This window comes from Vibrio halioticoli NBRC 102217, assembly GCF_000496695.1.
Classification (GTDB): domain Bacteria; phylum Pseudomonadota; class Gammaproteobacteria; order Enterobacterales; family Vibrionaceae; genus Vibrio; species Vibrio halioticoli.
This window is the reverse complement of sequence record NZ_BAUJ01000028.1, coordinates 1-57671: the sequence shown is the minus strand read 5'-3', so window position 1 is coordinate 57671 and position 57671 is coordinate 1. Positions and strand designations below refer to the sequence as shown.

Annotated in this window: 57 protein-coding genes and 1 pseudogene (1 of these 58 running past the window's edge); 32 read left to right on the top strand and 26 right to left on the bottom strand. The window is 42.2% G+C overall.

Going from position 1 to position 57671, the window contains the following annotated elements:
* The 4 genes from VHA01S_RS09875 to VHA01S_RS09860 form a co-directional block, all read right to left on the bottom strand.
* Nucleotides 1-697 carry the 5' portion of a MurR/RpiR family transcriptional regulator gene (locus VHA01S_RS09875; RefSeq protein WP_023404215.1) on the bottom strand. 155 nt of this gene lie to the left of the window's left edge, so only the first 697 of its 852 coding nucleotides appear in the window; it begins with the start codon at nt 695-697; the stop codon falls past the left edge of the window.
* Nucleotides 698-929: 232 nt separating this feature from the next.
* The gene (panP, locus tag VHA01S_RS09870; protein ID WP_023404214.1) at nt 930-2579 is read right to left on the bottom strand and encodes a pyridoxal-dependent aspartate 1-decarboxylase PanP; all 1650 of its coding nucleotides are present in this window, start codon (nt 2577-2579) and stop codon (nt 930-932) included.
* 106 nt (nt 2580-2685) lie between these two features.
* The gene (locus VHA01S_RS09865) at nt 2686-3201 is read right to left on the bottom strand and encodes a hypothetical protein (RefSeq protein WP_023404213.1); all 516 of its coding nucleotides are present in this window, start codon (nt 3199-3201) and stop codon (nt 2686-2688) included.
* Between the two features lie 112 nt (nt 3202-3313).
* A complete protein-coding gene (locus VHA01S_RS09860) occupies nt 3314-4219 on the bottom strand; it encodes a LysO family transporter (RefSeq protein WP_023404212.1) in 906 nt (301 codons plus the stop codon).
* A gap of 327 nt (nt 4220-4546) precedes the next feature.
* Here VHA01S_RS09860 and VHA01S_RS09855 point away from each other — a divergent pair, with 327 nt between their 5' ends.
* Nucleotides 4547-5167 (top strand): TfoX/Sxy family DNA transformation protein, encoded by a 621-nt coding sequence (locus tag VHA01S_RS09855; RefSeq protein WP_152821063.1) that lies wholly within the window; start codon nt 4547-4549, stop codon nt 5165-5167.
* Nucleotides 5168-5350: 183 nt separating this feature from the next.
* Here VHA01S_RS09855 and VHA01S_RS09850 read toward each other — a convergent pair whose 3' ends face one another.
* From VHA01S_RS09850 to VHA01S_RS09835, 3 genes are all read right to left on the bottom strand, one after another.
* The gene (locus VHA01S_RS09850) at nt 5351-6454 is read right to left on the bottom strand and encodes a phosphoribosylaminoimidazolesuccinocarboxamide synthase (RefSeq protein ID WP_023404210.1); all 1104 of its coding nucleotides are present in this window, start codon (nt 6452-6454) and stop codon (nt 5351-5353) included.
* A gap of 138 nt (nt 6455-6592) precedes the next feature.
* Nucleotides 6593-6967 (bottom strand): hypothetical protein, encoded by a 375-nt coding sequence (locus tag VHA01S_RS09845; protein ID WP_023404209.1) that lies wholly within the window; start codon nt 6965-6967, stop codon nt 6593-6595.
* A 490-nt stretch (nt 6968-7457) separates the two neighbouring features.
* The gene (locus VHA01S_RS09835; RefSeq protein WP_021713171.1) at nt 7458-8141 is read right to left on the bottom strand and encodes a DUF2786 domain-containing protein; all 684 of its coding nucleotides are present in this window, start codon (nt 8139-8141) and stop codon (nt 7458-7460) included.
* Nucleotides 8142-8331: 190 nt separating this feature from the next.
* On the opposite strand from VHA01S_RS09835, the gene ydiJ reads away from it, so the two are divergent.
* Complete coding sequence (gene ydiJ, locus VHA01S_RS09830) at nt 8332-11361, top strand: D-2-hydroxyglutarate dehydrogenase YdiJ (RefSeq protein ID WP_039970615.1); 3030 nt, start codon at nt 8332-8334, stop codon at nt 11359-11361.
* 79 nt (nt 11362-11440) lie between these two features.
* On the opposite strand, the gene VHA01S_RS09825 is transcribed toward ydiJ, so the two are convergent.
* Nucleotides 11441-12148 (bottom strand): DUF3581 family protein, encoded by a 708-nt coding sequence (locus VHA01S_RS09825; RefSeq protein WP_023404206.1) that lies wholly within the window; start codon nt 12146-12148, stop codon nt 11441-11443.
* Nucleotides 12149-12485: 337 nt separating this feature from the next.
* Here VHA01S_RS09825 and thrS point away from each other — a divergent pair, with 337 nt between their 5' ends.
* From thrS to rplT, 4 genes are all read left to right on the top strand, one after another.
* Nucleotides 12486-14414 carry a threonine--tRNA ligase gene (gene thrS, locus VHA01S_RS09820; RefSeq protein ID WP_023404205.1) on the top strand — a complete coding sequence of 643 codons (1929 nt, stop codon included), beginning with the start codon at nt 12486-12488 and terminating at the stop codon, nt 14412-14414.
* A 3-nt stretch (nt 14415-14417) separates the two neighbouring features.
* Nucleotides 14418-14972 (top strand): translation initiation factor IF-3, encoded by a 555-nt coding sequence (gene infC, locus VHA01S_RS09815; RefSeq protein WP_084309116.1) that lies wholly within the window; start codon nt 14418-14420, stop codon nt 14970-14972.
* 104 nt (nt 14973-15076) lie between these two features.
* Complete coding sequence (rpmI, locus tag VHA01S_RS09810) at nt 15077-15271, top strand: 50S ribosomal protein L35 (RefSeq protein ID WP_021713176.1); 195 nt, start codon at nt 15077-15079, stop codon at nt 15269-15271.
* A gap of 41 nt (nt 15272-15312) precedes the next feature.
* The gene (gene rplT, locus VHA01S_RS09805) at nt 15313-15666 is read left to right on the top strand and encodes a 50S ribosomal protein L20 (protein WP_021713177.1); all 354 of its coding nucleotides are present in this window, start codon (nt 15313-15315) and stop codon (nt 15664-15666) included.
* 66 nt (nt 15667-15732) lie between these two features.
* Here rplT and VHA01S_RS09800 read toward each other — a convergent pair whose 3' ends face one another.
* Both VHA01S_RS09800 and VHA01S_RS09795 read right to left on the bottom strand, forming a co-directional pair.
* Nucleotides 15733-16656: a LysR family transcriptional regulator gene (locus VHA01S_RS09800; protein ID WP_023404204.1), complete on the bottom strand. Its 924-nt coding sequence runs from the start codon at nt 16654-16656 to the stop codon at nt 15733-15735.
* 34 nt (nt 16657-16690) lie between these two features.
* Nucleotides 16691-17173 carry a GNAT family N-acetyltransferase gene (locus VHA01S_RS09795; protein ID WP_023404203.1) on the bottom strand — a complete coding sequence of 161 codons (483 nt, stop codon included), beginning with the start codon at nt 17171-17173 and terminating at the stop codon, nt 16691-16693.
* 222 nt (nt 17174-17395) lie between these two features.
* Between VHA01S_RS09795 and VHA01S_RS09790 the strand changes: the two genes are divergently transcribed.
* From VHA01S_RS09790 to VHA01S_RS09775, 5 genes and pseudogenes are all read left to right on the top strand, one after another.
* Entirely contained in the window at nt 17396-18235 is an 840-nt protein-coding gene (locus VHA01S_RS09790; protein ID WP_023404202.1) for a sulfurtransferase, read from the top strand.
* Between the two features lie 568 nt (nt 18236-18803).
* Nucleotides 18804-19607 (top strand): GIY-YIG nuclease family protein, encoded by an 804-nt coding sequence (locus VHA01S_RS09785; protein WP_023404201.1) that lies wholly within the window; start codon nt 18804-18806, stop codon nt 19605-19607.
* 105 nt (nt 19608-19712) lie between these two features.
* Nucleotides 19713-19805 (top strand): annotated as a pseudogene (locus tag VHA01S_RS18100) (IS200/IS605 family transposase); the annotation flags it as partial.
* Nucleotides 19806-19885: 80 nt separating this feature from the next.
* Nucleotides 19886-20665, top strand: coding sequence for a hypothetical protein (locus tag VHA01S_RS09780; protein ID WP_023404200.1), 780 nt, complete (start codon nt 19886-19888; stop codon nt 20663-20665).
* Nucleotides 20666-20753: 88 nt separating this feature from the next.
* On the top strand, nt 20754-21359 hold the full coding sequence (locus VHA01S_RS09775) for an endonuclease NucS domain-containing protein (protein WP_023404199.1): 606 nt from the start codon (nt 20754-20756) through the stop codon (nt 21357-21359).
* A gap of 334 nt (nt 21360-21693) precedes the next feature.
* Here the strand turns inward: VHA01S_RS09775 and VHA01S_RS09770 are convergent, their stop codons facing one another.
* On the bottom strand, nt 21694-22008 hold the full coding sequence (locus tag VHA01S_RS09770) for a YadA C-terminal domain-containing protein (RefSeq protein ID WP_023404198.1): 315 nt from the start codon (nt 22006-22008) through the stop codon (nt 21694-21696).
* A gap of 130 nt (nt 22009-22138) precedes the next feature.
* Nucleotides 22139-23212 carry a PQQ-dependent sugar dehydrogenase gene (locus VHA01S_RS09765; protein WP_052029607.1) on the bottom strand — a complete coding sequence of 358 codons (1074 nt, stop codon included), beginning with the start codon at nt 23210-23212 and terminating at the stop codon, nt 22139-22141.
* A gap of 465 nt (nt 23213-23677) precedes the next feature.
* On the opposite strand from VHA01S_RS09765, the gene pheS reads away from it, so the two are divergent.
* The 4 genes from pheS (at nt 23678) to VHA01S_RS09745 (ending at nt 28774) form a co-directional block, all read left to right on the top strand.
* Entirely contained in the window at nt 23678-24661 is a 984-nt protein-coding gene (pheS, locus tag VHA01S_RS09760) for a phenylalanine--tRNA ligase subunit alpha (RefSeq protein ID WP_021713187.1), read from the top strand.
* A gap of 17 nt (nt 24662-24678) precedes the next feature.
* Complete coding sequence (gene pheT, locus VHA01S_RS09755; RefSeq protein ID WP_023404196.1) at nt 24679-27066, top strand: phenylalanine--tRNA ligase subunit beta; 2388 nt, start codon at nt 24679-24681, stop codon at nt 27064-27066.
* Between the two features lie 132 nt (nt 27067-27198).
* Nucleotides 27199-28494 (top strand): DEAD/DEAH box helicase, encoded by a 1296-nt coding sequence (locus VHA01S_RS09750; RefSeq protein ID WP_023404195.1) that lies wholly within the window; start codon nt 27199-27201, stop codon nt 28492-28494.
* Nucleotides 28495-28582: 88 nt separating this feature from the next.
* Nucleotides 28583-28774: a YwbE family protein gene (locus VHA01S_RS09745; protein WP_021713190.1), complete on the top strand. Its 192-nt coding sequence runs from the start codon at nt 28583-28585 to the stop codon at nt 28772-28774.
* Between the two features lie 51 nt (nt 28775-28825).
* Here the strand turns inward: VHA01S_RS09745 and VHA01S_RS09740 are convergent, their stop codons facing one another.
* Nucleotides 28826-29227, bottom strand: a complete 402-nt coding sequence (locus VHA01S_RS09740; protein ID WP_023404194.1) for a YkgJ family cysteine cluster protein — start codon at nt 29225-29227, stop codon at nt 28826-28828.
* Nucleotides 29228-29397: 170 nt separating this feature from the next.
* Between VHA01S_RS09740 and VHA01S_RS18480 the strand changes: the two genes are divergently transcribed.
* From VHA01S_RS18480 to VHA01S_RS09725, 3 genes are all read left to right on the top strand, one after another.
* Nucleotides 29398-29559: a hypothetical protein gene (locus VHA01S_RS18480; RefSeq protein WP_023404193.1), complete on the top strand. Its 162-nt coding sequence runs from the start codon at nt 29398-29400 to the stop codon at nt 29557-29559.
* A 218-nt stretch (nt 29560-29777) separates the two neighbouring features.
* Entirely contained in the window at nt 29778-30176 is a 399-nt protein-coding gene (locus tag VHA01S_RS09730) for a putative periplasmic lipoprotein (protein WP_023404191.1), read from the top strand.
* Between the two features lie 109 nt (nt 30177-30285).
* Nucleotides 30286-30888 (top strand): DUF1294 domain-containing protein, encoded by a 603-nt coding sequence (locus VHA01S_RS09725; protein WP_023404190.1) that lies wholly within the window; start codon nt 30286-30288, stop codon nt 30886-30888.
* 195 nt (nt 30889-31083) lie between these two features.
* Here the strand turns inward: VHA01S_RS09725 and VHA01S_RS09720 are convergent, their stop codons facing one another.
* Entirely contained in the window at nt 31084-31272 is a 189-nt protein-coding gene (locus tag VHA01S_RS09720) for a hypothetical protein (protein ID WP_023404189.1), read from the bottom strand.
* A gap of 156 nt (nt 31273-31428) precedes the next feature.
* A complete protein-coding gene (locus VHA01S_RS09715) occupies nt 31429-31692 on the bottom strand; it encodes a hypothetical protein (RefSeq protein WP_023404188.1) in 264 nt (87 codons plus the stop codon).
* Between the two features lie 249 nt (nt 31693-31941).
* On the opposite strand from VHA01S_RS09715, the gene VHA01S_RS09710 reads away from it, so the two are divergent.
* Genes VHA01S_RS09710 through VHA01S_RS09700 form a run of 3 tightly spaced genes read left to right on the top strand, consistent with a single transcriptional unit; the run spans nt 31942 to nt 34467 of the window.
* Nucleotides 31942-32994: an HlyD family secretion protein gene (locus tag VHA01S_RS09710; protein ID WP_023404187.1), complete on the top strand. Its 1053-nt coding sequence runs from the start codon at nt 31942-31944 to the stop codon at nt 32992-32994.
* A 29-nt stretch (nt 32995-33023) separates the two neighbouring features.
* Complete coding sequence (locus tag VHA01S_RS09705; RefSeq protein WP_023404186.1) at nt 33024-34037, top strand: DUF2955 domain-containing protein; 1014 nt, start codon at nt 33024-33026, stop codon at nt 34035-34037.
* Nucleotides 34000-34467 carry a MarR family winged helix-turn-helix transcriptional regulator gene (locus VHA01S_RS09700; RefSeq protein ID WP_023404185.1) on the top strand — a complete coding sequence of 156 codons (468 nt, stop codon included), beginning with the start codon at nt 34000-34002 and terminating at the stop codon, nt 34465-34467. Before VHA01S_RS09705 ends, VHA01S_RS09700 begins: the two co-directional genes overlap by 38 nt.
* Before the next feature lie 155 nt (nt 34468-34622).
* Here VHA01S_RS09700 and VHA01S_RS09695 read toward each other — a convergent pair whose 3' ends face one another.
* Nucleotides 34623-35231, bottom strand: a complete 609-nt coding sequence (locus VHA01S_RS09695) for a TetR/AcrR family transcriptional regulator (protein ID WP_023404184.1) — start codon at nt 35229-35231, stop codon at nt 34623-34625.
* 116 nt (nt 35232-35347) lie between these two features.
* Here VHA01S_RS09695 and VHA01S_RS09690 point away from each other — a divergent pair, with 116 nt between their 5' ends.
* The 6 genes from VHA01S_RS09690 (at nt 35348) to VHA01S_RS09665 (ending at nt 39763) form a co-directional block, all read left to right on the top strand.
* Entirely contained in the window at nt 35348-36523 is a 1176-nt protein-coding gene (locus tag VHA01S_RS09690) for an MBL fold metallo-hydrolase (protein WP_023404183.1), read from the top strand.
* Between the two features lie 135 nt (nt 36524-36658).
* Nucleotides 36659-37309: a DNA-methyltransferase gene (locus tag VHA01S_RS09685; RefSeq protein ID WP_023404182.1), complete on the top strand. Its 651-nt coding sequence runs from the start codon at nt 36659-36661 to the stop codon at nt 37307-37309.
* A gap of 157 nt (nt 37310-37466) precedes the next feature.
* On the top strand, nt 37467-37898 hold the full coding sequence (locus VHA01S_RS09680) for a DUF2000 domain-containing protein (protein WP_023404181.1): 432 nt from the start codon (nt 37467-37469) through the stop codon (nt 37896-37898).
* A gap of 152 nt (nt 37899-38050) precedes the next feature.
* Nucleotides 38051-38512: an N-acetyltransferase gene (locus tag VHA01S_RS09675; protein WP_023404180.1), complete on the top strand. Its 462-nt coding sequence runs from the start codon at nt 38051-38053 to the stop codon at nt 38510-38512.
* A 113-nt stretch (nt 38513-38625) separates the two neighbouring features.
* Nucleotides 38626-39090 (top strand): ASCH domain-containing protein, encoded by a 465-nt coding sequence (locus VHA01S_RS09670; RefSeq protein WP_023404179.1) that lies wholly within the window; start codon nt 38626-38628, stop codon nt 39088-39090.
* Nucleotides 39091-39151: 61 nt separating this feature from the next.
* On the top strand, nt 39152-39763 hold the full coding sequence (locus VHA01S_RS09665) for a class I SAM-dependent DNA methyltransferase (protein ID WP_023404178.1): 612 nt from the start codon (nt 39152-39154) through the stop codon (nt 39761-39763).
* 35 nt (nt 39764-39798) lie between these two features.
* On the opposite strand, the gene pulA is transcribed toward VHA01S_RS09665, so the two are convergent.
* A complete protein-coding gene (gene pulA / locus VHA01S_RS09660) occupies nt 39799-43020 on the bottom strand; it encodes a pullulanase-type alpha-1,6-glucosidase (RefSeq protein WP_023404177.1) in 3222 nt (1073 codons plus the stop codon).
* Between the two features lie 415 nt (nt 43021-43435).
* Between pulA and ihfA the strand changes: the two genes are divergently transcribed.
* The gene (gene ihfA / locus VHA01S_RS09655; RefSeq protein ID WP_021713209.1) at nt 43436-43738 is read left to right on the top strand and encodes an integration host factor subunit alpha; all 303 of its coding nucleotides are present in this window, start codon (nt 43436-43438) and stop codon (nt 43736-43738) included.
* Nucleotides 43739-43837: 99 nt separating this feature from the next.
* On the opposite strand, the gene purT is transcribed toward ihfA, so the two are convergent.
* The 6 genes from purT to VHA01S_RS09625 all read right to left on the bottom strand — a co-directional run bounded on the left by purT (nt 43838) and on the right by VHA01S_RS09625 (nt 49549).
* Complete coding sequence (purT, locus tag VHA01S_RS09650; protein ID WP_023404176.1) at nt 43838-45013, bottom strand: formate-dependent phosphoribosylglycinamide formyltransferase; 1176 nt, start codon at nt 45011-45013, stop codon at nt 43838-43840.
* Nucleotides 45014-45162: 149 nt separating this feature from the next.
* Nucleotides 45163-46056 (bottom strand): cytidine deaminase, encoded by an 894-nt coding sequence (gene cdd, locus VHA01S_RS09645; RefSeq protein WP_023404175.1) that lies wholly within the window; start codon nt 46054-46056, stop codon nt 45163-45165.
* 227 nt (nt 46057-46283) lie between these two features.
* Entirely contained in the window at nt 46284-46961 is a 678-nt protein-coding gene (locus VHA01S_RS09640; RefSeq protein WP_023404174.1) for a CidB/LrgB family autolysis modulator, read from the bottom strand.
* A 1-nt stretch (nt 46962) separates the two neighbouring features.
* A complete protein-coding gene (locus VHA01S_RS09635) occupies nt 46963-47325 on the bottom strand; it encodes a CidA/LrgA family protein (protein ID WP_023404173.1) in 363 nt (120 codons plus the stop codon).
* Nucleotides 47326-47328: 3 nt separating this feature from the next.
* Nucleotides 47329-48744, bottom strand: a complete 1416-nt coding sequence (gene sbcB / locus VHA01S_RS09630; RefSeq protein ID WP_023404172.1) for an exodeoxyribonuclease I — start codon at nt 48742-48744, stop codon at nt 47329-47331.
* 142 nt (nt 48745-48886) lie between these two features.
* Nucleotides 48887-49549 carry a Rossmann-fold NAD(P)-binding domain-containing protein gene (locus VHA01S_RS09625; protein WP_023404171.1) on the bottom strand — a complete coding sequence of 221 codons (663 nt, stop codon included), beginning with the start codon at nt 49547-49549 and terminating at the stop codon, nt 48887-48889.
* A gap of 96 nt (nt 49550-49645) precedes the next feature.
* Here VHA01S_RS09625 and VHA01S_RS09620 point away from each other — a divergent pair, with 96 nt between their 5' ends.
* The gene (locus VHA01S_RS09620) at nt 49646-50713 is read left to right on the top strand and encodes a succinylglutamate desuccinylase (protein ID WP_023404170.1); all 1068 of its coding nucleotides are present in this window, start codon (nt 49646-49648) and stop codon (nt 50711-50713) included.
* Here VHA01S_RS09620 and VHA01S_RS09615 read toward each other — a convergent pair.
* A complete protein-coding gene (locus tag VHA01S_RS09615) occupies nt 50710-51891 on the bottom strand; it encodes an alpha/beta hydrolase (RefSeq protein WP_052029605.1) in 1182 nt (393 codons plus the stop codon). The genes VHA01S_RS09620 and VHA01S_RS09615 overlap by 4 nt on opposite strands.
* Before the next feature lie 516 nt (nt 51892-52407).
* Here VHA01S_RS09615 and glgC point away from each other — a divergent pair.
* A complete protein-coding gene (gene glgC / locus VHA01S_RS09610) occupies nt 52408-53667 on the top strand; it encodes a glucose-1-phosphate adenylyltransferase (RefSeq protein WP_023404168.1) in 1260 nt (419 codons plus the stop codon).
* 32 nt (nt 53668-53699) lie between these two features.
* Here the strand turns inward: glgC and VHA01S_RS09605 are convergent, their stop codons facing one another.
* Together VHA01S_RS09605 and VHA01S_RS09600 are read right to left on the bottom strand one after the other, a co-directional pair.
* A complete protein-coding gene (locus VHA01S_RS09605) occupies nt 53700-55025 on the bottom strand; it encodes an MATE family efflux transporter (protein WP_023404167.1) in 1326 nt (441 codons plus the stop codon).
* A gap of 442 nt (nt 55026-55467) precedes the next feature.
* Nucleotides 55468-55929, bottom strand: a complete 462-nt coding sequence (locus tag VHA01S_RS09600) for a dCMP deaminase family protein (protein WP_023404166.1) — start codon at nt 55927-55929, stop codon at nt 55468-55470.
* A gap of 229 nt (nt 55930-56158) precedes the next feature.
* Here VHA01S_RS09600 and VHA01S_RS09595 point away from each other — a divergent pair, with 229 nt between their 5' ends.
* Both VHA01S_RS09595 and VHA01S_RS09590 read left to right on the top strand, forming a co-directional pair.
* A complete protein-coding gene (locus tag VHA01S_RS09595; RefSeq protein ID WP_023404165.1) occupies nt 56159-56584 on the top strand; it encodes an ATP-binding protein in 426 nt (141 codons plus the stop codon).
* Nucleotides 56585-56603: 19 nt separating this feature from the next.
* Entirely contained in the window at nt 56604-57617 is a 1014-nt protein-coding gene (locus VHA01S_RS09590; RefSeq protein ID WP_023404164.1) for an adenosine deaminase, read from the top strand.
* Nucleotides 57618-57671 lie beyond the last annotated feature (54 nt).

Below are 57671 nucleotides of genomic sequence, written 5' to 3'. Positions count from 1 at the left end.
CGTCGGTATCCTCAGACACATCAAGAGTAATGGTAAGCGAGACTGCTTTATCAAGAGGGGAATTCTTAGCCGTAATTGCGATGACCGTTGCGCCGTTATCACGAGCAAGATGGGCAATTTCAATCAGGCTTTTAGTACGTCCTGTGTGAGAAATTAACACTACCACATCGTTGTCGGTGCTATTGATGCAGCTCATACGTTGCATGACCGGATCATCAAAGCGCGTAATCGGAATATTAAAGCGAATAAACTTATTTTGCGCGTCTTTAGCCACGGCAGAAGAGGCACCTTGCCCGAAAAATGAGATGCGTTTGGCTTGAGTCAGCAAATCGACAGCACGATTAATTTGTTGTGCGTCTAAGCTACTTTTTGCCACATCTAAGCAAGCCATGGTCGATTCAAAGATTTTATGAGTGTACGCATCCGGTCCGTCTGTTTCTTCAACATTACGGCTTACGTAGGGCGTACCATTGGCTAAGCTCTGCGCTAAGTGCAATTTAAAGTCGGGAAAACCTTTAGTATCTAAGCGACGGCAAAAACGGTTTACGGTTGGCTCACTGACATCGGCAAGTTTCGCAAGTGTTGCGATACTTGAGTGAATAGCTGTCTGCGGATTCGCCATGATAACCTCAGCAACCTTCCTTTCGGACTTGCTGAAGTTGTCTAAATTTTTTTGTACTTTTTCTAAAGTATTCATGAAGTTGGCTTATCGGATAATTTGAATACGTGACTCAATAGTGAGACTGACGAGCGTGAAAACGAATAAAATCAGTATATACCGTTCTGTAGTCGTGTTGTAACAAAACAGAAACTTAATGACAAGTAATGCGTAATAATATGACAGGCTTCAAAGTTGAAGCAGTCAGTTAGCTTCTTTTAGGTACTAGATCGCATCAATTTAGCCAAAATGGCATACATGAGAAAATAAATTACAGTCCTGACTCAATAGCATCAACAACTGTGTTGATCTGTTTAGTGAGCGATGGAGCCGCTTTTGCTATTTCACGTTGTTCGTTAAGGATGTTATGCAGTATCTCTTTGGTAGTAAGAGGGTTTGCTAACACAACTCGGAAAACAATGGTCGTCATCTTGTCCCACTTCTTAGGAGTAAGGGTAGTACGAGATACGAACGATAACCCGTTTTCACGTTGATGTTTTTGAATAAACTGGGTTAATCCATTGATCAATTCGTTGAGTTTGTGTTTTTTCTTACCTGTAGCCTTGTGTAGCGCAGCTTTAACGTGTGGTGGTATGTAGCGATAGGTGAGTAGACACAGTTCAGGTTCTGTAACGAGCTCAAAATCAGATTGCTGGCTTATTAAATCCGCAAAGTAGCGAGCTTTATCTAAGCTGGCATTGATCAGTAACTCGTAACCTGGTCGGCTGATAATATGCATGCTTGAGTAAAGAAGCATCGCCATGCCTGAGCGAGAACCCTCTAGAGCATGACTGCCGAGATCTTTTGAACCTTTACGCAGAATATAGGCCGCATGATGTTCAATGCTGGCCATTGAGTGCGGGTCTTTAAATAGAACCATTCCCGCGCCCATAGGGATATACAGTTGCTTATGCGCATCAATAGTGACTGAGTCGGCCAGTTCAATACCCGCAAGTAAATCTCTGTGCTTATTGGACATCAGTGTTGCGCCGCCCCAAGCCGCATCTACGTGGAAGTGGCATTGGTGCTTTTGACAAATAGCGGCAATCTCGGCCAATGGATCGATATTACCGGTTTCGGTGGTGCCTGCGATGCCCACTACAGCGATAGTCTTGATTTTATTTTCTTCAAGTTCGTTGAGCTTAGCTTCTAAATCAGTCAAGCACACTTTATTGTGGTCATCGGTTTTAACGGGTACTAGGCTTTCACGACCAATACCCAGTACATCCGCCGCTTTTTTCAGTGAATAATGTCCACGTTCGGATACCACAATGGCAACGCCTTCGTAGTCATAATGTTTCAGCGCTTTAAAGATGCCTTGCTGTTCGATGCCACGGAATTCACCATCGGCAGGAAAGGCATTATTACGCGCCACCCATAAGGCTGTGATATTGGCGATAGTGCCGCCAGAACAAAATGCGCCTAAAGAGTGCTGTGCGCTATGCATCCAACGACTGTAAAACGCGTCATCTTGCGCGTATATAAGGTTATGTAACATCCCTAACACTTGGCGCTCTAATGGCGTAAAGGCCTTAGAGGTTTCAATTTTTACCAAGTTTTGATTGAGCGCTATCATAATTTTCGATAACGGCATCAAGTAATAGGGCAGTGCAGACGTCATGTGGCCGATAAAGCTTGGCGATGAGGTATGAACAGAGTGCGATACTAATGTATCAAGCAAGTGCTGGGTATGGTCAGAAACAAAAGTGGGTGTTTCTGGCAAAATGGATTGTCGAAAATCCTTTTCGATTTCACGAAGAGGCTTTTCTTCCGCAACGATATGTTCTTTTAGGAATTGATTCAGGTTTCCAGACAGGCTCTCCTCAATTTGAGTGAGCGTCGATTCTGGGCCCTCAGGAACAGTAAATATTCTGAGTAAGCTTTCGAAATTAACTTGTGCTGTTTTGTCCTGTGAAACCATATAACATGAATTTGTATTGCGGAAATTGCGAGACAATGTAATAAATTAATCGCTCAAAGTCTCGCATTATTTTTCATGTACTGATTTTATGGTTAAGAGTAAGGCATCAATGTGAGTTGCAATTCATAGCAACTACGTCCTCAATAGAATGGTTATAGCGATTTAACGCATGCTCTATTTTATTGGGATGACTGAGTAAATCAGCCAGTGCCGAGCGAAACTCATAATTTTGTGGGTGAGATTGCGCTTGTCGATATTGGAAACTTTGTTTAGCTAACTGGCCTAACTTATCATCACGATTAGACAGTGCTTTAATATCACTTTGAGTCAGCTGCAGCCAAGATTCGACATCTGATTCGGTGGAAACTTTGTTGGGCTCAGACTTTAAAAAGGTATGTACGGCTTCACGATTGAGTTCAAAGTGTTTTTTTCGACCGTCTACAAACCAATCACTGACTTCTTTGAGTTGCGGGTTGTCAGTGCTCGTAATAGTAGCAAGGTCTTGATACCAAGTAATTGAGGCATCAATATAAGTATCGTATTTTGTGATTTGGCACTCTGTGTTTGCAGCAAAGGCAAAAGCAGGTATAGCTGACATTAGTAAAACCAGCGTTTTGTTCATCGAATAATTCCCTGAGTTGATAGACTCTACGACAGTAGTCAAAGTAATTTAACAAAACTTATATTAATTACCTAAGTGTTCGATGATTGAATGTGAGCAAGCCCGCCAAATATTACATTCCCAATCCAGCAAAGCTAAGGATAAGAACAGGGACCAGTAGACTTAAGATAAAACCACTGACAATCGCCACAGGAACGCAACGTATACCACCTGTTTGTTGAATGATGGGTAATGTAAAGTCCATTGCGGTAGCGCCAGCGTAGCCAATAGCGGTACAAGGACGGCTTTTTATTAATAGCGGGATAAAGATAAGCGCCATTAATTCGCGAAGTAACTCTACTATCAGTGAGGCACTGCCGTACAAGGGGCCATAACTCTCTGTGATTAAAATGCCACTTAATGAATACCAGCCAAAGCCTGATGCCATTGCCAATCCTTGGCTTATAGGAAGGCCAAGTAGTAGCGCTGAAACAATACCGCCTAGCCAAGAGGTGATAATCACGACACCTGCGATAATCAAGCCATGTTTGTTGATGATGATCTCACGAAGTGTCAGGCCGCTATTTCTAAGTTGTATGCCGATTAAAAATAACAATCCGAATAACGTCCACTCACTCGCCGTATGCACCCAACTCCAATATCCGGGCAGTAATAAACCAATGCCAACACCAAGGGCTACAACAAACACCAATCGAACGGATTCGGATGCCATTTCTAATAACGGCAGTTTGTTTTTCCTGCCTTCTACTTGTAGTGGAAATTTAATGTCAACTAAAGGTAAAGCCAGTACGTTAAATATGCCCATGCTAATAAAAAAGCAAGTTGCCACTATGATGATCTGTTTTAGATTACCGCCTAAGTTTTCCATTCCCGCAATACTTAGACCCATTAAAAATAGAATGAATAAAACGGTGTAAGAGCAGATCTTGTTGATCTTACTTAAAATATGCGGTGTTTTAATTGAGATGAAGTATCCCACAATGAGTGGAATAAAAATGAATAATAACCCTAGTAACATGTTTGTTTAGATACTTTCCGGTGCAATTTAAGGGAGAATACACAGCACAATATGCTGTTATCTTTAGAAGATTCATCAGCTTACACTAATCCAATTCAACTGAAAATTATTAGAGTCCTTTTGCGTGCTGTAGTTAGCTAATTCACGCATAAATCACACTTTCTTTTCGATATATATCGCAAGTTCTCATACTTTTTGTAATTTCAATACTACTTATCGTACATAGACAACAGAATGCTTGACTGTAAAGCTTATTGAGTACACGACGGAGTGAGGTATGTAGGCTCTGAAATAAGATGGATAATGACTCAAGTGGAGACGATGATTATGGCTAGAAATGGAATTGCTGCTGTGATTGACAACATTCAACGTTTTGATGGATTAAACTCTCGTTCAATGTTTGGTGGCACGGGATATTTTATTGATGATGCCATGTTTTTATTGGTTCATGAAGGAAGGGCATACTTGCGCGGTGGTCCCGATTTAACCGATAAACTGATCGCTTTAGGCTGTAAACAGTTTAAGTTCCAAAAACGAATCGGCTGCGCTAGAGTTCAATATTACAACATTATGGATCTCTATTTTTCCGATCCGATTCAAACGCATTCTTTGTTTATTCAATCCATAGAAAATGCCAAAGTTGACAAAGACAGATGCCAACATTGTGATGAGCGCATTCGTGACTTACCCAACTTGCAACTGAGTATCGAAAGAATGTTAGCCAGAATAGACATTCAAGATGTCAGTGGATTGAGAACTATTGGCTCTAGCGAGTCGTTTCGTCGCCTGCAATCTATCTATGGTTTAGACCTAAACATTAATTTGTTGTGGAAATTAGAAGGTGCGATTCAAGGTGTGCATTTTTCTTTATTAGGCAATGCAATCAAAAATGATTTGCTAGGTAAAATATCGGTGAATGAAGTGGGTAGGGCATCACGTTTAAATTAAGTGCTTAGAATGATTGAATGAATAAAATAAAAGAAGCCGTCACTGTGGGTGACGGCTTCATGCTGTATGGCATTGCAACAGATAATGTTTATCGGTAAATTTAGTGCGCTTGATTGCGTACTTTGCTTTACCTACTCTGCTTTAGCCTACTTTCCTGAGTACTGTTAGTTTAGCGCACTTGGTTTAGTCAACTAGCGCGTAGTCTCTTGCCAATATTTCAACGATTTCGGCTTTAGGGTTCGCGCTTAGCTCAATTTTATTGCCAGTGATTTTCTCTGCAATACTGGTATAAGTTTCTGAAAGCTCCATCATTGCTGATAACGGCAGTTCATTATCGGTTGCTAAAGCGTTACGCTCTGTCATGCGATCTTTGTTAAGTAAGATATCAGGATCAGGGAAGTGGTTTAACAAGAACTGACGGAAGCCTTCTTTCGAGTTTTCGACAATAACACCATCATTGTAAGCGTCTTTATCCCAAATACGTGAAGAATCAGGTGTGCCTACTTCGTCCATATAAATGAGCTTTTCATTGCCTTTACTGTCAGTGACATAACCAAATTCAAATTTGGTGTCGACAAAGATCTGTCCAATTTTTGAAAGAGCGTTATCAATAACGTTAAAGCCTTCTTTCAGCAACACTTCGTAGCGATCGACATCTTGTGGCGCTTGGAAATTAAATGATGCGTAGTTATTGATCAGATCTTGGCGAGTAATATTCACATCGTCCACTTCAGGAACGTTAGGAATACCTTTTAAAATGCCTTTGGTGGAAGGAGTAATTAATAGATCGTCAAGTAATCCGTCTTTGATTAAGCCTTCAGGCAAGTCGATACCACAGAACGAACGCTCACCTTTTGAATAAGCACGCCACATTGAGCCTGTAATGTATTTACGGCAGATAGCTTCAACCATCACAGGTTTCGCTTTTTGCACGATCCACACTAGAGGGTGGGGAATATCAAGAATATGACTGTCTGCTAAACCATTATCTTTAAACAGTTTAAACCAATGATTAGAGATGGCGTTAAGCGCTGCTCCTTTGCCGGGAACCCCTTTTAGGTTTTGTTCACCGTGCCAGATACAATCAAATGCAGAGATGCGATCACTAATTACCATGATGGCTAAAGGAGCATCTTCGGAAACATCGTAGTTTTTTTCTTTGATTAAGCGGCGACTGTCTTCTTCAGTAAGCCAGTACACAGAGCGCACTTTACCACTGTGTACAGGTTTATCGGTGCGAATAGGCAAGTCATCGTTAACGTCTAATACTTGGTCAGCAAGATTCATAATTTATACCTAATAGGGTAAATACTGCTGAGAATAATACACAGATCATTTTCACTATTCCAATAGAAAAGCAAACGATTGCGCCTCGTCAATTTGACTTCGCTATTTTTACGCTCTGTATCTTAATAAATTGTTAATTTAATGAAGATATTGAGTGTTTGATGTTGAGAAAAAGACTTCACATCCGTGTTGCATAGCTAACTGCTGTAATTGTTTACGAGCAAAACTATCAATATCGCCACTGGCTACAATGGCACTGGCGTTGCCTAAAGTGATGGCTTTTGTCACCACTTCAATTTCGCTGCTCTTTATTGAAGGCCTTAGCTGAATGATTTTCTCACAATCGACACGGTATGATTGAAGATCTTTTAAGTCTGGAAGATGGGTTTGTGCAGTGAATAAAATCCATTTGTGAGCCGATGAAGCTTTAGCCAAACGTTCTAAGCTAGATGCTTGAAAAGAACGAGGTGAAAGATTTAAAGCGCTGCTATTATTCATTGGTTGAAAGTGCATTTACTGTATCTCCATACATACTGTATAGATAAACAGTAATACCTGTTCGGTTAAAGATCAAGCTTAGATAATGAAATTTTGGCAAAAAAAAACCCAACACTAAGTTGGGTTTGTTGTTTTCTCGAGGTCTCTATGCGTGTTGACGCTTCAACATTTCTTTTTGTGGTGTGACGCTTTCTTCATGGTTATAGCGCTTGATATCCAGTAGCGCAGTTTGTTTGCATGAGTCGCAACAACAGTTAACGTACCCGTCCATGTAAGTCAATTTTTCAACGAAAGCTAATTTTTTACACCAATCGCAATGTGAGAAAGTTTTTTTCATACTAATAACTACTCCATAAGTATTTGCTTTTGATACGACCTTTTATTCGAGACAGGCCAGTATCGATGGTTCGATCCTCGCCGAAAGGTTAAGATTATAATATTACACCATTGTGAATAAACTGTTGCATATTTGTTCTCATCAAGCGTTATTAAGGGAGAAATAGGATTATTTCAGCAGTTTTTTGGCTTGAGCCCCTTCAACAGGTCGGCTGACAGATAAAGTTCGACCTTTTTTCAAGCCAACTTCGTAATCCGCGGTAAGGTTTTTCATCGCTTCTTGAAGTTGCTTTTTAAAGGTTTCCCTATCTATATTTTCAAATTCTTTATCAATATAATTCTTAATTTTCTTATCGGATTCGTCATCTGGAGCAATGAGCGGTAATTTTTCCAGTGCTCCTTCAATCCAACCCGATAGAAACGAGTTAACTCGTTTGGTGACTTCGGATGAGGGTGTACCTGAACCGGCAAAGCTATTTCTAAACTTACCTGTGTGTTCATTCATTTCTCGATACACAACATCAAACGCAAACGCGGCAAAAATAGCACGATCGGCTTCACCGATAAATTCTACGCGTTTTAACCCTTTATGATTTAGCAATACCGCTTCTACACCAAATTTGGTATTAATGCCACGTATAACTCGTAAAATATTATTACCGACATTGCTAGGTAAAAGGTGAGAAGATTGAGTTTTCCCCATTTTGATAAACTCAATATCATCTTTTTCAAGACCATACTTGAGCATAAGGTTGTGTGCCATTTTAATGGCGTTTGCAGCCTCGTTGACGTTGGCTGAATTACCTAATTCAAGGCATTTTGCTATTTTTTTCAACGCTTTTTGCTTGTTCATACGTTCTCGGCATCACCAAAAGGGGGACACATTTTACTCCTTTTTCGCTCACTCTTAAAGAGTAAATGAACAGCATTCTCTATGATGGTTTTGATCATTTCTTAAATCATGTAAAGTGTTAGAAAATAAACGACTTAAATTATTCATGCCTAAGACGATGGAGTAGCGCATGATGACTGCAGGAAGCATTATGTTACCAAGACTCAGCCAAACCCCTTCAAGCAATGCAACCGTTGATAGCTACCTTAAGCAGCTTGTACAACGAGGCTTTCAAGGTGAGATTGAAACCCAATACGCCAGTCGATTAGCGGTAGCAACCGATAACAGTGTTTATCAGCAATTACCGCAAGCGGTAGTGCATCCAAAAACACAGCTTGATATTGAACTGTTAACTGAAATTGGCCACCAAAGTGAATTCCATTCTGTTCGTTTTTCTCCAAGAGGTGGCGGCACAGGCACCAATGGACAATCTTTGACTGAACATATTGTGGTCGATCTGTCTCGTCATTTAAATAAATTGGTGGAATTGAACCTTGAAGAAGGTTGGGTGATTGTCGAAACCGGAATGGTTAAAGATAAACTCAATGATTTAATTCGAGAACACGGTTATTTCTTTTCCCCAGAGCTCTCAACCAGTAATAGGGCGACAATTGGTGGCATGATCAACACCGATGCTTCCGGGCAAGGTTCACTGCGTTATGGTAAAACCTCTGATCATGTATTGGGGTTAACCTCTGTATTAGCCGATGGTTCAGTATTAGATACTGAACAATGGCAACAGGTGAAAGCCAACAGCTTTGCGGCAAATGCAGTAGCTGAAACACAAAGAATTTGTCGTGAACATCGTCAAGCTATAGAAGCGCGCTTTCCTCCTTTAAATCGCTTTCTTACCGGCTACGATTTAAAAAATGCTCTGATTGACGATCAATTTTTACCAGAGCGGGTGCTGTGTGGCTCTGAAGGTTCATTGGGCTTTATTACTCGCGCCAAACTGAATCTCACTAAAATCCCTAAATCTCGCGTATTAGTTAACGTCAAATACGACAGTTTTGATTCGGCGCTTCGCTCTGCACCTATGATGGTAGAAGCGAATGCATTGTCGGTTGAAACCATTGACTCCATCGTGCTCAATCTTGCCAAGCAAGACATCGTATGGCACACCGTCAGTGATTTGTTAACCGAAGTCCCCGGCCAAGAAATGCTCGGCGTTAATATCGTTGAGTATGCAGGCTATGACTCCGAAGAAATTGATGCACAAGTGAACGCATTATTGTTGCGTTTAGATGAAATGATGGCATCGAAAAAAGGCGGTATCATCGGCTATCAAATCTGCGATGATCTTGCCAGTATTGGCAAAATATACGGCATGCGTAAAAAAGCGGTAGGTTTACTAGGCGCCACCAAAGGTGCAGCTAAGCCGGTAGCTTTTGCCGAAGACACTTGTGTACCGCCTGAAAATCTCGCCGATTTTATTGCTGAGTTTAGAGCTTTGTTAGATGGGCATAATCTTCGTTACGGCATGTTTGGTCACGTTGATGCGGGTGTACTGCACGTTCGACCCTCGTTGGATATGTGCGATCCTAAGCAAGAAGCGTTGATGCATCAGATTTCTGATCAAGTTGTGGCCTTGGTCTCTAAATATGGCGGCTTGATGTGGGGCGAGCATGGCAAAGGTTTTCGCTCTGAATACGGCCCAGAATTTTTCGGTGAGCATCTTTTTGAACAGTTGCGCCGAGTGAAAGGGGCGTTTGATCCCTTAAATAAGATGAACCCAGGCAAAATTTGTACTCCATTGGGTTCAAGTGACGAATTAGTCAAAGTCAATGGGGTGAAACGTGCACACTTTGACCGTCAAATCCCCGTCAATGTACGTGACAGCTTTAATGGTGCTATGGAGTGTAACGGTAACGGTTTATGTTTTAACTATGACGTTGCGTCACCTATGTGTCCCTCTATGAAGATCTTAGCCGACCGTCGACATTCACCAAAAGGTCGTGCAGGAATTGTCAGAGAGTGGTTGCGCCAGTTATCTGAACAAGGCGTTGATATCCTTGATTTAGAAAGTAAAACACTGAAAGGTTCGTTGTCGCTAAAGAATATGCTCGATAGAGTCATGAATCGAGTTAATCGTCGTCACCATTACGATTTTTCTCATGAAGTGTATGAGGCGATGCAAGGCTGTCTTGCGTGTAAAGCGTGTGCAACGCAGTGTCCGATTAAAGTCGATGTACCTAATTTTAGAGCGCGTTTCTTAAATCTTTACCACATGCGTTATCAAAGACCACTAAAAGATTACTTTGTCGCCAACATTGAATCTTTGCTACCTTTGATGGCCATTTCACCAAAATTGGTTAACACGGTACTTAATACCGGTTGGGTACAGTCTTTGGTGGCTTCTGGCATTGGTTATGTAGATGCGCCGTTACTGTCGTCACCGACGTTAAAGCAACGTCTGAAGAGTCAGCATGTTTCTAAATACGATTATCAAAAATTATCTCAGCTGAGTGATGAACAAAAACAAAAACATGTGATAGTGGTACAAGACCCATTTACCAGTTATTACGATGCGCAAGTGGTGGATGACTTTGTGTCATTGATCATCAAGCTTGGTTTCACCCCAATCATGTTGCCATTTCAACCTAATGGTAAAGCCCAACACATCAAAGGGTTTTTGAAGCAATTTACCAGCACAGCAGAGAGTACCTCTCAATTTTTAGCGGATGCTGCCAAGCTTAAAATGCCGATGGTCGGTGTCGATCCTGCTCTGGTGCTTTGTTATCGTGATGAATATAGAGAAATACTGAAGAAAAATTGTCCAGACTTTAGCGTTCAGACAGTGCATGAGTGGTTATTGCCACTGCTAACCACATTGCCAGAAATAGAGAGTAAGCAGCAACCGGCTTGGTATTTGCTGGCGCACTGTACTGAGAAAACCATGTTGCCTAATGCAGAGAAAGAGTGGGGAGCTATCTTTAGCCACTTTGGTGCGTCACTTAATTCTGTGCCAGTGGGTTGTTGTGGTATGGCGGGCACCTTTGGGCATGAAGCGGATAAACTGCAATGGTCAAAAGATATCTATGATTTAAGTTGGCGACCAAGCCTAGATAAGTTGCCGAAAGAGCGTTGCTTGGTGACCGGTTATTCATGCAGAAGCCAAGTGAAACGTCTACAAAGCGTAGCGGCTAAACACCCATTGCAGGCGCTGCTTGAGATAGTGTGATTTTTGTAAAATGCGCCCATTAAAAAGGGGTCAGGTTTTGAAATGCAAATTTCAAGACCTGACCCCTTTTTAATGGCTGTTATTTATCAAAGTTGTTCTTGGCTTCGTTAAATTTGTCTACGTAGGCCATCATGTCTTCTTCTACCCATGGGATAAGACCGCTGGCAATCATACGTTTGGTACCAGTACCAATCACTTGTCCTTCGCCTTTAAATTCAAAGTTCAGAGTGACGACACCGCGCTTACCGTTCACATCGAAAGTGGCACTGCTTAAATCAACCGTTGGCTGTTTAATGTCAAAACGACTGAATTCAAGTTTCATGCTTTCATAAATGATAAGAGGGCGCTTAGTGTTGAACATCATTTGCTCTTCTTTCATAAGAGGCACCATGATGTGTGGGAAGTTCATTCCAGAAAATTGCACATAGCCACGAATCACATTTTCGATAAGCTCTTTATCGGTACTGTTATCACCGTGGCGGTTTAGGCTGAGATATTGCTTTTCTTTAGTATCAACAACAGCACTAACTTCTTGGTTTTCATGTTCTACTTTTAGCTTTAAACCATCACCCACCATTCCAGAGAAGGTGAACTCCATGTTTTGGCTAATCCCTTCTTTTTGTAGCAATACAGCGAACAATAGGTCGCCTGGTACACAGAAGCGTTTGTGGTCTTCGTCATGGATAGGATTAAAGTCACCAGCAATGCCTTTGGCAAAATTGCTAGCTTGTTGGCGAGTAAAATAGAACGACGAATCTTCATTTACGAAGTAAGGGGATAAAAACATAATGGTGCTTAAAGTCTTTGTTGTTACCTGTTATTTTTCGAAGTATACCAAAGCGCTCACATTTAATGGTCTATCCAGTGTATCAAATGATGACAATTGCATGAATTTTTCATGAAACGGAAGGGGGAGTAGAGGCCAGACTAGGCTTTTCTATTGTCATTTTGGGGATTTTGGTTACAATACTCCGCTTGTTTGTTAAATGGTATCGTTCACATCAGTATTTGTGAGGGATTTAACAAGCAATTCATTTGGCTCTTGTTTTCTAAGGCATTGAACGCAAGAGATTGACTTAAACATGTGTTGCTTCGTATGTAACACCACTGGAATAGGACTTAAAATGCCTGTAATTACTCTTCCTGACGGCAGTCAGCGTCAATTTGACAACCCTGTATCAACTCTTGATGTCGCAGCTTCTATCGGCCCTGGTCTGGCAAAAGCCACCATTGCAGGTCGTGTGAATGGCGAACGTTTTGATGCGTGCGATCTTATTGAGCAAGATGCAAGCCTAGAAATCATCACTGCAAAAGACGAAGTTGATGGTCTTGAAATTGTGCGCCACTCATGTGCCCACCTTCTTGGTCATGCAATTAAGCAACTTTATCCGGATGCAAAAATGGCTATCGGTCCAACGATCGACAGCGGTTTTTACTACGACATCGATATGGAGCACCACCTTACGCAAGAAGATTTAGATAAAATCGAAAAGCGTATGAAAGAGCTTGCGAAAACTAAGTATCAAGTTGTTAAAAAGAAAGTCAGCTGGCAGGAAGCTCGCGATGCATTTGAAGCTCGCGGAGAAACCTACAAGATTGAAATCTTGGATGAGAACGTTGCAAGAGACGATCGTCCAGGTTTATACCACCACGAAGAATACGTTGACATGTGTCGCGGTCCACACGTACCTCACATGGGCTTCTGTCAGCACTTCACGCTACTTAACGTAGCCGGTGCATACTGGCGTGGTAACAGCGATAACAAGATGCTACAGCGTATCTACGGTACAGCGTTCCACGACAAGAAAGCACTTAAGGCGCACTTAACACGCCTTGAAGAAGCCGCTAAGCGTGACCACCGTAAGATTGGTAAGCATCTAGACTTGTTCCACATGCAGCAAGAAGCACCGGGTATGGTGTTCTGGCATCACAATGGCTGGTCTATTTTCCGTAATCTAGAAGTCTTCATTCGTGAAAAACTGACGGAATACGATTACCAAGAAGTAAAAGGTCCATTAATGATGGATCGCGTTCTTTGGGAACGTTCTGGTCACTGGGACAAATACGCTGATGCGATGTTCACCACTAACTCAGAAAACCGTGAATACGCAATTAAGCCAATGAACTGCCCAGGTCACGTACAGATCTTTAACCAAGGTCTAAAATCGTACCGTGATCTGCCGCTACGTATGGCTGAGTTTGGCTCATGTCACCGTAACGAACCATCAGGTGCATTGCATGGCATTATGCGTGTACGTGGCTTTACTCAGGATGATGCACACATCTTCTGTACTGAAAGCCAAATTCAAGATGAAGTCATTAGCTGCATCAAGATGGTATACGATACATACCAAACTTTCGGTTTTGACAACATCGTAGTGAAGCTGTCTACACGCCCTGAAAAGCGCGTCGGCTCTGATGAAATCTGGGATGAATCAGAAAAAGCACTAGAGCAAGCTTTGCAATCTATGGACATTTCTTACGAGATCCAAGAGGGTGAGGGTGCGTTCTACGGACCGAAAATTGAATTTACTTTGTATGATTGTCTGGATCGTGCGTGGCAATGTGGTACAGTGCAACTCGATTTCAACTTACCGGGTCGTTTAGGTGCAACTTATGTGGGTGAAAACAACGAACGTTTAGTTCCTGTTATGATTCACCGCGCTATTTTGGGCTCACTTGAGCGTTTCATCGGTATTCTTATCGAAGAATACGCTGGGTTCTTCCCAACGTGGTTGGCACCGGAACAAGCGGTAATTTTGAACATTACTGACAAACAAGCAGAATATGTTCAAGAAATCGCACAAAAAATGCAAAAAAGTGGAATTAGAGCCAAAGCGGACTTGAGAAATGAGAAGATTGGCTTTAAAATCCGCGAACACACTTTAAAACGTGTACCGTACATGTTGGTAGTTGGTGACCAAGAAATGGAAGCTGGCGAAATAGCAGTACGGACTCGTAAGGGCAAGGACCTAGGCAAGTTCAAAGTGGATGATTTTATCTCATACATCCAAGCCGAGGTTTCAAGCCGTAAGCTCAATCTGGAGGAATAAGCTATTAAAGGCGGAAGACGTGGTCAACAACAACCGGCCAAACAAAACCAGCACCGTTTAAACGGTGAGATTCGAAGCGTACGTGAAGTTCGATTAACTGGCGCTGATGGCGAACCAGTAGGTATCGTAACTTACTCAGAAGCACAGGCTGCAGCAGACGAAGCTGGTATGGATCTCGTAGAGATCAGCCCTAACGCCGAGCCACCTGTCTGTCGAGTGATGGATTATGGTAAGTTCCTCTTTGAAAAGAGCAAAGCTCTTAAAGAGCAGAAGAAGAAGCAAAAGCAGATTCAGATTAAGGAAGTAAAATTCCGACCTGGAACTGATATTGGAGACTATCAGGTAAAACTACGCAACCTGACGCGTTTCCTAGAAGACGGCAACAAAGTGAAGGTAACAATTCGCTTCCGTGGCCGCGAAATGGCACACCAAGACATCGGTGTAGACGTTCTGAAGCGATTGAAAGAAGATACAGTAGAATTTGCTGTTGTTGAATCTTTCCCTAGCCGAATTGAAGGTCGTCAGATGATCATGGTGCTAGCCCCTAAGAAGAAGTAATTACAGGCCTACAAGTAATTCAACCTTGCTGCTCCTGAGTGGCAGGGTTTTATTCGCCCTAATTACTATGTTATTAACAACTCAACAATGCGGAGTTATTCATCATGCCTAAGATGAAAACCAACAAAGGTGCTTCTAAGCGTTTCAAGAAAACAGCTGGTGGTATCAAATTTAAGCACGCTGGTAAACGTCACATCTTGACTAAGCGTACTACTAAGAACAAGCGTCAACTACGTCCTAACGCTATCCTTCCAAAATGTGAAGTGGCTGGTGTTATGCGTATGATGCCATACGCTTAATTCTTTTTAGTTTTTAATTCGTTTAGTTTAGGAGAGACATAATGCCTCGCGTAAAACGTGGTGTACAAGCTCGTGCACGTCATAAGAAAGTTCTAAAACAAGCTAAAGGTTACTACGGAGCACGTTCACGTGTATTCCGCGTAGCTTTCCAAGCAGTTACTAAAGCTGGTCAATACGCTTACCGTGACCGTCGTGCTAAAAAGCGCGTGTTCCGTCAGCTATGGATCGCTCGTATCAATGCTGCATCTCGCCAGAATGGTCTATCTTACAGCCGTTTCATCAACGGTCTTAAGAAAGCATCTATCGAGATCGACCGTAAGATCCTTGCGGATATCGCGGTATTCGACAAAGCTGCATTCGCAGTTCTAGTTGAAAAAGCAAAAGCTGCTCTATAATTTTTTAGAACATATAGCTTTATCTAAAGGAGACCTCAGGGTCTCCTTTTTTCTTGCCTGAAATTCCTAGCTGAAAGCCTGTTTTCCAAGCTCAATAGATTTGCACAGTTCGTCCTTTATCAGCGGTAGACAAAGCTCTCTAAACCACTGGTGCTCAGGATCGTTGTTGTAACGAGCATGCCAAAGTAGATAATAGTGATGTTCGTCGGTATCAAACGGAATGGGCTTAACCACCAGTTCTTTATTAGAAAAACGCGCGGCAATATGTAGGGGAACCGTCATTAAGGTATGAGTGAGAAGCAAGGCTTCCACAGCAGACTCAAAAGAGGGGGCTGTGGCGAATATACTTCTTTGTTGCTCTGCATCTGCAATAAGTCGATCCACTTCTCTTTGCTTATCTACCACACCATTAACCAAAATGTGTTTAGCATCCATATAGCGTTTGGTCGTCATCGACATAGTGGCCAGTGGATGTGACGCTGACATTAGCACCACATACTTATCTCCACCAAGACGCTTACCGTATAGATTCTCAGGGATCTCTTCTGCCATGGTTGCGACCAGATCAATGCTTCCTTTATGAAGTTCGCTGAGATCTTCATTTTGCCATAGCTGAGTGGTTAAACTTGATAATGGGGATTCTTGTTCCAGTTGCTGACAAATAACAGGCAGCATTTTGGGGGCAATAAAGGCATTGAAGGCGAGGGTAAAGCGACGGGAGATCTCTTTCGGCACAACTTCATCAGGAGAGTAAAGTCTGTTTAACCTTTGTAAAAGTTCAGGCAGCTCTTTTTGCAAATGAATAGCACGTTGACTCAATGAAAATTGATTGCCTTCACGGATCAAAATGGGATCGCCGAAGGCATCTCGAATTTGCAATAATGTTTTACTCATTGCTGACTGGCTAACGTTCAACTCTTGAGCTGACAGCGTCAGGTTGCGGGTTTTCAATAGTGAGTCTAGGGCTATCAATAATTTATAGTTGTGCATCCTTCATCCTTGAACGATTTCTCACTAGTGCGCTCTACAAGGTTTTTAACATCCAAACATCACACATGTTATGGAGCGTACCCTCTAGTGGTTTGGTTAAATGCTCAAAACCGAGCCCTTCATACAAACGCACGGCTGATGTCATATTTGAAAGTGTGTCTAAATAGCATTGAGTGAAACCTTGTTGTTTAGCAAAGTCTAAACAGTGGTTAGACAGCGCTTTACCCAAGCCTAAACCTCTTGCCCCCTCCAATAAAAAAAGCTTTTTTAGTTCACAAGTTGAAGAGCCTTCTACAAAGGGGGCGACTCCGCAGCCACCCACAACCACACCGTCTTTCAGTGCGACAAAGTAACGACTCTTGTTGTCTAACGTATAATAGCGACTCATATTTTCGACTTCAGGATCTGACGGTCCATAACCTTCACCCACGGCGCCAAACTCTTTCCCCACTTTTTTGATGACTTCTTTGACAGTAGGGTCAAATTCTGGAGTTATGCTGACTATTTTTAACGACATAATGGTTTCCTTATCTTTAGCTTTTAATCACAAGTTACCGTTATTCATCAGCATAGAGAAATGGATAAAAAGACTAATTGGTATGAATTTTTATCAAGTCTAGCAGAAAAATTAGAACTAATATCATGCTTAATGTGGCGATGATACAGAGCTTTGTGCTTGTCACAAGAGTCAGTTTGATAAATACTGAATTGTTAGGCCGCAATACTTTAGGGATATAAAATGAGAAATGTGTTGGTAGATTGTACTTGGTTAAATAAGCATTTGGGTGACAAAGATTTGGTACTGCTTGATGCCTTTATGCTTAACATCGTGGGTAAAGAGCCCATTGAGTACTCAGAGTTTGTCACCATTCCCGGCGCATTGCCTTTCGATATAGAAAACGACTTTTGTAACAACGAATCTAGCCAACTGCATGCACTTCCGACAGCGCAACAATTCACTAAAAATGCGCAAAAGTTAGGCATTAACAAGCGAAGTAAGATCGTAGTGTTCGACAATCAAGGGATCTACAGCGCCCCCAGAGCATGGTGGACGTTCAAGGTGATGGGTTTTGACAACGTAAAGGTCTTAGATGGTGGACTACCGGCTTGGATAGAAAAAGGATACCCAACCAGTCACGCTTATGCACAGATAGCTGGCCGCGGTGATTTTGTTTCGAACTACGAGTCAAATAAGGTGACCGATTATCAAGGGGTATTAGCCGAACTGAATAATCCTAAACAATTGCTGGTGGATGCCAGAGGTAGTGCACGGTTCAATGCAGAAGTTGCTGAGCCAAGACCCGGCGTTAGAGCAGGGCGAATCCCTAATTCAGTAAATCTCCCATTTGCCTCTTTGATGGAGGGTAATGGATTTAAATCAAAACCGGCGTTATTACAGCTGTTCTCTGAGATTGGTAGTGAGAATTCTGAGCGCTTAGTGTTTTCCTGTGGTTCAGGAATTACCGCCTGTATTCTTATTTTAGCCGCGCATGAAATTGGTCTATCCAACACTATTTTATACGATGGGTCTTGGGCTGAGTGGGGTTCGAATGAGGCACTTCCGCTAGAAGTGGAATAAACAAGGAGTCGTATAGCAAGGCATTGCGTTTGATGGTGCTCATACCAAAAGGAACTCTACAAGAGTTCCTTTTTTAATGCGATTTAGGTTTTCAAGTTTGTACTTTTTAGTTACAGATAGGGGATGTTAGTAAACTCATTTCTGCCCCTCTCATTGCTAGGGTAAAATATTATGCAAAAAGAAAGACCTGACCCCGTCGACATTGTTAATTGCCCCATAACTATTACCTTGCTAATTCACTGTGTTTATATACAGTTAAGATAATAACTATGAAAAAGATGCATAAATCGTTTGATTGGCGCATCGATAATACTAACTTTTAGACATGAACACATTATTATCAATCGTTTGTAATATATAAAATTGCTATGCAGATCTCGTAAAAACTTATGCATCTTTTGTATCCGCTAAATTGTTATGTTCAACTCGTGTTTTTATTAAAAAATGCATTTACAACAATCACTTACAGGTGATATTTTAATGACGAAACTTACAGGAAAGCAAGAGGTTATCCTGCTGCTAATTAATAAGCTGTTATGTGCCAGCGACAACAATAAGTAAGGTAAGCATGATTTTATTAAATGACATTCTAAATTTTGATAATTTAGATAATGTGAAGATTAGGTTCAACCTAATGTTTTCTGATAACTGGAATCCGTCAGAAATATATCGAATGCGAGATTTTTCAACATTATTAAACGGACACTATCACAACTACAGTCACAATCGTTCGTATAAAGAGGGGCAAATCACCGTTGGCTTCCTGAAAATCGAAGACGACAAATTTTTGTTATTCCACGTTGGAAAAGTGACTAAAGATTTGAATGTCTTTAATGGTGTCGGGTACGAATACGAGTCTATCCCTAAATATGAGAAGTACTGCGGTCGCCTAGTAGTTAAATTTCAAAATTCATCTCAAAATATGGTTAGAAGAGCTGTTTCAGTTATTGATGATATTTCTGTACATGAAATCTTATCCGATGATTTTAGTAATGATAAATTCCCAGGGTACGACAATGTAAGATTATCATGGGGTGAAATGCATTCGGTACTTCAAAAGGACAGTTGGAAGACAGCACTTGAGAATCAAAAGGCAATTTACTTAATAACTGATAAACAAAGTGGCAAGATGTATGTAGGTTCGGCTAGTGGTGAACAAATGTTACTGGGGCGGTGGAAGTCATATGCACGTAATGGTCATGGCGGTAACGTTGAGCTACGACAGCTGACATTTGACTATATCCAGAACAACTTTGAGTATTCGGTCTTAGAAATATTCAAATCTACTACAGATAGCAGCTTGATCATCGAACGCGAATCATGGTGGAAGCAAACATTAAAATCACGACAGTTTGGGTACAATAGTAATTAAACATTGATAAACCCCCAGCTATGCTGGAGTGACTCGCATAGGTTTGACCGTGACAACGGTATATGTAACTTCTTTGCTCGACCAAAAGTAAAGAGGAAACAACCTATGCGAGACTATAAGAGTCTGTCTCATACAAGATGGGATTGTAAATACCACGTGGTATTTATTCCAAAGAAAAGACAAAAATTGATCTATGGTGCCTCCGATGAATTTAAGTACCACATAAGTGTGGCAGATTCTCGGTAGGGGGAATTCATGTCATTCGTTAGAGTGCAAATATGGATAGTGCATACTTAAAAGTAAAACGCGCAGAAAAACATCTTGCTGAACTTAGTCAGATGTTTAGGAGAAACAAGCCATTTGGTTATTATTTAGAAACGAATTACAAAACTGGTGAAAGAGCAACATTCGCAAAGAGAAACGAGGACGTTGCTAATGAAGCTGCTATTGTAATTGGTGATGTTCTTCATAACTTAAGAGCAGCCATTGATCACGCATATTGGAGTTGTACCGAGAAGCACGCAAAGTCGGACAGAGAAAGAAAAAACATTCAGTTTCCCATTACTTCGACAGAAACTGCACTTAGAGACTCCATTTTACCTGGCTTACCATCAAGAGTCTCTCAAGATTTCGCAAATGCACTCGCAAGCCTTAAACCATACAGAGATGGTGGAAATTTGTTTCTTTGCGCTATCCATGACTTGGATGTAATGGACAAACATAAGCTATTAGTCCCAACTGGAAACTTTACAAAAATTAATAGCACAATGATTCAGAGATTGGTTCCTGATTTCCCTTCTGGGCTAACTGATTGTGGTGCAGGTAACTGCTATCGAGATGTAGTGTGGAGGGTACAGCCTATGACATGGACGCAAAGGAGAAAAGCAAAAATACCTCCGTCAAATATAATTGAGCAGGAGCTTGACGTACCAGTTGAAATCATTATTAGTGACATAGATCCAACAAAACCAGCAATTCAAACTCTTCAAGAACTAATCGATTTGACAATATGTACAATTAAAAGTCTTTACTCAGGGGCTGGTATAAATGTTGATTAAACACCCTAATAAATAGCTGCAGCGGATCAATTTATGCTGCGCTCTAATTGCCCGCTGAGCTAGGTGTTATGTAATAAGGGAGAAAACTATGGAGTATTCAACAATAAAGGAACTAGTGATTGATGTCTGCACGACAGAAGGCACTTTTCCTTCTTTCGAGAAATTAACAGCTCTAGTTTTGGAAAACTTTCCTACAAGTAAGTGGCAGAAAACGCACTATGCTTGGTATAAATCGAAAATTAAGCGTGGGGAGATTGAAATTCCGGGGTTTACCTCTGTCGATGCTGCGGATGAAGATAACGATGTTCAAGAGTCAATAGATGCCAGTTTGTCCTTAGAAAAAGATCTTCACACTTATCTAGCTCGAAATATTTCAGATATCGAGGACGGTCTATCGATCGTAGAGGATGGAATTGAATATGTAGTTGATGCAGGACGTATAGATATACTTGCTAAAGATAAAACCGACCAATTGGTTGTTATTGAGCTTAAAGCAGGTAAAGCAAAGGATTCAGCATTAGGGCAGTTGTTAGGCTATATTGGTTGTCTTTCTGAATCACCAAATACACCAAATATAAGGGGTATTCTGGTCGCATCAGATTTCGACAAAAGGGTAGTGTTTGGTGCTAAAGGTTTAAGCCATGTAAAGTTAGTGAAATACCAAGTATCGTTCAACTTGGAAGAAGTTACATAACAACCTGTTTAAGAGTAATTCGCAACGCTTGGCTCGTTTGCTATGCGTTGCGTTTTGTGTTTAAGGTGGCATGCGGTAACTTTGATATTGCGTTGTTCACACCTTAATAGGGCGTCATCAACTCACTTTTGTCGAATAACAAGTTAGAAATCTTTTCCGAAGAATGGGACATAGAACAAATTTCTGTCCGAGAAAGCCACGCCTTAATGAGTCTGATATGACTATACATTAAGGCGTTGGAGTGCGTTTACTAGGTTAAGGCAACAGTAAAGCGCAATGGCTTGCCCGTATAGGTTCCTTTTTTGATAAATGTTCAATCAATTACGCCTTGAGCTTAGAACTCGTAGCCAACACCTGCATAGGCGCTCATTGACTCTGTTGCCGTGTCGTAAGCACCACCGAGTTTTGCTGTAAAGTTTTCTGTGAATCGTTCACCTACACCAACGGCAACAGCTTGTGCATCACCATGATATCCAACAGCAGCTGTAACTGAAAACTTGCCTACACCATACGGGTTCACTAGACCTGCAAAAGCAGCTGACTCTGCATATGCCCCCTCTACGTTCTTCGCCATTTGTTCAAAGTCTTCACGTAGGTTTTGAAGATCAGCGCTGTTTTGCGCTACGTTTTCTGTATTTTGTACAGCCAAGGCATGATTTGGAGTAGGGAAAACTAGAAAATTTGTATTAATGCAGGGGAGTACTAAGCAGGCATCAGCGTAATATGCAAAAAGGCAAATTTTCTAGAAGTTTTGGGGTTACTAGTTTAAAAATATAAAACTAAGGCAGGAGCCTTATGACTTTTCCGCTGTCAGTTGTAACGTACAGATAGTCATCAGGTGAGACCTGTATATCACGAATTCTTTCGCCTAAGTCTTCAAACAAGCGCTTCTCTTCAATCAGTTTGTTGCCGTCTATCTTGATAACGTTGATATGAGTGAGCTTTAATGCACCCGCCAGTAATTTCCCTTTAAGCTCAGGGTAGCGTTTACCTTGATAAAGAATTAACGATGAAGGCGCGATAGAAGGGGTGTAAACCAGTGCTGGCGCAGTGACGCCTTCTTTATATTCTGAATCACCAACGCTAATCGGTCCCCAATATTCTTTGCCGTGTGAGGTTTCTGCCCAGCCATAATTATGGCCTTTTTGAATGTGATTAATCTCATCACCGCCACGCGGGCCGTGCTCTATAGCCCATAAGGTATTGGTGTCTTGCGCGAAGGTGATGCCTTGCGGGTTGCGGTGCCCATAACTCCATATCTCAGGTAGTGCTTGTGGGTTTTTTATAAATGGATTATCGGCAGGGACTGAGCCGTCACTGTTGACTCTAAGGATGCTGCCCGCATGCGTAGACAAATCTTGTCCGTTATCTCTTACGCCGCGATCGCCAATACTAAAGTACAGTTTATTGTCTGCATCAAAGGCTATTCGACTGCCAAAATGACGTCCGCTATCAGAATCTGATTGAGTCAGCACAATATCGTTAAAGCCCGTAATAGCGCCATTTTGATAAGTCATAGTTGCAAGTGCTACTCGTGCGCCTTGCTGAGTATTTTGGCTGTAGGTGAGGTAGACCTGAGTCTTGTCTAACGGATTAATCGCAAGGTCGAGCAGGCCGCCTTGGCCTTTGGCATAAACATTACTGGGTGTATATAAAGGCTTAATCGCTTTATTGGTAATGTCGAGCTCGACAATGGCGCCATTACGTTCACTAATTAATGCCGTATTCGCACTAACAAATTCAATCGACCAAGGGATTTGCAAACCCGTGGCCACAGTTTCAAGACGATAAGAGGCAGATTGCGGCTCGGCAACCACCGCAAAACTTGCCGTTAGTGAAGAAAAACCGAGTATGGCGCTGCTGATAATCGTGGGTAATGGTGATTTCACTAGGTGTCTCTCCCTGCTAGCGGTGATTTTGACAATGACTAAGTATCCAATACGTCAATTGTGATTATATGCATCTTTTAGAGTATTAGGGTATAGCACATTGATATCATTGAGATATAAATCATTGAACTTCGGCGTTTGCTGCTGGTTTGTTTGTATCTTTATACTTCGCTTAGCGCTTGTTCTGATAACGATTGCGGGAGTAAGATACAAAATCCAACCTGAGTAAAGTTTAACCACTCATGACTAAAAGTGCGTCACAAACAGGGGAGTGAGTGCTTATATTGCGCTGTTCTTGCCGAAGAATTAAGAAATCTTGAATTTCCGTCTATTTACGTTTGGCTTTATGCCTGCCTTTTATTACTATGTGTAACTATTCAAAATACCCTAAATCCCGATGGATACTGCCATTAGGCAGACGAGGAAATAATGCAACATCTACAAGAGATTATTGCTAACGCGACTGCTGCTATCGAAGAAGCGCAATCGTTAGTTGCACTGGATGAAGTGCGTGTTCAATTCCTAGGTAAAAAAGGTGAGCTAACGCTTCAACTTCAAAGCCTAGGTAAATTACCGCCAGAAGAACGCCGTAGCGCGGGTCAAGAGATCAACAAAGCGAAAGGTGCGGTTCAACAAGCGATTGCGGCTCGTAAAGACGGCCTGCAAAAAGCAGAGTTGGAAGCTAAACTGGCTGCTGAAACCATCGATGTGACCCTACCAGGTCGTCGCATTGAAAATGGTGGTCTACACCCAGTAACGCGTACTATCGAGCGTATGGAACAGTTCTTTGGTGAACTTGGTTTTGCAACAGAATCAGGTCCAGAAATCGAAGATGCATTCCATAACTTCGATGCACTGAACATTGCGCAAGATCACCCAGCTCGTACCGATCACGATACGTTCTTCTTCAACCCTGATCTGATGCTACGTACGCACACTTCTGGTGTTCAAATCCGTACTATGGAAAACGGCAAACCACCGTTTCGTTTCATTGCACCAGGCCGTGTATACCGTAACGATTACGACCAAACTCACACGCCAATGTTCCACCAGATTGAAGGTCTATTGGTTGATGAGAACGTAAACTTTGCGCAGTTGAAAGGCATCATCTCTGACTTCCTAGTGGCATTCTTTGAAGAAGAAGTAGAAGTGCGTTTCCGTCCATCTTACTTTCCGTTCACAGAACCTTCTGCTGAAGTGGATGTAAAACGTAAAGACGGCAAATGGTTAGAAGTATTAGGTTGTGGCATGGTTCACCCTAACGTACTTCGTTCTGTAGGCATTGATCCTGAACAGTACCAAGGCTTCGCATTTGGTATGGGCGTTGAGCGCTTAACCATGCTTCGTTACGGCGTAACGGACTTGCGTGCGTTCTTCGAAAACGACCTTCGTTTCCTTAAACAGTTCAAGTAATCCAGGGACACAAATAGATGAAATTCAGTGAATCATGGCTTCGTCAGTGGGTTAGCCCTGCGGTTACTACTGACGAACTAACACACCAAATTACAATGGCTGGCTTAGAGGTTGACGACGTTCTTCCTGTAGCGGGCGAATTTACCGGCGTTAAAGTAGGTAAAGTAGTGGAATGTGGTCAGCACCCAGATGCTGACAAATTGCGCGTAACAAAAGTAGATGTTGGCGCAGAAGAACTTCTTGATATCGTATGTGGCGCGCCAAACTGTCGCGAAGGCCTAATTGTTGCTGTGGCAACCGTTGGTGCTGTTCTACCGGGCGATTTCAAAATCAAAAAAGCAAAACTACGTGGTCAACCTTCACACGGCATGCTGTGTTCTTTCACAGAGCTAGGCATTGATGTGGAATCTGACGGCATCATGGAATTACCAGAAACTGCTGTTGTGGGTACGGATTTCCGTGAATTCCTAGATCTTAACGACGTAACGGTTGATGTGGATCTTACAGCAAACCGCGCTGATTGCTTTAGCATTCGTGGTCTTGCTCGTGAAGTGGGCGTACTTAACCGTGAAGCGGTAAAAGAGCCAGAATTCACAGCGGCTTCTGAAAGCATTCAAGACACAGTTGCTATCGAAGTGAAAGCGGCGCACGCATGTCCTCGTTACCTTGGCCGTGTGATCAAAAACGTCAACGTGAAAGCAGCTTCTCCAATTTGGATGCAAGAAGCACTGCGTCGTTGTGGCGTTCGCGCTATCGACCCAATTGTTGATATCACTAACTACGTGATGCTAGAGCAAGGCCAACCAATGCACGCGTTCGATCTGAGCAAGATTGAAGGTGGCATTGTGGTTCGTATGGCTGAGCAAGACGAGAAACTGACTCTTCTTGATGGCAACGAAGCAAAATTAAATGCAGATACGCTGATCATTGCCGATCACAAACAAGCTCTTGCTATCGCAGGTATCTTCGGTGGTGAAGGCTCTGGCGTAACTGGCGAAACGACTGACGTACTTCTTGAAAGTGCCTTCTTTGCACCGGATGCGATTCGCGGCCGTGCACGTGCTTACGGTTTGCATACTGATTCTTCAATGCGCTTTGAGCGTGGTGTGGATTTTGAACTGCAACACAAAGCAATGGAACGCGCTACTCAGCTTTTGGTTGAGATCTGTGGCGGTGACGTTGCTCCAATCGCTGGCGTTGAATCAGCGCAAGACTTGCCAAAAGCCAACACCGTTTCTCTACGTCGCACTAAGCTAGACAGCCTACTAGGTCACGCTATCTCTGATGCAGACGTTGTTGAAATTCTAGAGCGCCTAGGTTGTACAGTAACGACAACTGAATCAGGTTGGGATGCAGTTGCTCCAACATGGCGTTTTGATATCGCTATCGAAGAAGACTTGGTTGAAGAAGTTGGTCGTATTTTTGGCTACAACAACATTCCAAATCAAGCGCCTTTAGCGGCACTGACAATGAACGATCACAAAGAGGCGAATCAGCCACTAAAACGTGTTCGTGATCTGCTGGTGGACCGTGGCTATCACGAAGCGGTAACGTACAGCTTTGTTGAGCCTGAGCAACAAAAACTGATTGCACCAAGCATTGAGCCTTTAGTGCTGCCGTTCCCAATCTCTGCTGACATGTCAGCAATGCGTGTACAGTTGATCCAAGGTTTGCTAAACACGGTTGTTCACAACCAAAAACGTCAACAGCCACGCGTTCGTTTGTTCGAATCTGGCCTACGCTTTATTCCTGATGCCAATGCTGAAAACGGCATGCGTCAAGAATTCATGCTAGCCGGCGTTCTTGCAGGTTCTCGCAGTGAAGAGCATTGGGACATCGAAACCAACACTGTTGATTTCTTTGATCTTAAAGGCGATTTAGAAGCGGTACTTGAGCTGACTTGCAACGAAAAAGCGTACAGCTTTGCGGCAACTAAGCACCCAGCACTTCACCCAGGTCAAGCTGCGGCTATTATCCTAGACGGTAAAGAAGTAGGCGTTATCGGTACTGTTCACCCAGAACTTGAGCGTAAGTTTGGTCTTAACGGCCGCACTGTTGTATTTGAACTAGAGTGGGATGCAATTGCAACTCGCGTGCTTCCTGAAGCGGTAGCCGTATCTAAGTTCCCTGCAAACCGCCGCGACATCGCGCTAGTTGTTGACGAAGCTGTGGCTTCTGGCGACGTAGTAGCTGCCTGTCTTGCTAACGGTGGCGAGTTAATGACAGATGCGAAACTGTTCGACGTTTACCAAGGTAAAGGCGTTGAAGACGGTAAGAAGAGTTTGGCGATTGCTCTAACTCTGCAATCTGTTGAGCGTACTTTGGAAGAAGCAGACATTGCTGGCGCTGTTGAAGCAACAGTGAGCGCAGTTTCAGAGAAGTTTGGCGCAGTATTGCGTGACTAGTTTTATCACTCATGCTGAGTGTGAATAACTGACCGAATGAAATAGGGAGCCTAATGGTTCCCTTTTTTTTATCTATCTTCTGCAAAATACGCTAGAATGCACCCCATTATTTAAGTCTGAGCCAAATTATCTATGACCAATGCCACAACCCCTAACAGCTTTGCTGATCTTGCGTTAATTAAACCTCTTTTAGCTCGCCTAGAAGAGCTGGAGTATCAACAACCTACACCTATTCAAGCGCAAATCATCCCTAGCGTACTAGCGGGTCGTGACGTCATTGCTGGCGCTAATACTGGTTCAGGTAAAACCGCCGCATTTGCACTGCCTATACTGCAAGAGTTGTTCACTAAGCATGATTTGGTGAAATCGAGCCCAAGCAAGGGCAACTATGTCTCGGGTTTGATCTTGGTGCCAACACGAGAGTTGGCAAAACAGGTGGCCGATAACGTTAAGTCTTATGCGGTTCACTTTAACGGTGAGATCAAAACTGTTGCTGTGTTCGGTGGTGTATCAACCAATGCACAAATGCAAACACTGCGCGGTGGCACAGATATCTTGGTGGCAACGCCAGGTCGTTTGCTTGATCTGATCTCTAGTAACGCCATTAAACTGGACAGAGTGAAGACGTTAGTATTGGATGAAGCAGACCGTATGTTGAGCTTAGGCTTTACAGAAGAACTGTCCGACCTATTAGCGAAACTGCCTAAGCAAAAACAAACGCTGTTGTTCTCAGCCACTTTCCCAGAACAAGTGCAGGCGCTTACTCAAGAACTGCTCAATGATCCAGTTGAAGTTCAACTGCAAAGCGATGACGAGAGCACCGTGGTACAGCGCGTATTCAACGTCAACAAAGGTGAGAAGACGGCGGTACTGGCGCACTTGATCAAAAAGCATCAATGGCGACAAGCATTAGTGTTTGTGAATGCGAAAAATAGCTGTGAACACTTAGCGGACAAACTGTATAAACGCGGCATTGAAGCCGACGTATTCCACGGTGACAAAGGCCAAGGTTATCGTACTCGTATCCTTGACGCATTTAAGTCAGGTGAGATTGAAGTGCTTATTGCAACCGATATTGCAGCCCGTGGTCTAGATATTGAAAAACTGCCAGTGGTTATCAACTTCGACCTGCCAAGAAGTCCATCCGATTACATGCACCGCATTGGACGAAGTGGTCGTGCCGGTGAAGTGGGCTTAGCTTTATCGCTGATCGATTATGAAGATCTGCATCATTTCAAAGTTATTGAAAAGAAAAACAAAATTCGTCTTGAGCGCGAACAAGTGGCAGGCTTTGAGGTTGACGAAACTGTAACTCAAGAAATGATTGAAGCCAACAAACCAAAAGCAGCACCAGCAGGTACTGGCAAGAAAAAGCGTAAGAAAAAAGCGCAAGGCGGCTCTGACGATATTTGGTTAAGAAATTCTTAATCAAAATTGATGCGTGTCAGCCCGTTGTATTCAAGTTAACTGGCTGGCACTTTTTTATGATTCTTACTGTAGTGATAAGGGCGCGAACATGAGCGGCACTCAACGATCCAACATACGCAAAGGGCTTGAAGTAAACATTGTCCTGAAAAAAGATCAACGCACTGGAACACTGACTTCAGGCGTAGTGAAAGATATTCTGACTAAGTCACCTAACCATCCGCACGGCATTAAGGTTCGCCTAGAAAGTGGTGATGTGGGGCGAGTAAAAGAGATCGTATAAGCGCACGTTTGAGCCTGTCTTAGTAAGGTTTGAACGTTGCAAATATCAGCGTTAGGAATAGCTTGATGGTCGGCTCGAACTCATTAATTTGTCTAGCTGCCTCTGCGCTTTGTTTGGGTTATTCAAATCGACAGCTTCAATCATTTCACATTCATCTCTCACCATTTCATCGATAAGGCTAGGGTAGTGGCGACAATCTTCGGGCCGGTCGAGGTAAATGCTGCACGTATATTTGTCTTTTTCTCCAGCCCTGATTTTTGGTACCAATTCTAAAAATGGGCAACGCTCTAGTTGCTCTCTTGTTTGCGGATCAAACCAGATTTTGCCATCTTTCACATACTCAAAGATATCCGGGTTAAATAACTCCCACAGGTCTATCTCTTGTTGTGTGGCCGCTAAATCACCATTGCCATATTTGATGCAACATTTCCCGCATTGGTTACAGTCTTTCATGATGTTTCCGCATGGTATTTCCGTTGAGTCATGATGATGGATTCAGTCTATCACTAATCGTCATGAGCAAAATGAGTAAATCAACAGTGTTTAAGGCAGATTAGTAGCACAATCACCTGTATTATTTCGCTATAATCCCTCCTATTATCTAAAATTCAATAAGATAGAACATGAGAAAATACTACATTGTGGAAGGTGACACTTCTTCTAAAAAGCAAAAACTCGCCTACCCAAAGATGGCATTGTGCGAAAAATGCGTAACCGATTTCGCCGTGATTAGTGAAGGCGAGAGAACCTACGAGCCATGTCAAAAATGCGGCGCTGACGATTAGGTGCGGGGTCAAGGTGCGGGGTCAGGTCTTGAAATTTGCACCTATATTTAAGCGACTGCTATTTTAAAAAATGGCGGTTACTTTAAGTAATCCACGCTATCGTAAAAATTATATGCATCAAATCATCTCATCATCCGCACGACATCAAAATGTGTTTGAGGGGGATGATGTAGGGCATGTAAAAGAAATTTTATACAATGAATTTAAAGGACATTACTGTGAAAAACATATTCCTTGTTATTGCACTTAGCTTTTTTATGGCAGGTTGTGTCTCCAAACCAGTTTTAAATATTGAACAAGCTTATGTACCGACGTCACAAACCGGTGAACATGTTTCGAGTGAATCTGTTCGTGATGCAATATTTCGCGCAGCAGAGCGCCGCGGCTGGACGCCTAGGGTAATTGAACCTGGCGTGATTATGGCCGATATCTCAGTGCGTTCTCACACGGCTAGAGTCAAGATTGAATATGATGATAGTGAATACAGTATCCATTATGTAAGTAGCCAAAACCTGAATTACAAAAACGGCACTATCCATAGAAACTACAACAACTGGGTACTAAAACTGTCTCGCAGCATCCAACAAGAACTGGGTGTGAACTCGCAAAAATACTAATTATTTTTGCTAAATTGAGTTAAATTACGCTACTTATTTTATACATCATGAGTGGCGTTTTTTCGTTCTTTGTTGATTGATGTAATGATGGAAATACGGGTATAGGGAAATGATAAAAGGCCAAATAGTCGAGTGGTTTGATGCAAAAGGATATGGTTTTATCGAAATGCCATACAGCGAGCAGAAGGTTTTTGTGCATATTTCTGCACTGAAAAATAGGAATCGACGACCGAAAATAGGGGATGAAGTTACATTTGAAGTCCTCGAAGATAACCGAGGTCGTTTCAATGCTCATAATGTGGCTCGTGTTGGAGGCTCACCTATGTCAACGAGCATGCTGTTTAGCACTATTTATCTTTTTGCAGTAATTATCGCGACAATGCTATTTAACGGGGAAAAGTGGATTATCCTTGCTTATGCATTTATGTCTCTGGTGACTTATTTTATGTATGCGATAGATAAAAGCGCAGCAAAAGAAGGTCGATGGCGAACGTCTGAAAACACACTTCATCTGCTAGCGTTGTTCGGCGGTTGGCCTGGCGCTTTATGCGCACAGACCGAATTTAACCACAAATCGAAGAAACAGCCATTTAAAACGATTTTATGGATCACGGTAATCGTAAATATAGCTGTGTTTGCTTGGACGTTTACTCCTCAAGGGCATGCTGCGATAGGCGAGTTAGTTCGAGGGATAATATCGTTTCTGAGGTAATTGTGGGTGGAACTCAGTATGACTTGGATTTTTTTATTGGGCTAAAGCAGTTGTTGATACCAAAGTTGTTTGTTAGACCGAGAATCACAAGGTTGTGATCGCTCTTTCCTTATGCTTAATTGAGCAGTGTGTATTGCAATTTATTCCCATAAACAAACCACTGTACCGAAAATGCTCAATGACATTCCCCTTTGATCACTTAAGCTTGGACTTAACATCGTAATTTCCATTACCTAACTCAATTCGTTCTTTACTTGAGATGGACGACTTAGGGATTTCTACATGGTACTCATTAACTGGGTAAGGTGTGCTTGAATTTCTAACCGAACCTTTTTCACTAACTTCAACATCGAATATTGCGCCATCATCTAGCGTAACATCCACATGGAACTATCCATCTTCTGGCGTCCATGATTCTAAGAACGTGCGGGGTCAGGTCTTGAAATTTGCAGGTATAGATGATGTTTAATCGTTTATACCTGCACATATTAATCCGCGCACATTTAAAGCATTACGCTTAATGAACTTTACTAACCAAACTCACTCAACCCTCTTACCACGCCTAACCTGATACACCGCGATATTCTTCTCAGTGAGATGCCTTACAACATCAGGGATCGTTTGCATCGGCATTGCCATTTGATAACCGTGCTCAAGATGCACTATCTGATCGGCGCTTTTGTCATTCAAAAACGATGTCAGTACATCCAGAGTTGCGTCTTGTGACGTCTCTTGCGCGTGAGCGACCTCAAAGTAAACAAGATATAAATCGTCGCTATAGTCCTGTGGTGTTCCATTATTCATAGTGCCTCCGGGATAAAGAATTGACTGCTATTCATACCGCAATGGTTGATGTTTTAAACATAAACTATTGCTAGGGGCTGATCTAGAGAATACAAGTGACGAAAAAGCATTTATATGACGTGAGACGTGTTTGTTGACAAGGTATGTGACTGCGATAGAAGTTTATTTCTCAGTATAAAATAAATTTTTGTTGCACATGAAACAAAATGAGGTTAGTATTACCTCAAATATTGTTGCAGGTGAAACATTATGATGAATAAAGCGTATCAATGGGCCTTGTATCTTGTGCTTGGTTTAAGTGCAGTTTTTGCTGTGTTTTTGGTGGTGAGTGACAACGTTGCTCCATTTACCACCCAAGCTCAATTACATATCCCGACCAGTCGCATTGCGGCAGAAGTGTCTGCTCCCGTGATTGAATTAGCGGTTGAGAATGGACAGAAAGTGAAGAAAGGGGACTTGCTGGTTCGTTTAGATTCAGCTCGTTACCAACTCGCGTTGACACAGGCTCAAGCCAATTTAGTAGAGGCTGAACAAACCTATCAAGCCAACAAACAGCATCTAAACAGTGCATTAGCTGCGCTTCGTCAGCGTCAGCAAGAGGCGAGCAATGCACAGCGTAAAATAAAGCGTAATGATCGATTAATTGCTCGCAAGCTAATTAGCCAAGAAGCGTATGACGATAGTCATGCCAGTTTAGTCGTGCATCAACAAGCGGTGGAATCGGCGCGCGCACAAGTGGCGCAAATTAAAGCTGAGTTGGTACAAAGCAGTGATAACGGAGCATTGGCCGTTGCTCGCGCTCGTGTTGAATTAGCAAAGTTAGATCTTAAAAAGACCACACTCTTAGCGCCAGTAGATGGCGTGATCAGTAACTTGAATTTAAATTCGGGGACGTATGTGAACGCGGGGACACCAGTGTTGTTCTTAGTGGACAGAAATCACGCGTGGGTAAATGCCGACTTTAATGAAAAAGGTTTAGCAAAATTAACCAAAGGTACAGATGTACGTTTAGTGTTTGATGCTCTACCGGGTGAGGTTCATAGAGGTGAAATTCAAGGTAAGGAACTTGCAATACATGATGCAAGCAGTGACAACAACGGATTAGCGCGCGTAGTCAATGATGATCACTGGATTCGCGATCAACAAAAAGTGCGTACTCAAGTTTCCCTCTCTGATTTAGACAGTTCGGCACTGTTCTCTGGTTCAAAAGTGAGTGTGATGGTGGTTTCTAACACATCAACTTGGGATTGCCTAGGCAGCACTTGGATGGGATTTTTAGCTCATCTGCGATACCTAGTGTAAGACAACGAATGTAAGAACGGGGGGCAGAAATGAGTAATATTATACGTGGTGATATTAAGTGGTCTGAAGTGATATGGATGGTTTCCATTGTGTCACTAGGAATGCTTTCGCAATTATGGCTACAACTGGATATAGCGGCTTATCTGGCGTTATATCCCGTCATGGCAGCAACCAAACTTAACGATTATTCTATGCAAGGGATATTAAAAGCATTCTTGCCCATCTTACTCGTAGCATGCGTTGCATTATTGGTGGATCAACTGTTTGGCTCACATCCATTTGTGGTTTGGGGAATCAGTTTGTGGGTGTTTGATTGTGCAAGACGCTGGGCTGATACTCCCGCTAAATTGGGGCAAATTTATATACCGCTATTGAACTGGTTTTTAGTGATTGTGTTTGCTCAGCACGCACCGATACCTATGACACACTGGGTGCGTGATATTGCCGTTAGCATGGTGACCACCATAGTGGTGGTGCGTTTTGTCATGCTCTTTATGTCACCGCCAAAAGCCAGTTCACCACCGCCTATGCAGGCAAAAAAAGTGACCTATCAGCAGCGTCTTATCTATGTTGTTATGTTGGGATTAGGTTTAGCATTTTTAATGATGGTTAACTTAATTGCTGCCACATTTTGTATGATGCCGGTGATCATTGCCGCAGCCCAAAGCGAAAAAGCCATTTATCAAATGATCGTAAAAACCTGTTTGCATGCCCACGTTGGTGGATGTGCTTTGGCGATGGTATTTGTGGCGCTATTAGCTGGGGAGCACGTTCATAACCTTGTCTATATCATAGGTTTGACACTGCTCGTACTGTTGATTGCAGTATGGATTAGCGGCAGTAGAGCAGGGGTTAAAGCGTTACATACTGAAGCTATGCTGGGAACTATGTTACCCTTACAACTTTATGTATCAGCGACGGATTTAGGTTTGCAAGACACCTATTTTCGAGGTGAATTAATGCTGATGGTGTTGGCATTGTTAGTCGTCAGCCAAGGAATTATATATGGAAAATCAAACAGCCTTGTCAATCACGGGCATTGATAAATTAGATTCAAACCCATTGTTTTTAATGGGGTTTGCTTATAAACAGTTTCGTTCAAAAATTGCGGTTGAGCTCTCTAGTGCATCGCATATCTCGTTAGAAATGTATGGGGCGCTTAAAGTATTGAGCACCAATGGCATGCTCACACAACAAGAGTTATCTGATTTGTTGTTACGCCATCGCTCGGTGACAAAGCGTTTAGTGGATAATGCGATAAAGCTTGAGTTAGTCGTAGCCAGCAAAAGTGAAACAAACAAAAAAGTGAAGCTATTGGCTCTGACGCCACTTGGGCAACAAACGGTCGTTGAATGTGCGCCAATTGTGGATAGCGTTTCGGCGCAGTTTCAACAAAGTCTCACCGCGCAAGAATCTAAGCAGTTGACAGACTTACTGGCAAAGTTAGTGAAAACGGACGAATTTGTGGATTAATCGTCCGTTTTTAAAGCGCTCGTTTTTAAAGTGCTCAAAGCTGGATAAGCATCAATGATGTATTGTATGGGGTAGAGTTCTGTCGATAGTGATTTTGCAGTGAGAGTTCGACATGTTCTCTGCCTTTTCTAGCACAATGGCACTAGATAAACCGATTATTTTATCTGGTAGGCCGCCACAAACTGCTGCACGGCACAGTTAATCACAATGCGCTGCGTAGCTACATCTGGTGGCGGAGTATGTGCCATTAATTGCGGCCAAAAAATGATTGATTTTAAACTGGCAATAAACTGCTCTGAAGCAATGGCAGGATGCTCTACCTTCAATTGCTTAGCGTTAATGCCTTGCTCAATCCATTGTGTCATTCCATAGGCGCTTTCAAGAGATTCAAGCTTCTCCATCAATACATTCGCCAGTGCTTTTGAACCCATACATTCGCGCATAACCATGCGAGTTAGGGCGATAAAGGGGGCTGAGCGAAGCAGTTCGACTTCTTTTTCTGCAATGCAGGTTAGCTGCTCGGTGAGTGATTTATTTTGCTCAAAGGCAATATCACTGAGCACTGTAATGCTTGATAATAGTCGCTCAATGATGACAGAAAATAAGCTTTCTTTGGTTGGGTAATATTTGTAAAGGGTACGTTTTGATACGGCTGCTTTTTTTGCAATCGCTTCCATACTTGCTTGATCTAACCCTTTTTCAGAAAAAATTTCGATAGCGGCACAGATAATATTTTCTTGTTTAATTTCAGCAAGTTTAGCCATAACAGCGGCTCCTTTCAGAGAGAGCGAAAGCAGAAAAGTAAACGATAATGTTTACTTTTCTGCTTTCAAGGGTATGCTTAAAGTATACACCACTGTTTACTTTTGAGGCTAGCTTAATGAATTCAAAATTAATTTCATCATTGAATACTATTTTTAAAAGCATTCGATTGACGCTAGATGATAAGCGAGCACGACGCATACAAAGCGAACAAATACGTCAAACCCGCATCGAACACTCGCCGCAATTTATGAATGGCCGAGTAAAATCGAACATACCTTCAGTGGAAACAGACGATAGTTTCTTCGGTTTATTGTGGAAGTTTTTCAGCACCCGCAGTCAATATAAACCTAAACATGCTTTGCCATACCAAGTCGTAGACACCAATAAATTGCAAAGCCGAAGCCAAGCATTACGCGTGACATGGTTAGGGCATTCATCGCTGTTTATTGAAGTGGACAAGCAGCGGATCTTAATCGATCCCGTGTTTGAATACGCAGCCCCACGTTTTTCATCTCGGCTTTTTAAGCGCAATGTTGCAGCGCCTGTTAGCAAAGAAGCATTGCCACTGCCGGATGTGATTTTGATTTCTCATAATCACTATGATCATTTGGAAGAGTCAACGGCCAGATATTACGCAAGCAAAAACGTAATGTTTTATGTGCCACTTGGAGTGGGACGTTATCTAGAAAAGTGGGGGATTAATCCTGACAGTATTCAAGAATTTGATTGGTGGGAAGATCAGGTATTAAATGGCGTACAGATAACGGCCACACCTGCAAATCATAACTCGGCAAGAGGCTTATTTGATGGCAATAAAACGTTATGGGCGTCTTGGGTTATTAAAGCAGAGTCAGGCAGTGTATTTTACAGTGGTGATACCGCTTATGGTGCGCACTTCAAAGCCATTGGCGACAAGTTAGGCCCATTTGACCTAACATTTATGGAAGTTGCCGCAAACGTAAAAGGTGGCAAACGCTTTCCAGTAGAGGCATGGGGGCACATGCAAGCCTCACATACCATGCAGGCCCATTTAGATGTGCAAGGCGATAAACTTTTCCCTGTGCATTGGTCTACTTATGAGTTATTTATGCACCAATGGGACGAGCCTGTGAATGATCTTATCGGTGAGGCGCAAAAGACCAGTATTGAATTAGTGACTCCTTTTATTGGTCAATCTGTTGATTTTTCACAACCTATTTCCACCCACTACTGGTGGCAAGAAAGCAGTAAAGCCCAAAATGAGATAGATGAAATAGATGATTCATTAGGTTTGATAAAAGTGCGTTTATAGAAGCACATTGTTAAAAGACAGTTTGGCATTTTAGTCAGCATCCTAGTGAGTTGATAAAAAAGAGCCTTTATTGTTAGACCTCATCAAAAGTGAGGATTATGCTAGCGTATTCGCTTTAGCTTTTAGGACGGTTTCATGTCTCAAATTTATCAAATGGATGCCGTAGAGTGGTTGAAGACTTTGCCAGATGCCAGCGTCGATCTTTTTATCACAGATCCACCTTATGAGTCTTTGGAAAAACATCGAAAAATTGGCACCACAACACGGCTGAAAGAAAGCAAATCGTCCAGTAATCAGTGGTTTGGTATTTTTCCAAATACGCGTTTTGCAGAATTGTTTACGCAAATCTATCGCGTCTTAAAGAAAAACTCGCATTTCTATTTGTTCTGCGACCAAGAAACCATGTTCATCGTTAAACCCATCGCAGAACAATTAGGCTTTAAATTTTGGAAGCCAATAGTGTGGGACAAATGTGCTATTGGCATGGGTTATCACTATCGCGCACGCTATGAATTTATTCTATTTTTCGAAAAAGGAAAACGAAAACTTAACGATTTAAGCATCCCGGATGTGTTACAACACAAACGCGTGTGGCGAGGTTATCCAACTGAAAAACCGGTCGAACTACTAGAAGTTCTGATCAAACAAAGCTCATCAGAAAACGAAGTCGTCGCGGATGCCTTTTTCGGCTCCGGCGCAACCCTAATCGCAGCCAACAACCTCTCAAGACAATACCTAGGTTGCGACATCTCCGACTCTGCCCACCACCACTTCAACCACCGATAGAGCGGGGTCAGGTCTTGAAATTTGCAGCGTTTCAAAACTTATTGCTATAGATGCTGAGAAAGTTAAGTTAAATGTATATCTATCAAATAGTTAGAATATTCTCTTTAAGAAATAAGCTGCCTAGAAAGGTAGTCAGAACAAAGGTAAAAGGAACACAATGTCAGATTTTGTAGAAGAAAATAGCCGTAGATTTATCGCTGTACTAAATAAAAAAATGGACTTAGGACGAACGTTAAATGTGTTAGGTCACATCAGTGTCGGATTATCAAATTGTCTGGACGCCAGCGAAACGGCTTATGTTGATTACCATGATAAAGACGGCAATATTCACCCTAACTTATCGCATTTTCCATTTATTGTACTTAAAGCTGATAATTCCAATAAAATCAGAAAGGTAAGAGAAGAAGCGCTTGCTAGAGGAATCAAGTTTGTCGATTTCACAAGCACAATGATTGATGGCGGCTCAGAGATTCAGCAACAAGTCACAAACGACACAGCAGAAGCTGATTTAGAGTACTTAGGTATTTCATTGTTTGGCAACACTGAAGAGCTTCGTGAGTTCACCAAAAAATTTAGCCTGTATCGATAGATAACGCGGGGTCAGGTCTTGAAATTTGCATAGACTGATAGCAATGCGATGTTTCTTCAATTTTAAAGAGAATTAATTATGCAAATTTCAAGACCTGACCCCATATATATTAAGTGGCATAATAGAGTTTCTCTTGTATTTAAGGAATTGTAATGAGCGAGCAAAACACAGCCGAATTAACATTTAGTGCGTTTCAAAAAGCGTTAAACACGAACCGCATTGATGTTGCAAAAGGTGAATTGAATTCAGATATGTTAGTTTATTTGGATCAACCTGAAGGGGAAACTCGTTACACCTACGCACTAATGGCCTCGGGCACTCGCGTAAAAGCGCTTTGTGTTGCTACGGTAAAAGAATCTGCAGTAGATAATCTTAGTTTAGAAGTGGAAGTGGCTACTTTTCACAAGTTTCGTCAACAAGGCCATGCGACTGCGGTACTTGAAAAAGCATTAGCTGAGTTGAAAAATGGCTTATCACGTAACAGCATTGACTCGTTTTCTATTACCTTAAATGTTGATAGCGATAATGTTGCCGGTCATGCATTCTGCAAAAAGTTTGCGGATGAGGTTAAAGATACTGATACAGGTAAATCTTACTTTAAGAAAGTGAGCTAAATCAGTTGTCTTTACGTTCATATAAACTCATACAAAGTAGTGATGTGGTGAACGTGCAAATTTCAAGACCTGACCCCCTTTACTGACCCCCTTTATATTTAGGACAATGTTTCATGGATGAACAATCTCAGCAGTATCTAAATCAATATCTGAGTTCATTGTCGGAGTTGGAGCGTGAGAAATATAGCTCATTCAGCTCTGATTATTTTTGCGGCGATGAAGAGAATGCCAATGTATGTGCAGAACTGATTCGTACTGGCGTAAAAACGGCGACATGCAGTTTGGCTGCTTGGTATGACTCTGATGATGAGCTAATGCCAAGTGTAGGACACCTGCAAGTGGTGCTTAATTGGCAACAGCAACCCATTTGTATTGTTGAAATAGACTCAGTGGAAACATGCCGATATAACGAAGTGACCGCTGAGTTTGCCTTTGCCGAAGGAGAAGGAGATCGCTCGTTAGCTTCTTGGCGAGAAACCCATTGGCAGTTCTTTTCTGGTGAATGTGCAGAGCTCAATATTACGCCTAAGGATGATATGCTATTGGTCTTGGAGCGTTTCCATGTAGTGTATGAGTAGCATCATCACAAATAGTCCCATATAAACAACTTCCACATCTACGCCAGTAAGGATACGGCTAATGAAACCTTCCCAAATAGAAAAAGCTTACGATCAAATTACGCACTTATGGGAAAGCGAGACATTTGATCGCTCAAATGGCATCGAACAGCATAAAAAAGCTATCTCATTTACGCGCAATAAAGGAAAAGCATTAGATATTGGCTGTGGATGTACAGGACGTTTTATAGAGTTGCTTTTAGAGGAAGGCTTTACGCCTTCGGGTATCGATATATCGTCTAAAATGCTAAAAGTTGCTGGGAAAAGACATCCAAACGTTGAGTTTACGCATGCTGATATCTGTGAGATTGAATTAAAAGACAAGTACGATTTCATCACTGCATGGGACAGCATTTGGCACATACCTCTTGCCGAGCAACGCAATGTCATAAGCAAGATCGTGGCAAGTTTAAATGAAGGTGGTGTGTTCATCTTTTCCTTTGGCGGTTTAACCGAAGAAGGCCACCATACAAATAGTGTAATGGGACCTGAAGTCTATTATTCATCCCTTGGTACTAACGGTTTTTTGAACTTATTCCTAGAATTAGGATGCGTTATTCGCCACCTCGAATTTGACCAATATCCCGAACTTCACACCTACCTTATCGTAGAAAAGTGCGGGGTCAGGTCTTGAAATTTGCATGCAAATTTCAAGACCTGACCCCGCAATTAACGTTGTTCGAATATCGCAGCTGTCCAGGCTGGGATTATGGCGATGTTGTCGGTGAGTTCGGTGCCTTGGGATAGTGAGAAGGGGCCTAGTTGCTGGTGGTAGCGGTGTAATTTGAATTGACTCATGTCCAGTTGGTTTATGGTTTGTAGATCGTTGCGGGCGTTGATTACGATAAGCAGTCTTTGACGCTCAGAGTCGATATTTTCAAATGGGGCTCGGTTATCGATGCTCATTATGATAAGTCCAGGGATCTGCTTTGAACCGGTATTGTGGAATTTAACTCGTTGAATGATTTCTCTGCCGTCACCTAAGGTAAAGAGTGGGCTACTGGCTCGAATTTCCATCATTTCTTTGAAGTAGCGTTCCGTTTTAATCATATCACGAGTCGAAAGTTCCACTTTGCCTTGGGTGTTTTCGTAGATGCTTTCAATCGTTTGCCAATTACTTTTATCTTTGTCGGCGCTCGGTAATCCAATATTCCAGTTGTTAGACTGCTTTGTAAAATCGACTTTGTTATACCAATCCCCTGAATTGTACGAATCTCTTTGCATTGATTTTGAGCGCAGTAATTCACTGCCCATATGATGAAATACCACATTTTGCCCGTACATGACTGTAGCTAGACTCACCGCGTGCATGCGAATGCGAGTGTTAAGGTCTGCATCAAAAGGCGCTTTATATTGCAGGTTATCCCATAGAGTTTGATTGTCGTGTTTCTCGACGTAATTGATGGTTTCCCACGCATCTTTGGCATAACCGGCAGGTTGGTTGTTGTAATCTAACCCAGCGCCGGTAATTGAACGATTTTTACTATCTTGCATCGGATAATCACGTAAATTACCTGCCATACCAAGGCGCACGAGATCGGCAAGATGCTTAGCTTGGGTTTCACTTAACGCATTTTGCTCATTAGGATAGACAAAAGCGCCATTACCAAACCCTTGCGATGCTCTTAACTGCGTTGATTGATCAAAGGGTGAACCGCCACGCACCGCATCACGCATGCGATCGGAAAATGATCCTATACCTGTGCCGTATAAATTGAGCTGTGACGCTTGCTTGAACATTTTATCGTTAGCAACTTCGCCAAAATCCCAGCCCTCACCATAAAAATAGACATCTGGATTGATAGCTTTGGCAGCATCTAATGAGGCTAATATCTGCGATCTTGGATGATGTCCCATAAGATCCCAGCGAAATGCGTCGATTTTATAATCTTTTGTCCAAACCAAGATGGAATCTGTGATCAGCTTTTCCATCATGGCTCGCTCTGGAGCGGTGTTGGCGCAGCAGGTGCTCTGTTCAACTTCTCCAGTGGTAGGGTGCAGTCTGTGATAGTAGTTAGGGACAATTTTATCCAACACTGATTTGTCAGCAAGGCCTGCGGCGTGAGTATGGTTATACACCACGTCCATTACGACGTTCATTTTTATATCAGACTTAATTGCCGCAACCATAGTGCGAAACTCTAAAATACGTTGCATGCCATTGGCACTGGTGGCATACGATCCTTCAGGTGTTGAATAATGAAAGGGATCATAGCCCCAATTGTAGCTGTCGTTGTTAGCGATGATACCGGTTAAGTCTTGTACTAGTGGCGTTGTTGAACTGTCTTTGTTTTTGAGCTGTTGCAGTACTTGTATTCCTGTTAGGGAGCTTTCGCAGTATAAAGAAAAATCGGCATGACGCAGCAGCTGTGGATTGGTCTGACAAAGGGTTTTAAACGGCTGATTGATATCGGCAATTTCAGTGATTTCTTCATTGATAGTGGCAATATCAAACACGGGTAATAAATGTAAGTGACTCGCTCCACGCCGTGACAGTGACTTTAAATGTTTTACAGGTAATGAATTATTGTCAGTAAAAGCAAGGTATTTGCCTCTATGTGCTTCGATTGTGGAGAGATCAAGGGCAGAGAAGTCTCGTATATGAGTTTCATAAATCATAAAAGATACGGGATTTTTCTGCGCTATAGGCGCGCGCAATTCATCCCAACCAGCAGGCTTTAACCTGGGGTGATTAACATCGACCACTTGGCTATGCTGAGAATTGGTAGAAAGACTTAACGAATAAGGGTCAGTAACTGACACGGTTTCTATTTTTGCTGAACTAGGATGAAACAGAGTCACTTGATAACGATAAAAATCTCCGTGCCCAAGGTTGGCGTATTCAACAAACCAACTACCTGATGCATAATCACGACGCATGAGAATCGGTGTATCAGCCTGCATCTGTTGGTTAAACGGGATGAGTTTAACTTGTTGTGCAGTAGGCGCCCAAACACGAAATGTAGTGGTGTTTGTCTCACTATTAAATACGGCGCCAAATTGAAGATCTTTTGTTTGTTCAGCATACAAGGCATCTAATAATGATGCAGTTTGCACTCTGGTTACGGATTGTAATTTAGATAAGTTACTCGCGTCTTTATCCCCCTGATTATAACTGGCTACCCAGATCTGACCACGAATCAAATGATCAATTGAGTGTTCAGACTCCTTATGTTGTATCTGGTAAGCTTTAAACTGCGTTGCAAGGTGAGGATATTGCTGTTTCCATGAATCCTCGTTAGTTTCAACAAGCGCGAGAGTGATAGAAGCTCCCTCAATTAGATCCTCTTGTTCGTTAACACTCATTCCTCCTTTTGGCGCAATGACCAGTTGAGCTTGGTCAGTTTCAATAGGAAGCAATATCAACGAAGGTGTAATCCAATGTGCTTTGGCACCTTGTAGAGCAATAGAGGATTTAGGCAGAGTTTTTGACGGAGTATAAAAAACACGATTAGTATCTTTGAACACGTAGCCTACCTTAGCGCCTGCTGAAGGCGATTTTGCGAATATCAGCTTTAAGTGGGATGTTTGATAAGTAGGATCAAAACTGTGCGGCGTAAAATTAACGCAACTTGCGTCGGCTTCGATAGGGATATCCCAATACAGCCCATAATCAGGATCACGGCCGGCAGGTTCTAGCCCATAATTCCATTCTGTGTCGTCACTTTGATAGCCAGAACATGCTTCGGTGTTCCAAACATGTAATGTGTATTCGGTGCTCGTTTGACCTTCATTGAAATATATTCGTGCAATATTGGGGTTACTTAATGTCGCGCTAGTCAGTGTATTTTGTTCACTAGAACCACTGGAGCAGGCGAGGGTAGAGAGTGCAATTATGCTACTAAAACAGAGCTTAAAATAACCTTTAAAAGGTGAAAATAATGCGGTCATGAAATTCCTTTTCCAACAACTTTTATCGCCGATTTGTGTAATGAAACCATTAAAATCATTACCTCAGCTTATCTGTCTTTACCAATATTCCTTATTAACATAGTAGAACAACCGACTGAAATTACTGAAAATATGACACTTTTTTGTAATCTTTACTTGTAATTAAGTAGCCTTTAATTATAAAATTTAACGTAAATGTAGTTGAATTTTCTAAGTGTCTAATTCTTATAAATTTTATTTAGAAAAAAGTTGGCGAAAGTGAAAACCTTGTCATACACTTTCGAACGAGTCATCAATATGTAGTTGATTGTAGAGACAAATTTTAGGAGCTAACGTAAGGTTTCATTGAGTTTGAAATCGTGGAGGGATTAACTCCTGCGTAGCTATTGATTCATCTAGCTTTGAGGGAAGTTTTATGGCGCTTACCAAGGCCGATTTGGCTGAAAACCTGTTTGAAAATCTTGGGTATAGTAAACGGGATGCCAAGGAAACCGTGGAAGTGTTTTTTGAAGAAATTCGGAAATCACTCGAAAGTGGCGAACAGGTAAAACTATCTGGATTCGGTAACTTTGATCTACGGGAAAAGAAAGAACGTCCTGGACGAAACCCAAAAACAGGGGAAGATATACCTATTTCCGCACGTCGCGTGGTCACATTTAGACCCGGTCAGAAGCTGAAAGCTCGCGTTGAAGAGCTGAAAAAAGACGACGTAAAATAATACGTTGCTCATTAACAGTTTAAATATTTAGCGGTTTAACAAAAAAGAGGTCTTAAGACCTCTTTTTTAGTATCTAGCGTCAGCTAAAACTACTAAGCGTTAGTAGTTAATTTTGATTTTCTTAGCGGCGCTCGTTGCCGAGTGGACGGCTAACGTAGTGTCTTTGGCGCGAGTTAAAATCACTCCTAAGCGGCGGCGACCATCGATATCAGGCTTACCAAATAGGCGAATTTGCGTATCAGGATTAGCAACGGCTTCGTCGATGCCAGTGTAAGAAAGATTAGTTGAAGTGCCTTGACCAAGAATAACAGCGGAAGCTGCCGATCCGGTTTGTCTGATCTTATTGATTGGGCTGCCGGTAAATGCGCGCACGTGCAGGGCAAACTCAGACATATCTTGAGAGATCATAGTCACCATGCCGGTATCATGCGGGCGAGGTGAGACTTCATTAAAGATCACTTTATCGCCTTTAATAAACAGCTCTACGCCGAAGATGCCGTAGCCACCTAGTGCATTGACGATTTGCTCTGCAACGTATTCAGCGGCTTTGATAGCCACTTCTGACATCTGTTGTGGCTGCCAAGACTCACGGTAATCGCCATCTTCTTGACGGTGGCCAATTGGCGCACAGAAGTGAACACCATCGACAGCACGTACTGTCAGTAGGGTGATCTCATAATCAAAATCAATGAAGCCTTCAACAATCACACGGCCTTCACCACTGCGACCGCCGGCTTGAGAGTAGTCCCATGCTGTCTGTACATCGTCAGCAGTGCGCATAACGCTCTGTCCTTTGCCTGATGAGCTCATTACAGGCTTTACCACGCACGGTAGGCCAACTTCTTCTACAGCTTGCGAGAACTCCTCAAAGGTATCAGCAAAACGATACTCAGAGGTGGTTAGGTGCAATTCTTCACCCGCAAGGCGACGGATGCCTTCACGGTTCATTGTCAGTTGGGTCGCGCGAGCGTTAGGTACGACGGTGGTGCCTTTCTTTTCAAGCTCAACTAGAGTATCAGTCGCAATCGCTTCGATTTCAGGAACAATATAAGTCGGCTGCTCTTGCTCGACTATCTTAGCCAGAGCATCGCCATCTAGCATATCAAGTACGTAGCTGCGGTGAGCAACTTGCATGGCTGGGGCATTGTCGTATTTATCACAAGCGATAACTTCAATACCTAAACGTTGGCATTCAATGGCCACTTCTTTACCTAGCTCACCAGAGCCGAGCAATAAAACTTTAGTTGCACTTGGTGCTGTTGCCGTACCCAACATAGTCGTTCCTTTAAGATTATGATTTTTTTAGCTGATAATACTCATTTTTTTATTGAGCGCAATCGTTTGCCTGTCGATATTTGGTAAATTTTGATGAGAACACCATAACTGACGCTATGGTGTTTTTATGCGAAGAAATTTTGTGCAAATTATACGTCTAACGCAATGTAAGTAAGCGCAATATCGGGATTGATCGCTTCCAAGGTATTTTGCGTATCGGCAAGGTGCGACATAGCTGCATCATTAATTTCAGCAAGCGCAACCTGTTTAATGTGCGAAAAATCGATACCTCGCATTTGCAGTTGTACTAATGCCACCTGCAGTGGTGGGAGGCTTGGATTAAATGCTGCGTTTTCCGCGTAACTGCCGTGCATGGTCGTGCCATCAAGCGTCTCAATAGCCACACCGCTGTAGTTTTTAGTATAAGGCGCATGACTTTTGTTCAGTGCGCTAATTGCTTCAACAAGAAGTGGGTCGTCGTTCGCGCTTGAAAAGCCATGATTAATTGGCGACATGAGTCCAGACTCAACCCCCAAATCTTTAGGCCCAAACGATTCTGGCAAATATTCTTGCAAGCTCTTAGCATCGGCGGCAGGCAGTTGCACTGTAAGGTGCTGAGCGCTTGTTAGCTCGTTCATAAACTGTCTACAGTGTCCACAAGGGCTAAAATTGATAGTGATATCAACAATTTCTTGTTCACCTTTCATCCATGCATGGCTAATGGCTGATTGTTCAGCATGCACTGTTTGCCCTAGCTGTACATTACTAAACTCAAGATTAGCGCCAAAATACAAGCTGTTAGAGGATCCTTTCACAATCGCGCCGACGTTGAATTTTGATATAGGCGCAATCGAAAAGGCGGCAGCAAAAGGTAACAGTGTCACTTTTAATGCTTGTTCGTCTAAAGAGGTGCACTGTTGCAATTGCTGGACTTGTTGCGGACTGAGTACACCATCGAAAGAAGCTGAATCAAAAATGCCTTTGAACGTGTCAACATGCGCAGAAGGAAGGTTATCATAGAGTTGGTTAAAACGTGGATTCATTGCTCGTTCCTAATAGTGATAGGGCGAATATAGTGTATCGAGTGTAGATGACAGCATTCAGTAATCTATATTGCGAGTGTATGAATGCTTGCTTTGTTTTGTAAGGATAATGGATTTGGCTAAATAAAAGTGAAACCGTTACCAAGGTAAACGGTTTCGTTCACATAGATTGTGTTTTTAAAAGCGATTTGATCTTGCCCGTTGTAATAGGCTGCGTTTCAACCTAATCAGGAAATAAGATGCAACATTAACGCCATGACAAAGGGGGCTAGCAAAGAGGTGATAACGCCACAAAGCACCAAGGCCAATGAGCTAAACGCTGCATCTTTTTGATTATTATCAAACGCAGTCGCTGTGCCTAACGCGTGGCTACAAGTGCCCATGCTCAACCCTTTTGCGATAGGGTGTTTAATGCTTAGCATTTTAAAAATTGGATAGCCAAATAATGACCCGGTAAGTCCTGCTAACAGTACCAAAATTGCGGCTACAGCGGGTTCGCCGCCAAGCTCAGTTGACACCTGCATTGCGATAGCGGTGGTGACTGATTTACCCATCATGCTAGCCAACAGTTGCGAGTCTGCACCTAGCATGGCTGCTAGTGTACCTGCGGTTAGCATCGAGCCTAAACTGCCAATGACACAAGTGGTTAGAATTAACTTCCATTTGGCACGAATTTCATTGAGCTGTTCGTAAAGTGGATAGGCCAGTGCAACAACGGCAGGTTGTAGCAGGTGTTGGATGATTTGGTTGCCTTCATAGTACTGTTGGTAAGGTACTTTAAAGATAAGTAAAAATGGGATAAGAATCGCCATACTGATCAATAGAGGATTTGCCAAAGGGTTATTGGCTTTTTTGGCAATAAATTTTGCAATGAAGTAAACGATAATGCTCAGTAGTAACCACATATTATCGGTCCTCATTTAGCAGTTTATCGAGTGTTAACGACAAAATGCACAGAACAAAAAGAGTACCTAATACTGTACTAACTACGATAGCTAACGCATTGTCGATAAGGATCTGATAATGAATCATTAAGCCGGTACTGATTGGAATAAACAATAGAATCATGTATTTAATCAGTAATGAGGCGCTAGGTTGAACCCAGTGAGGCTTGACAATGCCACTGACCAAGCCAATAAACAGAATCAATAAGCCAATGACGCTTCCCGGAACTGAAAGAGCAAAAAACTCTTGTAACCAATTACCTAACGCAAGAGAGGCAGCAATTAATGCTGCACTAAGAAAATAGAAAAAAGCTTTGTTTATCATAAATCAGGAAACCAACTTTTGAACATAGTGATAGACGGCTTTTAAAATTTTCATTTTTTGTTCGTCGTCTTGGTATTGAGAACCTAGGTTTTCTAAGTTTAACATGTAATTAGGTAATTCGTTTTCAAACATATCACGACATTGGCGAAGCCATTGTTTTTGTTCTTGATCGGTTAAGGTATGAAAGAAATTACGCGCACGATAATTAAACAGCAAGGGCATGATCCGCGGATCAGAAACTTGAATATCTAATGCTCCTAACACTTCCGGCTCAGCTTCTCGGATAATTCGCATTTGCGCTTTATCTGCCGGTGAGAAAAAGCCATCGTAAAGCTGCTCATCCACTTTGTTATTTGCGGCATACTCACGGTTTTGAGAGAAAACGGCATCCAACTTTTCGCGTATTTCAGGATGTTGTAACAAGCGATGTTGGGTTTGGATGCATTGTTCTCTATTGAGTTGGGTACGCTGCTCTGCTTCGGCGGTTAATACTCCAAGCGGCGCCAAAATAGGGCACTTATTAAGATGTACTAGTTTGACGGGAATAGGCAATTCCCCTTCAGCTAACTCGCTACGTCTGGTGTACAAACGTTGTTTGATTTGATCGGCGGAAAGTTCAATCAAAGGCGAGATATCTTGGGTAAGATCAATGGCAATTAAGGCTTTAGTTGGAGTCCAACCAATAGGAGCGATTAAGGTTGCTTTTAAGTGCTCATTGCTTAACATGCCAGAGACATGCACCAAAGGGTTCATGGTGACAATATCCACCAACGCATTGAGCTTTTGCTTGCCTCTGTGTTTAAAAAAGAAATCAAACAGCTTAGGTTGAAACTGTTTTACTTTTTTGGCCAACTCAATCGTGGCATACACATCGGCCATCGCATCGTGAGCATTGCTGTGTTCAATACCATTTGCCACCGACAGGTGCTCTAAGCGGAAACTGGTATTGCCGTCATCGTTTTCTGGCCAATTGATACCTTCAGGACGCAGCGCATGACAAGCGCGCATAACATCTAATAAATCCCAACGAGAGTTGCCATTTTTGTAGCTCCACTCATAAGGTTCAATAAAGTTGCGATAACAGGTATATCGAGTCACTTCATCATCAAAACGAACGCTATTGTAGCCAAGGGTGCAAGTGTTTGGACGGCTCATTTCATTATGAATAGCGGTGATAAACTCAGGTTCGGATAAGCCTTCTTGCATCGCCTTTTGCGGGGTAATTCCGGTCACTAACGCCGCTTCAGGGTTGGGCAGATAATCCGCTGGTGGTCGGCAATAGATCACTAAAGGCTCACCAATTACATTGAGATCCGCGTCGGTGCGCACCCCTGCAAATTGACATGGTCTGTCTTTGGCTGGGTTCACGCCCCAAGTCTCATAGTCGAAAAAGAAAAAGGTGGATTGCTCCGTGTGCATAAAAATATCCAAAGATCAGAGTGTTGTCGGTTATTAGACCATTGCGTTAAGCGTATAGCAAACCAGTAACGCCATCTAGGTGCGGAAAGTAATGTAAGCGCTTATATTAAAGGCAACCGCGCCTGCATTGAGCGCGACTGTCTTAAAAGTTAGTCAGTTGTCGGTAGTGGGCGATGGTTGTATTAGATGTATGCGACTCTTGGCAAAGTGATTGAATTAAATATTTGGCAACATCGTCTGCTTGCACAGGGCGCAGATTTTTCAATGGGCCTAACATTATTGGGCTCACCACCTTGAGTAGCTTTTGCACCATTATCTCATCGCGCCTAGGGGTTGAACGGGCGCCAACAAGTGGCCCCGGGCGGGCGAAAATTAGCTGTTCAAACCCAAGTTGCGAGACATCTCGTTCCATTTCGCCTTTGCATTTTAGGTAGTGTGATAGGGAATTAGGATTTGCGCCAAAACTTGAGACCACCGCCAGTTTGCGCACGCCAAGTGCTTGCATCTGCTTAGCAAATTTAAGCACCAAATCATGGTCAATACGGTATAAGGCTTGCGCACTGCCGGCTTGTTTCTTGGTAGTGCCCAAACAGATGATACCGAGCTCGGCGATAGGTTCTTCTAGGGTAAAAAACGCTTCATTGGATAGGGCAATAAACCGACTATCTTGAGCATGAATAGGGCTTCGTGTTGGAAGGTACAAGGTATCGATAAGTTCAAGATGCTGGGCGAGATAATCGATGACGGCTTGCCCAATTAAACCTGTCCCTCCCGCTAAGATAATGTTTGGCTTTGTGATTGTCATAAAGAATGCCTATTAATCTTCTGTTATCAGAAGCAAGTTTGGGTATGATGTTATATCAATGTTACGTAAACATAAACAGCTAAGGAAGGGCAGTCTATGGCAAAAACATTATTTGAATCTTCATTTTTACAAGAGACTCTGCAATCTAATCCCAATTCACCTCGAGACATTACTTTAGGTAATGGTGTTAAAATGGAATTGTTGCAAACAGGGATATTGCAGATAACTCCGGCGCTATCTAGACAAAATGAGTGTGTTAAGCAAAGTGGGGGTCGAAATAGCAAACATATTGTCATTTCCAGTGCGATACACGGCAATGAAACTGCGCCTATAGAAATGGTTGATACGTTGGCAAGCTTGATAGAAGAGCAACAATTAACGCCCGTACATCATTTACTGCTGATTATCGCGCATCCCCAATCGATTGTTGCCGAACAGCGCTTCATTGATACCAATCTTAATCGCTTGTTTGGCGAGCAGAGCTATCCTGAATCTTTAGAGCTAGCCATTGCTGATGATTTAAAAGCTTGTGTAAGCCGATTTTGGCTAGGGACGTCAATGCAAGCACGTTGGCATCTAGACATGCATTGCTCTATTCGAGCTTCCAAACACTATACTTTTTCTATTATCCCGCAATCACCTTATGCTACCCGCAGTAAAGAGTTTATCGAGTTCATGCAACGTGGACGCATTGAGGCACTCTTACTTTCTGATGAGCCGTCTAGCACCTTTAGTTGGTATAGTGCGAGCAAGTTTGGCGCGCAAGCGGCTACCGTTGAGCTTGGGCAGGTCGCAAAATTTGGCTGTAACGATAAACAGAAGTTGCGTGAGTTCAATCAAGCGTTAATCAACCTCATTCAATGCGAGCCATCTGAACTCATTAGAGCGGAAGATTCGGCAATGATTTTCTATGAGGTGAATTGTTCTATCTATCGTCAACATCAAGAGTTTGAATTGTATTTTGATAAAGCGCTCGCCAACTTTTCAAGCTTTGCGATAAATGAAGTGCTAGGCAAAGATGGAAATCAGCTGTTAAGCATGCCTATTGAGCAAGGTCGAATCGTGTTCCCCAATGCCAATGTAGAGTTAAAACAAAGGGCAGCACTGATTGTTAAACCTTGTGCTACCCATTATGTTGACGAGCAACTCACTATTATTAATTAGTCGTTAGTCGACGAGCTACGCTGCAAAAATTCACTCATCTTATGCATGCTTTGTGCAAAATAAGGGTTCCAGCTGGTGCGAGCCCTTACCATCGACTCATCACCATCCCCATAAGCGGCGAACCATACTTGGTCACTGGCAACTTTAGTGCAGTCTTTTGGTGAATCGACCGGTTGCTGGTGGAAACAAAAGCGTACCTTCCCATCTCGTTTGTAGATCGGATTGTTGGGAGAGAAACCCAATGATACGTGCGAGGCGCTTAGAATTTTTTGCTGAGGCAAATGCATCGAAAATGAGGTAATACGCGGGTCGTCAAACTGAGTCTCACCAAACCAAAGTACCTCACTGTTTAAATTGGTAAATTGCTGACTGAACGTATTCACTGCAAATTGTGAATCGATGGTTTCATCTGCTTCACTGAGCATCATAAAGGTTGGTTTGGCATAGGGTTGGCGTTCTAAGTCCTCCCTAACCAGTTTAGATGTGCCGTAGTAGGTGGCAGCGCCTTTCATATGTAAGGAGTTGTAGCGAGTGTAATTGTCTTCTTTTACCTTACTTTCCCAATTGACAAATTTACTGGCTAAAGGCGAAAGGAAAGTAAGGGCGTTTCTTGGCTTGAATGCAGGAGAAAACAGCAATAGACCTTTTATTTGCGGTTGCTGATAGGCAAGGGCTGTCACTAAGTTGGCTCCGGTAGAAAACCCGCCTAACCAAACTCCATTTACTTTTTTACTCAACAATTGATATTGGTGGGAAACGGTTTGTTGCCAATCTTCTAACTCAGGTAAAGATAAATCTGCAGGCTTACTTCCGTGACCGGGTAACAAAATAACGCGGACCAGAAAACCGTCAGCGGCCAAAACTGGGGCAATGTCATGGTAGAAATAAGGTGAGTCACCTAAACCATGCACCAGCAATACCCCTTGTCCGTTTGGATGCTCGGGCACAAGTTCAAATGGCATTACCGTGTTTAATTCAGTGTCTTTGTCATTGGTTACATACACTCGATGCTGCTCTAACCATTGATGAGTTTGGCGTAAATAGTCTTGGTAGTTAGATTGCATGTACGGCGCTAGGGAGTCTGAAGCCATATATTCAGGACTTTCCGGTTGATTATCACAACCGGATAAAATGAGCAAACAGACGCCGAGAGTGGTGATTTTTTTTGTAAAACGCACTAATAAGACCTTTATTATTAACTTAACAATATATTATAAACTGTATGAATGTATTGCATTCGAAGAGTCGAAATATGAGATTTAAATGAAGTTTAATTTCATCATAATGTAACTTAAATATCGGAGAAACAAAGTATTAGTGTAATAACTAAATTCTAATGTTCAATATTATTCAGTTACATTTTACTGTATTGACTTAATGCCATAAAGCTATAAACATGGCAGAAGAATTATCAGTTTTAGTGATAAAGAAAATGTAAATTATTGTAGTGATAGGTAACTGTTATGTGATAGGTTTCACTAAATGAGATTAAAATTAACGCATGTTGTGATCTGTGTCGCGTATATGCAGTAGCTAAGTTTGATTTCTCAAAAAGTGTGAAATCACGCATACATATTTTAACTGTTTAATTTACTATTATCTAACGACGTAAAATTAGAGCTTCTAAAAGCCGAGTGTCGATCTTAATTTATTATTACTTAATTATATTAGTTCAATGTTAGAGGCCCCCATAAATGACGGAACATAATAACAATTACTCGCATTTGTCGAGTAACAAGCTAGTACGAAATACAGTAGCATTAGTGCTAGCAGGCGGGAAAGGTACTCGCCTCAAGGGATTGACAAAAGAAATTGCTAAACCAGCGGTTTCTTTTGGTGGAAAATACCAAATTATCGATTTTACACTTTCAAACTGTATAAACTCTGGTATTCGCCGTGTTGGCGTTTTAACTCAGTTTATGGCACATGATTTGATTGATCACGTGCAAAAAGGGTGGGGCTTTATGACCAACTCTACACTGGATGAAGGTGTTGCCATTATTCCTGCACAGCAACGTACTGGTGAAACTTGGTATCGTGGTACTGCTGATGCGGTTTATCAAAACTTGGATTTAATTCGCAGACGTAAATGTGAACAAGTATTAATCCTTGGTGGCGATCATATCTACAAAATGGATTACTCTCGCATGCTTAACTTCCATGCGGAAAGTGGTGCAGATGTGACGGTTGCGTGTATCAAAAAACCTATCGAGCAAGCGTCGTCTTTTGGTGTAATGTCACTGGATGAAAACGGACGTATCGTTAAGTTTGATGAGAAGCCAGAAAACCCAACGCCACACCCGAAAGATCCAAGCAAAGCATTGGTTTCTATGGGCATTTACATTTTTAATGCGGATATTCTAGATAAAGAATTAAACGACGCATTACTAGACCCTACGTATAACCACGATTTCGGTCACAACATTATTCCTAACCTTTTAGAGCGCGCAAAAGTTAATGGTTACGTGTTCACAGAGAGTCACCCAGGCCACAATGGTTACTGGCGTGATGTAGGTGACTTGGATGAGTACTATGCGGCAAACATGGACCTTGTGGCTCCAGAACCAGAATTGGATCTGTACGACCATTCTTGGCCTGTGATTACGCAGCAGCAGCAACGTCCGGGCGCAAAATTCATCTTCAATGATGAAGGTCGCAAAGGTTATGCTGTAGATTCAGTACTGTCTGCCGGTACGGTGATTTCTGGCGCTGAAATCAATCATTCATTAGTGGCATTTAACTGTCGCATTGAAGAAGGCTCAGTCATCAAAGATTGTGTGGTTTTGCCTGAAGTGGTTATTGGTAAAAACTGTCGCTTAACTAAAGTGATTGTTGGCGAGCACGCTATCATTCCTGATGGCACTGTTATTGGTGAGAACCCAGAAGAAGATGCTAAATTGTATGAAGTGACTAAAGGTGGCGTCATCTTGGTGACAGAAGCCAACTTTAAATAACTTCTTCAACATAAAAAATCGATAAATGGAGCCTAATGGCTCCATTTTTTTTGCAACAAAAGTATCGTTTTGCGGTAGTGATACCATGAAAATAAGCCGGCGAAAGAGTTACCGATGGCGGCGCCGATAAAGAGTCCAAACAGTCCTCCTAGATAAGCGCCTAAGTATAAGCAAGGTAAGAAGAACACAAACAAACGACAACACGAGATAAGTAGCGCTTTCATTGGTTGACCTAATGCGTTTGATACTGAAACCAACAAGATGCAAATACCTAGAGGTGCCAAGCTCAATGGAATAATGGTCAAATGCATATTTAAAATTGAACCAACACTTTGCTCTCCTGACATTAGTGCTGACAGTTGACCTGAAATAAGTAAAGTCAGTAAGGCAATGACAATTTGTGAGCAAAGAATATACCCGCTCGCAATCTTAACCAGTGCGGTGATTTTAACGCTATTTTTCTCGCCTAAATAGCGACCAATCATTGGTGGCATTGACATAGTAAGGGCGAGTACAGAAACGATAGCAAAGAACTCGTAGCGACTTCCTAGAGCCCAAGCTGCCACCGCAGCCGTGCCATATGAGGCAAGCAATTTAGTGGATAGCATAGCCGCTAAAGGAGGCATAAGTTGACTGGTCATCGCAGGCATCATGATTGCCAGAAGTGACATTACGCTTTGTTTTATATGCAACCCATTCCAATTGAAAGTGTAGTAACCCTTATTACGGGTGTGATAGATCACATAAACAATGCCAATACTAAAGGACAAAATGGTGGCAATTGCCGCACCGTGAATGCCCATATCAAAGTAGAAAATAAACAGTGGATCAAGAGCCACATTGAGCAAGCTGGTTACGACCATCATGATACCAGGCAATAGGGTATTCCCATTGGCTCGGCAAACACTGTATAAGAAGTACAACACTGCACCGACCCACGCACTAGCAAGCCAGACAATCCAATAAGTATCGATGATCGGCATGATTTGTTGGGTTGCGCCTAATAAACTAAGTAAAGGCGTGCGAACTAGGTATAACAGTAAGCAAATGATAGCGCAGCCTATACTGCCAACCGTTAAAATTAATCCGCCAAGCTGTTTGGCTTTGTCAGTTTCAGCTGCGCCTAAGGTTTGGGCGATGACAGCGGTAGTTGCAATCCCCAACCCTACTTGTACGCCAATAATTAATTGACCGATAGGTAAGGTAAAACCTTGGGCTGCCAAGGGCAGTACACCTAATTGTGCAATAAATGCAGAATCTATGAGTTGAAAGCTCATTAAAGAGAGTACGCCAAAGATCATTGGCCATGTCATTCTAAAAAGCTCGATGCCTAAGGCTCGGCGAGTGTGTGATTTCATTGATATCCGATTGGTTTATTAAGGGATAAGCAAATACCATCGGCGCTAAACCGTGGCAATTCCTAAATATAAAATGCTCGATAACGCTGTTATAAATATTGATTATAAAATAACAAGTTACCGAAAAGTCATGCATTGTTCTCGAACATCTTGCAGAGACTGTGTTTGAACATATACTGTGTTCGCTATAAGCGTAGACGTTGCCTATTTACACAACAAGTTGCTTCGATTTTTTCTAGGGGCGCAATACTACGCTGTTTTTAGGGTTAGCGGAAAGTGAAAGTGAGTTTGTTACTTGTAAATAGTCTTATTTTATAGTGACACTGTCACGACCAAAACAAAGGAAGATCAGTATTCCTAAGTAGGATAAAGTGTGAGCAGGTACTAAAAAGCCTCAATTTCTGTGTAGAAAAAGAGGCTTAAATAGAAGCTTGATTTAGATTTAAAGGCTGAGAGACTGGTCGCTCAGTTCTTTTTTTGCTAGCCAATCAATGTCCACACCGGCTTGATTGAACATATCCTCACTGACTTTGATTTTATCACCCCAGCGGGAAAGAAAATCGGGATCTTGTTCTGGACAGTGTACGACAGAGATGCCGGTTTGAATGATCTTTGCTGCGCAATTTGGACAAGGAAAGTGCGTGACCCATATTTCACATGCATCAAGATCTCGCTTAGCAAACAAAATCGCATTTTCTTCAGCATGTAAGGTTTTTAAGTATTTCATGTCACGATCATCGGTTTCGGCGCTATCGGCAATCCCGTGCGGGTAGCCATTAAAGCCAACAGAAACGATTCGATTGTGTTTTGTGATTACGGCGCCAACTTGAGTTGAAGGGTCTTTACTCCAAGAAGCGACCAGTTTTGACATTTGATAAAAGCGCTTTGCCCATTTAGTTAGCATATTTAATTCCTTGATTTAGCTGACGGTTCAGCGTTAGCTTGTAGGCGCTTAGCTTAACGAATTACACCATAAGCCTAAACATTTTTCTTATAAGAAACACTGACCTTTATCGTTTATTACAATATTTTTCGTAAAATGAGCGGTAGTTAGCGAAGCCGACGGCGCGCATTGGCTAAAATAATCAAGGTATGGTTTTGCTATAACCAAAATTAAAAGGAACATCAGTACATTGCAGTTACTTATTCTGGTTCGCGGTTTACCTGGCTCAGGTAAATCCACTTTGGCAAAAAAACTCTGCCAGCAATGCGCAGGAGTGCATTTAGAGGCCGATATGTTTTTCACTGACAGCAATGATGAAAACTATCGGTTTAATGCCAATCAATTGAGTGAGGCGCATGCTTGGTGTCAGTCACAAACCGTCAAGGCACTTAAAAAAGGTAAAACGGTTGTTATCTCAAACACCTTTGTACAAAAATGGGAAATTGTAGCTTATCAAAAAATAGCCAAACAGTTGAATATTGGCCTTAAAATTTATGAATGTTATCAACAGTTTGATAGTATCCACCACGTGCCAAGCAGCAAAATAAAACAGATGAGTAAACGTTGGTTTACCTTGTCTGGCGAACTAAAACAGTGCTTGGAAAACCTGACATAGGAATACGGAGAAAATAACGTTGCAACAATTTATTGAACAAATGCCAAAAGTGGAACTGCATCTGCACATTGAAGGGACTCTCGAGCCTGAATTAATGTTTGAATTAGCCAAAAGAAATCAGGTGTCTATCCCTTTTTCCTCGGCTGAGGAAGTCAAGCAAGCCTATCAATTCCACAACTTACAATCTTTTCTCGATATTTATTACCAAGGGGCAAATGTTCTTATCCAAGAACAAGATTTCTTCGACCTAACTTGGGCTTATATTGAGCATTGCCAGCAAGACAATGTACGCCATTGTGAAATATTCTTTGATCCGCAAACTCATACCGCAAGAGGGATTGAGTTTGGGACTGTGGTGAATGGTATTCATAAAGCGCTAGTGAAAGCTAAAGACGAATATGGCATCAGTAGCCAGCTAATTATGTGTTTTTTACGTCATCTTGATGAAAACTCAGCTTTTGAAACACTCACTCAAGCTTTGCCACATAAAGATAAAATCATTGGCGTAGGTTTAGATTCTTCTGAGTTAGGGCATCCGCCTGAGAAATTTGAAAGAGTATTTCAGCAAGCGATTAAAGAAGGTTTTTTAACCGTAGCGCATGCTGGAGAAGAAGGGCCGTCAAGTAACATACAAGATGCCATGTCTTTGCTTGGTGTGTCGCGCGTTGATCACGGCGTAAGGTGTGTGGACGATCCTAAGTTGATTGAAACGTTGCAGGTGCTACAAGTGCCGTTAACCGTTTGTCCGTTATCGAATATTAAACTGAAAGTATTTGAAACAATGGAAGAGCACAACGTGGTTGAACTGCTGCGTCAGGGGTTGTGTGTAACCATCAACTCAGATGATCCGTCTTACTTTGGCGGATACATGACCGAAAACTTTTTACAGGTTGCGATGGCGCATCCTATAGAAGCGGACGAATTGGCGCAATTTACGCGAAATGCCATCAAAGCCAGCTTTATTGATGAGTATCAGAAACAAGTGTTAATGAAAGAAATTAACCACTATGTTGATGCTTTTAAGCGAAAATAACGGCTAATAGAAGATCGTAATAAAATGCCCTGTTAGTTTGAAGCTGTGAACTGA

What these genes read in the sequence shown, in the direction of transcription:
- panP (WP_023404214.1), bottom strand. Translation starts at nt 2,579, where the DNA reads ATGGTTTCACAGGACAAAACAGCACAAGTTAATTTCGAAAGCTTACTC.
- VHA01S_RS09865 (WP_023404213.1), bottom strand. Translation starts at nt 3,201, where the DNA reads ATGAACAAAACGCTGGTTTTACTAATGTCAGCTATACCTGCTTTTGCC.
- VHA01S_RS09860 (WP_023404212.1), bottom strand. Translation starts at nt 4,219, where the DNA reads ATGTTACTAGGGTTATTATTCATTTTTATTCCACTCATTGTGGGATAC.
- VHA01S_RS09855 (WP_152821063.1), top strand. Translation starts at nt 4,547, where the DNA reads ATGGCTAGAAATGGAATTGCTGCTGTGATTGACAACATTCAACGTTTT.
- VHA01S_RS09850 (WP_023404210.1), bottom strand. Translation starts at nt 6,454, where the DNA reads ATGAATCTTGCTGACCAAGTATTAGACGTTAACGATGACTTGCCTATT.
- VHA01S_RS09845 (WP_023404209.1), bottom strand. Translation starts at nt 6,967, where the DNA reads ATGCACTTTCAACCAATGAATAATAGCAGCGCTTTAAATCTTTCACCT.
- VHA01S_RS09835 (WP_021713171.1), bottom strand. Translation starts at nt 8,141, where the DNA reads ATGAACAAGCAAAAAGCGTTGAAAAAAATAGCAAAATGCCTTGAATTA.
- ydiJ (WP_039970615.1), top strand. Translation starts at nt 8,332, where the DNA reads ATGTTACCAAGACTCAGCCAAACCCCTTCAAGCAATGCAACCGTTGAT.
- VHA01S_RS09825 (WP_023404206.1), bottom strand. Translation starts at nt 12,148, where the DNA reads ATGTTTTTATCCCCTTACTTCGTAAATGAAGATTCGTCGTTCTATTTT.
- thrS (WP_023404205.1), top strand. Translation starts at nt 12,486, where the DNA reads ATGCCTGTAATTACTCTTCCTGACGGCAGTCAGCGTCAATTTGACAAC.
- rpmI (WP_021713176.1), top strand. Translation starts at nt 15,077, where the DNA reads ATGCCTAAGATGAAAACCAACAAAGGTGCTTCTAAGCGTTTCAAGAAA.
- rplT (WP_021713177.1), top strand. Translation starts at nt 15,313, where the DNA reads ATGCCTCGCGTAAAACGTGGTGTACAAGCTCGTGCACGTCATAAGAAA.
- VHA01S_RS09800 (WP_023404204.1), bottom strand. Translation starts at nt 16,656, where the DNA reads ATGCACAACTATAAATTATTGATAGCCCTAGACTCACTATTGAAAACC.
- VHA01S_RS09795 (WP_023404203.1), bottom strand. Translation starts at nt 17,173, where the DNA reads ATGTCGTTAAAAATAGTCAGCATAACTCCAGAATTTGACCCTACTGTC.
- VHA01S_RS09790 (WP_023404202.1), top strand. Translation starts at nt 17,396, where the DNA reads ATGAGAAATGTGTTGGTAGATTGTACTTGGTTAAATAAGCATTTGGGT.
- VHA01S_RS09785 (WP_023404201.1), top strand. Translation starts at nt 18,804, where the DNA reads ATGATTTTATTAAATGACATTCTAAATTTTGATAATTTAGATAATGTG.
- VHA01S_RS09780 (WP_023404200.1), top strand. Translation starts at nt 19,886, where the DNA reads ATGGATAGTGCATACTTAAAAGTAAAACGCGCAGAAAAACATCTTGCT.
- VHA01S_RS09775 (WP_023404199.1), top strand. Translation starts at nt 20,754, where the DNA reads ATGGAGTATTCAACAATAAAGGAACTAGTGATTGATGTCTGCACGACA.
- pheS (WP_021713187.1), top strand. Translation starts at nt 23,678, where the DNA reads ATGCAACATCTACAAGAGATTATTGCTAACGCGACTGCTGCTATCGAA.
- pheT (WP_023404196.1), top strand. Translation starts at nt 24,679, where the DNA reads ATGAAATTCAGTGAATCATGGCTTCGTCAGTGGGTTAGCCCTGCGGTT.
- VHA01S_RS09750 (WP_023404195.1), top strand. Translation starts at nt 27,199, where the DNA reads ATGACCAATGCCACAACCCCTAACAGCTTTGCTGATCTTGCGTTAATT.
- VHA01S_RS09745 (WP_021713190.1), top strand. Translation starts at nt 28,583, where the DNA reads ATGAGCGGCACTCAACGATCCAACATACGCAAAGGGCTTGAAGTAAAC.
- VHA01S_RS09740 (WP_023404194.1), bottom strand. Translation starts at nt 29,227, where the DNA reads ATGAAAGACTGTAACCAATGCGGGAAATGTTGCATCAAATATGGCAAT.
- VHA01S_RS18480 (WP_023404193.1), top strand. Translation starts at nt 29,398, where the DNA reads ATGAGAAAATACTACATTGTGGAAGGTGACACTTCTTCTAAAAAGCAA.
- VHA01S_RS09725 (WP_023404190.1), top strand. Translation starts at nt 30,286, where the DNA reads ATGATAAAAGGCCAAATAGTCGAGTGGTTTGATGCAAAAGGATATGGT.
- VHA01S_RS09715 (WP_023404188.1), bottom strand. Translation starts at nt 31,692, where the DNA reads ATGAATAATGGAACACCACAGGACTATAGCGACGATTTATATCTTGTT.
- VHA01S_RS09710 (WP_023404187.1), top strand. Translation starts at nt 31,942, where the DNA reads ATGATGAATAAAGCGTATCAATGGGCCTTGTATCTTGTGCTTGGTTTA.
- VHA01S_RS09705 (WP_023404186.1), top strand. Translation starts at nt 33,024, where the DNA reads ATGAGTAATATTATACGTGGTGATATTAAGTGGTCTGAAGTGATATGG.
- VHA01S_RS09700 (WP_023404185.1), top strand. Translation starts at nt 34,000, where the DNA reads ATGGAAAATCAAACAGCCTTGTCAATCACGGGCATTGATAAATTAGAT.
- VHA01S_RS09695 (WP_023404184.1), bottom strand. Translation starts at nt 35,231, where the DNA reads ATGGCTAAACTTGCTGAAATTAAACAAGAAAATATTATCTGTGCCGCT.
- VHA01S_RS09690 (WP_023404183.1), top strand. Translation starts at nt 35,348, where the DNA reads ATGAATTCAAAATTAATTTCATCATTGAATACTATTTTTAAAAGCATT.
- VHA01S_RS09685 (WP_023404182.1), top strand. Translation starts at nt 36,659, where the DNA reads ATGTCTCAAATTTATCAAATGGATGCCGTAGAGTGGTTGAAGACTTTG.
- VHA01S_RS09680 (WP_023404181.1), top strand. Translation starts at nt 37,467, where the DNA reads ATGTCAGATTTTGTAGAAGAAAATAGCCGTAGATTTATCGCTGTACTA.
- VHA01S_RS09675 (WP_023404180.1), top strand. Translation starts at nt 38,051, where the DNA reads ATGAGCGAGCAAAACACAGCCGAATTAACATTTAGTGCGTTTCAAAAA.
- VHA01S_RS09670 (WP_023404179.1), top strand. Translation starts at nt 38,626, where the DNA reads ATGGATGAACAATCTCAGCAGTATCTAAATCAATATCTGAGTTCATTG.
- VHA01S_RS09665 (WP_023404178.1), top strand. Translation starts at nt 39,152, where the DNA reads ATGAAACCTTCCCAAATAGAAAAAGCTTACGATCAAATTACGCACTTA.
- pulA (WP_023404177.1), bottom strand. Translation starts at nt 43,020, where the DNA reads ATGACCGCATTATTTTCACCTTTTAAAGGTTATTTTAAGCTCTGTTTT.
- ihfA (WP_021713209.1), top strand. Translation starts at nt 43,436, where the DNA reads ATGGCGCTTACCAAGGCCGATTTGGCTGAAAACCTGTTTGAAAATCTT.
- purT (WP_023404176.1), bottom strand. Translation starts at nt 45,013, where the DNA reads ATGTTGGGTACGGCAACAGCACCAAGTGCAACTAAAGTTTTATTGCTC.
- cdd (WP_023404175.1), bottom strand. Translation starts at nt 46,056, where the DNA reads ATGAATCCACGTTTTAACCAACTCTATGATAACCTTCCTTCTGCGCAT.
- VHA01S_RS09640 (WP_023404174.1), bottom strand. Translation starts at nt 46,961, where the DNA reads ATGTGGTTACTACTGAGCATTATCGTTTACTTCATTGCAAAATTTATT.
- VHA01S_RS09635 (WP_023404173.1), bottom strand. Translation starts at nt 47,325, where the DNA reads ATGATAAACAAAGCTTTTTTCTATTTTCTTAGTGCAGCATTAATTGCT.
- sbcB (WP_023404172.1), bottom strand. Translation starts at nt 48,744, where the DNA reads ATGCACACGGAGCAATCCACCTTTTTCTTTTTCGACTATGAGACTTGG.
- VHA01S_RS09625 (WP_023404171.1), bottom strand. Translation starts at nt 49,549, where the DNA reads ATGACAATCACAAAGCCAAACATTATCTTAGCGGGAGGGACAGGTTTA.
- VHA01S_RS09620 (WP_023404170.1), top strand. Translation starts at nt 49,646, where the DNA reads ATGGCAAAAACATTATTTGAATCTTCATTTTTACAAGAGACTCTGCAA.
- glgC (WP_023404168.1), top strand. Translation starts at nt 52,408, where the DNA reads ATGACGGAACATAATAACAATTACTCGCATTTGTCGAGTAACAAGCTA.
- VHA01S_RS09605 (WP_023404167.1), bottom strand. Translation starts at nt 55,025, where the DNA reads ATGAAATCACACACTCGCCGAGCCTTAGGCATCGAGCTTTTTAGAATG.
- VHA01S_RS09600 (WP_023404166.1), bottom strand. Translation starts at nt 55,929, where the DNA reads ATGCTAACTAAATGGGCAAAGCGCTTTTATCAAATGTCAAAACTGGTC.